Source organism: Citrobacter sp. Cm038, assembly GCF_030333105.1.
GTDB classification, from domain to species: domain Bacteria; phylum Pseudomonadota; class Gammaproteobacteria; order Enterobacterales; family Enterobacteriaceae; genus Citrobacter; species Citrobacter murliniae.
The window spans coordinates 516,792-574,462 of the sequence record NZ_JAOWGO010000022.1 but is presented as its reverse complement, the minus strand read 5'-3'; the positions used below and the strand labels follow the sequence as shown (position 1 = coordinate 574,462).

At 50.7% G+C, this 57,671-nt stretch carries 54 protein-coding genes, 1 tRNA gene and 1 rRNA gene (1 of these 56 only partly in view); 28 read left to right on the top strand and 28 right to left on the bottom strand.

Annotated elements, in window-relative coordinates; genetic code table 11:
- Positions 1–483 carry the 3' portion of a cytosine deaminase gene (locus OGY01_RS14055; RefSeq protein ID WP_045448111.1) on the top strand. It extends 798 nt beyond the left edge of the window, so only the last 483 of its 1,281 coding nucleotides appear in the window; its start codon lies beyond the left edge, outside the window; it ends in the stop codon at positions 481–483.
- A gap of 64 nt (positions 484–547) precedes the next feature.
- Here the strand turns inward: OGY01_RS14055 and nanQ are convergent, their stop codons facing one another.
- The 6 genes from nanQ to nanR form a co-directional block, all read right to left on the bottom strand.
- Positions 548–1,015: an N-acetylneuraminate anomerase gene (gene nanQ, locus OGY01_RS14050; RefSeq protein ID WP_200041787.1), complete on the bottom strand. Its 468-nt coding sequence runs from the start codon at positions 1,013–1,015 to the stop codon at positions 548–550.
- 2 nt (positions 1,016–1,017) lie between these two features.
- Positions 1,018–1,887 (bottom strand): N-acetylmannosamine kinase, encoded by an 870-nt coding sequence (nanK, locus tag OGY01_RS14045; protein WP_286493397.1) that lies wholly within the window; start codon positions 1,885–1,887, stop codon positions 1,018–1,020.
- Entirely contained in the window at positions 1,884–2,573 is a 690-nt protein-coding gene (locus OGY01_RS14040; protein WP_286493257.1) for an N-acetylmannosamine-6-phosphate 2-epimerase, read from the bottom strand. The genes nanK and OGY01_RS14040 overlap by 4 nt, the downstream gene beginning before the upstream one ends.
- Positions 2,574–2,620: 47 nt before the next feature.
- Entirely contained in the window at positions 2,621–4,111 is a 1,491-nt protein-coding gene (gene nanT, locus OGY01_RS14035) for a sialic acid transporter NanT (RefSeq protein ID WP_045448119.1), read from the bottom strand.
- Positions 4,112–4,221: 110 nt separating this feature from the next.
- Entirely contained in the window at positions 4,222–5,115 is an 894-nt protein-coding gene (gene nanA, locus OGY01_RS14030) for an N-acetylneuraminate lyase (protein WP_048220474.1), read from the bottom strand.
- A gap of 134 nt (positions 5,116–5,249) precedes the next feature.
- A complete protein-coding gene (nanR, locus tag OGY01_RS14025; RefSeq protein WP_045448125.1) occupies positions 5,250–6,041 on the bottom strand; it encodes a transcriptional regulator NanR in 792 nt (263 codons plus the stop codon).
- A 359-nt stretch (positions 6,042–6,400) separates the two neighbouring features.
- Between nanR and dcuC the strand changes: the two genes are divergently transcribed.
- Positions 6,401–7,768: an anaerobic C4-dicarboxylate transporter DcuC gene (gene dcuC, locus OGY01_RS14020; RefSeq protein WP_286493256.1), complete on the top strand. Its 1,368-nt coding sequence runs from the start codon at positions 6,401–6,403 to the stop codon at positions 7,766–7,768.
- A gap of 44 nt (positions 7,769–7,812) precedes the next feature.
- On the opposite strand, the gene sspB is transcribed toward dcuC, so the two are convergent.
- Together sspB and sspA are read right to left on the bottom strand one after the other, a co-directional pair.
- Entirely contained in the window at positions 7,813–8,316 is a 504-nt protein-coding gene (sspB, locus tag OGY01_RS14015) for a ClpXP protease specificity-enhancing factor (protein WP_048220472.1), read from the bottom strand.
- A gap of 5 nt (positions 8,317–8,321) precedes the next feature.
- Entirely contained in the window at positions 8,322–8,960 is a 639-nt protein-coding gene (sspA, locus tag OGY01_RS14010; RefSeq protein ID WP_135324142.1) for a stringent starvation protein SspA, read from the bottom strand.
- Between sspA and OGY01_RS14005 the strand changes: the two genes are divergently transcribed.
- Entirely contained in the window at positions 8,959–9,219 is a 261-nt protein-coding gene (locus OGY01_RS14005) for a hypothetical protein (RefSeq protein WP_167493967.1), read from the top strand. The genes sspA and OGY01_RS14005 overlap by 2 nt on opposite strands.
- A 57-nt stretch (positions 9,220–9,276) precedes the next feature.
- Here OGY01_RS14005 and rpsI read toward each other — a convergent pair whose 3' ends face one another.
- The 3 genes from rpsI to zapE all read right to left on the bottom strand — a co-directional run bounded on the left by rpsI (position 9,277) and on the right by zapE (position 11,459).
- Positions 9,277–9,669, bottom strand: a complete 393-nt coding sequence (gene rpsI, locus OGY01_RS14000; protein WP_003025138.1) for a 30S ribosomal protein S9 — start codon at positions 9,667–9,669, stop codon at positions 9,277–9,279.
- Between the two features lie 15 nt (positions 9,670–9,684).
- Positions 9,685–10,113, bottom strand: coding sequence for a 50S ribosomal protein L13 (rplM, locus tag OGY01_RS13995; protein ID WP_003025141.1), 429 nt, complete (start codon positions 10,111–10,113; stop codon positions 9,685–9,687).
- A gap of 218 nt (positions 10,114–10,331) precedes the next feature.
- A complete protein-coding gene (gene zapE / locus OGY01_RS13990; RefSeq protein ID WP_045448136.1) occupies positions 10,332–11,459 on the bottom strand; it encodes a cell division protein ZapE in 1,128 nt (375 codons plus the stop codon).
- Between the two features lie 192 nt (positions 11,460–11,651).
- Between zapE and zapG the strand changes: the two genes are divergently transcribed.
- The 3 genes from zapG (at position 11,652) to degS (ending at position 14,750) form a co-directional block, all read left to right on the top strand.
- Complete coding sequence (gene zapG / locus OGY01_RS13985) at positions 11,652–12,050, top strand: Z-ring associated protein ZapG (protein WP_045448139.1); 399 nt, start codon at positions 11,652–11,654, stop codon at positions 12,048–12,050.
- A gap of 168 nt (positions 12,051–12,218) precedes the next feature.
- Positions 12,219–13,592 (top strand): serine endoprotease DegQ, encoded by a 1,374-nt coding sequence (degQ, locus tag OGY01_RS13980; protein WP_048220471.1) that lies wholly within the window; start codon positions 12,219–12,221, stop codon positions 13,590–13,592.
- Between the two features lie 90 nt (positions 13,593–13,682).
- A complete protein-coding gene (gene degS / locus OGY01_RS13975) occupies positions 13,683–14,750 on the top strand; it encodes an outer membrane-stress sensor serine endopeptidase DegS (RefSeq protein WP_045448145.1) in 1,068 nt (355 codons plus the stop codon).
- A 99-nt stretch (positions 14,751–14,849) separates the two neighbouring features.
- Here degS and mdh read toward each other — a convergent pair whose 3' ends face one another.
- Positions 14,850–15,785, bottom strand: a complete 936-nt coding sequence (mdh, locus tag OGY01_RS13970) for a malate dehydrogenase (protein ID WP_048220470.1) — start codon at positions 15,783–15,785, stop codon at positions 14,850–14,852.
- Positions 15,786–16,220: 435 nt separating this feature from the next.
- Between mdh and argR the strand changes: the two genes are divergently transcribed.
- Together argR and yhcN are read left to right on the top strand one after the other, a co-directional pair.
- The gene (argR, locus tag OGY01_RS13965) at positions 16,221–16,691 is read left to right on the top strand and encodes a transcriptional regulator ArgR (RefSeq protein WP_045448150.1); all 471 of its coding nucleotides are present in this window, start codon (positions 16,221–16,223) and stop codon (positions 16,689–16,691) included.
- Between the two features lie 375 nt (positions 16,692–17,066).
- Positions 17,067–17,333 (top strand): peroxide/acid stress response protein YhcN, encoded by a 267-nt coding sequence (yhcN, locus tag OGY01_RS13960; RefSeq protein ID WP_045448153.1) that lies wholly within the window; start codon positions 17,067–17,069, stop codon positions 17,331–17,333.
- Between the two features lie 56 nt (positions 17,334–17,389).
- Here the strand turns inward: yhcN and OGY01_RS13955 are convergent, their stop codons facing one another.
- From OGY01_RS13955 to aaeX, 5 genes are all read right to left on the bottom strand, one after another.
- On the bottom strand, positions 17,390–17,668 hold the full coding sequence (locus tag OGY01_RS13955) for a barstar family protein (RefSeq protein WP_045448157.1): 279 nt from the start codon (positions 17,666–17,668) through the stop codon (positions 17,390–17,392).
- 29 nt (positions 17,669–17,697) lie between these two features.
- Positions 17,698–19,146: an NAD-dependent succinate-semialdehyde dehydrogenase gene (locus OGY01_RS13950; RefSeq protein ID WP_284096993.1), complete on the bottom strand. Its 1,449-nt coding sequence runs from the start codon at positions 19,144–19,146 to the stop codon at positions 17,698–17,700.
- An 88-nt stretch (positions 19,147–19,234) separates the two neighbouring features.
- Positions 19,235–21,202, bottom strand: coding sequence for a p-hydroxybenzoic acid efflux pump subunit AaeB (gene aaeB, locus OGY01_RS13945; protein WP_200010094.1), 1,968 nt, complete (start codon positions 21,200–21,202; stop codon positions 19,235–19,237).
- Positions 21,203–21,207: 5 nt separating this feature from the next.
- Entirely contained in the window at positions 21,208–22,140 is a 933-nt protein-coding gene (gene aaeA, locus OGY01_RS13940) for a p-hydroxybenzoic acid efflux pump subunit AaeA (protein WP_286493254.1), read from the bottom strand.
- Positions 22,141–22,147: 7 nt separating this feature from the next.
- Positions 22,148–22,351, bottom strand: a complete 204-nt coding sequence (aaeX, locus tag OGY01_RS13935) for a p-hydroxybenzoic acid efflux pump operon protein AaeX (RefSeq protein ID WP_003828816.1) — start codon at positions 22,349–22,351, stop codon at positions 22,148–22,150.
- A gap of 185 nt (positions 22,352–22,536) precedes the next feature.
- Here aaeX and aaeR point away from each other — a divergent pair, with 185 nt between their 5' ends.
- Entirely contained in the window at positions 22,537–23,466 is a 930-nt protein-coding gene (gene aaeR, locus OGY01_RS13930; protein WP_045448175.1) for an HTH-type transcriptional activator AaeR, read from the top strand.
- A gap of 98 nt (positions 23,467–23,564) precedes the next feature.
- On the opposite strand, the gene tldD is transcribed toward aaeR, so the two are convergent.
- The 8 genes from tldD to csrD all read right to left on the bottom strand — a co-directional run bounded on the left by tldD (position 23,565) and on the right by csrD (position 35,924).
- Positions 23,565–25,010 carry a metalloprotease TldD gene (tldD, locus tag OGY01_RS13925; protein WP_048222523.1) on the bottom strand — a complete coding sequence of 482 codons (1,446 nt, stop codon included), beginning with the start codon at positions 25,008–25,010 and terminating at the stop codon, positions 23,565–23,567.
- 76 nt (positions 25,011–25,086) lie between these two features.
- Positions 25,087–28,887, bottom strand: coding sequence for an AsmA2 domain-containing protein YhdP (gene yhdP, locus OGY01_RS13920; RefSeq protein WP_286493253.1), 3,801 nt, complete (start codon positions 28,885–28,887; stop codon positions 25,087–25,089).
- Between the two features lie 111 nt (positions 28,888–28,998).
- A complete protein-coding gene (gene rng / locus OGY01_RS13915; RefSeq protein WP_003828822.1) occupies positions 28,999–30,468 on the bottom strand; it encodes a ribonuclease G in 1,470 nt (489 codons plus the stop codon).
- Positions 30,458–31,051 carry a Maf family protein gene (locus OGY01_RS13910; RefSeq protein ID WP_045448181.1) on the bottom strand — a complete coding sequence of 198 codons (594 nt, stop codon included), beginning with the start codon at positions 31,049–31,051 and terminating at the stop codon, positions 30,458–30,460. Before OGY01_RS13910 ends, rng begins: the two co-directional genes overlap by 11 nt.
- A gap of 7 nt (positions 31,052–31,058) precedes the next feature.
- Positions 31,059–31,547 carry a rod shape-determining protein MreD gene (mreD, locus tag OGY01_RS13905; protein ID WP_003025196.1) on the bottom strand — a complete coding sequence of 163 codons (489 nt, stop codon included), beginning with the start codon at positions 31,545–31,547 and terminating at the stop codon, positions 31,059–31,061.
- Positions 31,548–32,570 carry a rod shape-determining protein MreC gene (mreC, locus tag OGY01_RS13900; protein WP_045448184.1) on the bottom strand — a complete coding sequence of 341 codons (1,023 nt, stop codon included), beginning with the start codon at positions 32,568–32,570 and terminating at the stop codon, positions 31,548–31,550.
- A 64-nt stretch (positions 32,571–32,634) separates the two neighbouring features.
- Entirely contained in the window at positions 32,635–33,678 is a 1,044-nt protein-coding gene (gene mreB / locus OGY01_RS13895) for a rod shape-determining protein MreB (protein WP_000913396.1), read from the bottom strand.
- 305 nt (positions 33,679–33,983) lie between these two features.
- Complete coding sequence (gene csrD / locus OGY01_RS13890) at positions 33,984–35,924, bottom strand: RNase E specificity factor CsrD (protein WP_045448201.1); 1,941 nt, start codon at positions 35,922–35,924, stop codon at positions 33,984–33,986.
- A 225-nt stretch (positions 35,925–36,149) separates the two neighbouring features.
- On the opposite strand from csrD, the gene acuI reads away from it, so the two are divergent.
- From acuI to OGY01_RS13830, 12 genes are all read left to right on the top strand, one after another.
- The gene (acuI, locus tag OGY01_RS13885; protein WP_045448204.1) at positions 36,150–37,124 is read left to right on the top strand and encodes an acrylyl-CoA reductase (NADPH); all 975 of its coding nucleotides are present in this window, start codon (positions 36,150–36,152) and stop codon (positions 37,122–37,124) included.
- A 117-nt stretch (positions 37,125–37,241) separates the two neighbouring features.
- Positions 37,242–38,246, top strand: coding sequence for a protein-methionine-sulfoxide reductase catalytic subunit MsrP (msrP, locus tag OGY01_RS13880; protein WP_045448206.1), 1,005 nt, complete (start codon positions 37,242–37,244; stop codon positions 38,244–38,246).
- Entirely contained in the window at positions 38,247–38,846 is a 600-nt protein-coding gene (gene msrQ / locus OGY01_RS13875) for a protein-methionine-sulfoxide reductase heme-binding subunit MsrQ (RefSeq protein WP_045448208.1), read from the top strand. It begins immediately after the preceding gene.
- Between the two features lie 392 nt (positions 38,847–39,238).
- Positions 39,239–39,709 carry an acetyl-CoA carboxylase biotin carboxyl carrier protein gene (accB, locus tag OGY01_RS13870; protein ID WP_045448210.1) on the top strand — a complete coding sequence of 157 codons (471 nt, stop codon included), beginning with the start codon at positions 39,239–39,241 and terminating at the stop codon, positions 39,707–39,709.
- 10 nt (positions 39,710–39,719) lie between these two features.
- A complete protein-coding gene (gene accC / locus OGY01_RS13865; RefSeq protein WP_045448212.1) occupies positions 39,720–41,069 on the top strand; it encodes an acetyl-CoA carboxylase biotin carboxylase subunit in 1,350 nt (449 codons plus the stop codon).
- 108 nt (positions 41,070–41,177) lie between these two features.
- On the top strand, positions 41,178–41,420 hold the full coding sequence (locus OGY01_RS13860) for a YhdT family protein (protein WP_048220464.1): 243 nt from the start codon (positions 41,178–41,180) through the stop codon (positions 41,418–41,420).
- Positions 41,410–42,861, top strand: a complete 1,452-nt coding sequence (gene panF, locus OGY01_RS13855) for a sodium/pantothenate symporter (protein WP_048220463.1) — start codon at positions 41,410–41,412, stop codon at positions 42,859–42,861. The genes OGY01_RS13860 and panF overlap by 11 nt, the downstream gene beginning before the upstream one ends.
- Positions 42,862–42,872: 11 nt before the next feature.
- Positions 42,873–43,754 carry a 50S ribosomal protein L11 methyltransferase gene (gene prmA / locus OGY01_RS13850; protein ID WP_286493251.1) on the top strand — a complete coding sequence of 294 codons (882 nt, stop codon included), beginning with the start codon at positions 42,873–42,875 and terminating at the stop codon, positions 43,752–43,754.
- Between the two features lie 360 nt (positions 43,755–44,114).
- Positions 44,115–45,080 carry a tRNA dihydrouridine synthase DusB gene (dusB, locus tag OGY01_RS13845; RefSeq protein ID WP_045448220.1) on the top strand — a complete coding sequence of 322 codons (966 nt, stop codon included), beginning with the start codon at positions 44,115–44,117 and terminating at the stop codon, positions 45,078–45,080.
- A gap of 25 nt (positions 45,081–45,105) precedes the next feature.
- Entirely contained in the window at positions 45,106–45,402 is a 297-nt protein-coding gene (fis, locus tag OGY01_RS13840) for a DNA-binding transcriptional regulator Fis (protein WP_000462905.1), read from the top strand.
- 87 nt (positions 45,403–45,489) lie between these two features.
- Positions 45,490–46,374, top strand: a complete 885-nt coding sequence (yhdJ, locus tag OGY01_RS13835) for an adenine-specific DNA-methyltransferase (RefSeq protein WP_200010118.1) — start codon at positions 45,490–45,492, stop codon at positions 46,372–46,374.
- 82 nt (positions 46,375–46,456) lie between these two features.
- Complete coding sequence (locus OGY01_RS13830) at positions 46,457–46,621, top strand: DUF2556 family protein (RefSeq protein WP_003025279.1); 165 nt, start codon at positions 46,457–46,459, stop codon at positions 46,619–46,621.
- Positions 46,622–46,673: 52 nt separating this feature from the next.
- On the opposite strand, the gene envR is transcribed toward OGY01_RS13830, so the two are convergent.
- On the bottom strand, positions 46,674–47,330 hold the full coding sequence (gene envR / locus OGY01_RS13825) for an acrEF/envCD operon transcriptional regulator (RefSeq protein ID WP_286493249.1): 657 nt from the start codon (positions 47,328–47,330) through the stop codon (positions 46,674–46,676).
- A 412-nt stretch (positions 47,331–47,742) separates the two neighbouring features.
- On the opposite strand from envR, the gene OGY01_RS13820 reads away from it, so the two are divergent.
- From OGY01_RS13820 to OGY01_RS13790, 7 genes are all read left to right on the top strand, one after another.
- Positions 47,743–48,906, top strand: coding sequence for an efflux RND transporter periplasmic adaptor subunit (locus OGY01_RS13820; RefSeq protein WP_048220461.1), 1,164 nt, complete (start codon positions 47,743–47,745; stop codon positions 48,904–48,906).
- Between the two features lie 11 nt (positions 48,907–48,917).
- Positions 48,918–52,031, top strand: coding sequence for an efflux RND transporter permease subunit (locus tag OGY01_RS13815; RefSeq protein WP_286493247.1), 3,114 nt, complete (start codon positions 48,918–48,920; stop codon positions 52,029–52,031).
- 261 nt (positions 52,032–52,292) lie between these two features.
- Positions 52,293–52,514: a lipoprotein gene (locus tag OGY01_RS13810; protein ID WP_003025292.1), complete on the top strand. Its 222-nt coding sequence runs from the start codon at positions 52,293–52,295 to the stop codon at positions 52,512–52,514.
- Positions 52,515–52,955: 441 nt separating this feature from the next.
- On the top strand, positions 52,956–53,981 hold the full coding sequence (locus OGY01_RS13805) for an amino acid ABC transporter substrate-binding protein (RefSeq protein WP_045448227.1): 1,026 nt from the start codon (positions 52,956–52,958) through the stop codon (positions 53,979–53,981).
- 69 nt (positions 53,982–54,050) lie between these two features.
- The gene (locus tag OGY01_RS13800; protein ID WP_045448229.1) at positions 54,051–55,232 is read left to right on the top strand and encodes an amino acid ABC transporter permease; all 1,182 of its coding nucleotides are present in this window, start codon (positions 54,051–54,053) and stop codon (positions 55,230–55,232) included.
- A 9-nt stretch (positions 55,233–55,241) separates the two neighbouring features.
- Complete coding sequence (locus OGY01_RS13795; RefSeq protein ID WP_048220459.1) at positions 55,242–56,345, top strand: amino acid ABC transporter permease; 1,104 nt, start codon at positions 55,242–55,244, stop codon at positions 56,343–56,345.
- 7 nt (positions 56,346–56,352) lie between these two features.
- On the top strand, positions 56,353–57,111 hold the full coding sequence (locus OGY01_RS13790; RefSeq protein ID WP_045448233.1) for an amino acid ABC transporter ATP-binding protein: 759 nt from the start codon (positions 56,353–56,355) through the stop codon (positions 57,109–57,111).
- Between the two features lie 105 nt (positions 57,112–57,216).
- On the opposite strand, the gene rrf is transcribed toward OGY01_RS13790, so the two are convergent.
- Together rrf and OGY01_RS13780 are read right to left on the bottom strand one after the other, a co-directional pair.
- Positions 57,217–57,332, bottom strand: a 5S ribosomal RNA gene (gene rrf, locus OGY01_RS13785).
- A gap of 38 nt (positions 57,333–57,370) precedes the next feature.
- Positions 57,371–57,446 (bottom strand) — tRNA-Thr (locus OGY01_RS13780).
- Between the last annotated feature and the right edge of the window lie 225 nt (positions 57,447–57,671).

Here is a 57,671-nt window from a genome sequence, read left to right as displayed (position 1 = left end):
ATGTCGGGCATTAACTTCGTTGCTAATCCGCTGGTGAATATTCACCTGCAAGGGCGTTTTGATACTTATCCGAAGCGCCGTGGTGTAACTCGCGTCAAAGAGATGCTGGAGGCGGATATCAATGTCTGCTTTGGTCATGATGACGTCTTCGATCCGTGGTATCCGTTGGGAACCGCGAATATGCTGCAAGTGCTGCATATGGGATTACACGTGTGCCAGTTGATGGGATACGGACAAATTAATGATGGGCTGAACCTCGTCACTACCCATAGCGCGAAAACCCTGCATTTGCAGGACTACGGCCTGAGCGTGGGAAATTCCGCTAACCTGGTGATTTTACCTGCTGAAAACGGGTTTGATGCGGTTCGTCGCCAAACGCCGGCACGTTATTCAATTCGCCACGGGCGAGTCATTGCCGAGACGAAACCAAGCCAGACAACGTTACATCTGACACAGCCGGAAGCGGTAACGTTTAAACGGTAGGTTGTTGTTTCAAATATTGCCGCAGGCGCTCAGACTGCGGCCCCCCATATACAACTGTTTCCTGTCAAACGTGTAATAAGCTGGCACGTACCTTAATCACGACCTTTTTGATTTCCGCAGGAGTCTCGACCGCGCAGCCCGGTTTATGAGGCTCGCCCGGCATAAAAATCGCAAACATCCCGGGTTTCAACGTGATCATTTGCTCATCGATAATCTGGCTGCAAAGTTGATAATCCTCTTCAACATGAATCGCCTCACACTGACGAGCAGAATCTGTCGTACCAAACAGAATGCGCTCTTTACCCTCCAGCAACACCTGGATATCAATGTATTGCTGATGCAGCTCCGCTTTCTTTTGTTCTGGATGCTGCGTGACGAACTGCATGACATTCATAAAAATATCATCACCCTGCAGCTCATAGCTTCCGGGCGCTTTTTCCTGCGGTATTGCCGCAACGGCCAGCATTAATGCCTCATGTAATACCGGGTGTAATCCGGCAGAAGGTAGCGTACGCAAATCACCTGACATCATAATCATTCTCCCTGGGCTAACAATGCAGCCCCCAGTAATCCAGCGTCATGGCGGTAATGTGCCGCCTGTAATTTCACGTGATAGGCCAGGGGAGCTTGTGCCAGATAAGACTCCACCAGCGCCAGATACCCTTCAGCCAGCCCGACACTGCCGCCAATGACCACGCACTGGCAGTCAGTTGTCGCTTTCACATCGGCTATCAATCGGGCGACAACCGCTGCAGAATGCGCAACCAACCGCATGGCCTGCTCATGCCTCTGGGCTGCACGCGCAAAAATAGTTTTCGCATCACATCCGGCGAGATCATCCCGAGCGGCGGCGGCAATCCCGCGACCTGAGGCAATAGCCTCCACGCAGCCCACGCGTCCACAACCGCAGAGCGGCCCGTGCGGATCGGCCAGCGTATGCCCCAGGTGCCCGGCCAGGCCACCGGACCCGGTAAGTAATTTACCGTTGCTGACTACACCGCCACCAACGCCGGTCGAAACGGTGATAAACGCCATATCACTTATCTCATCAGCAAGAGCGCGATATTCCGCCCACGCAGCTGCCTGTGCATCATTAACCGCCATCGTCGGCAAACCAGTCAGATCATTTAACGTCTGCACCAGTGGAAAGTGCACCAGCCCACCAAGATTTAACGGATTAATCGCCAGCAGTACCCCATCACGGATAATGCCAGTCGAGGCAATGGCTACGTGCGTTGCCTGCGTCTGCAGCGGCTCAACCAACGCTTTTAGTGCGGACCGCAGCGCATCCGGTGTTTTACTGGCTGGCGTAGGTAATTCACGGCGATCGCGGATTTGCAGGTCGCTATCCACTAGCGCGGCAGCCAGTTTAGTGCCGCCGATATCAATCGCCAGCGTAGTCATAACATCGCCTTCTTCATTGCTGCTATGTACCACTGGCAAATGTGTTCCAGTCGGGTAATGGCAGAGCCGACCGTGACGGCCCATGCACCATGTTGCACCCCTTCAGCAGCCTGTGCAGGAGAGTTGTAACGCCCTTCAGCAATCACCCGGCAACCAGAATCACTCAACGCTTTCACCAGTGCCAGGTCTGGTTCTTCCGGTGTTTCTGCCGTTGTATAACCAGAAAGCGTGGTACCGATAATTTCAGCCCCGAGTTTTTGGCATGCCAGACCATCTTCCAGCGAGGAGCAGTCTGTCATCGCCAGCCTTTGATGCTGATGGATGCGTGCCAGCAGCGTTGCAACAGGTACAGGCCGCACACGATCGGTACCATCAATGGCAATAATGTCCGCGCCAGCCAGCACCAGCGCATCAACATCCTCTAAAAAAGCGGTAATACGTACCGGGGAATCATCCAGATCGCGTTTAAGAATGCCAATAATCGGCAGCGAAACCACTGCGCGAGTAGCACGCAGGTTCTCCACACCTTCGATACGCAGTGCCACTGCGCCGGCCTGCTCTGCCGCCAGCGCCATGGCAGCAACGATCTCAGGTTTATCCAGCGGGCTGTCAGGAACAGGTTGGCAAGAAACAATCAGTCCGCCGTTAGCGGCAATTTTTTTATCCAGTTGTTCAAGTAACGACATACTTCTTCCCTTACGAAAATTGCCCGGATCAGGACCGGGCAAACGGATTAACCTTTTGATTTCACGAAAGCACTTTTATCACCGCCAAACGGCACAGCTCCACTGAACGGTTTACCATCAATGGCATCATGCGTGCGCAGCGCTTCCGGTCGCAGCCAGCGCTGCACGCGGGACGGCATATCGAGGCCTATCAGCAGGATCACCACAAAGGTCAGGCTAAACGAAAGCGATCCCAGCGCAGTCCCCAGATCCAGACGTTGTGCAATCAGCGCCCCGATGATCGGTGCCAGCGCTCCACCCAATGCACCGACGTTATAGGTAAAGCCCAAACCCGCCGCACGCTGATCGGTATCGAAATAACCGCCAATCAGTTTCGGTAAGATCCCGGAGATCCCTTGCCCAAGCATTTGCTGGAAAAACAGTAGCAACCCCAGTACCCAGACGTTTGTACCACCAATCGCAAACACCGGAATAATCAGCAATTGCGATGCCAGCAGACTACAGACATAGGCTTTTCGGGTCCCCAGCCAGTCACCAAGAAAGCCGCCGACGCAACAGCCAACCGCCGCGCCAAAGCCGCTAAAGAACAGCACCCTGGCAACCGTTGAAGGGTCGTACATCAGTTCAGTTTTAAGATAGGTTGGCAACAGCGCCTGAATCGGCCACGAATAGAGGAAGGCAAACAGCACAACCACCATCAACATCACGCCCGTTGGCCAGCGCTTACCGCTGCTTTGCACCATAAAGCTAATGAAGATGACGGCGCATATCAGCCCGAGGATCGCCACGATTGCCGCATTCTGCAGGTTACCCGCGAAGCAGAACCACAGCGCGGTCGCAGCAGCGAGGGTCATCAGTATATTGATAACCCGATGTTCACCCCGATAGAGAATGTCCACCATTGTGCGCACTGGCGCTTTGCCTTCGTGTTTTTCTTTCCAGTCTTCAGCTTCCGGAATATTTTTGCGCAACCAGAGGGCGAAGATAATCGGTACGATGCCAATGAAGAACAGCGCGCGCCATCCCCAGACCGGAACCACCAGGCTGTAAACCTGAGCGGCTATCACCGCCCCCACAGAAAAACCAGAAATCAGGAAACCGCTGGCTTTGTTGCGTAGGTGTTTAGGCCAGCTTTCAATAACATAGGTCGCGCTGGAGCCATATTCACCCGCCATCCCCATACCGATAACCAGACGAGCGATAAACATAGTGGTGTAACCCGGCGCAAAACCACAGGCCAGTGTTCCCACAGAGAAGAGAATAATACTGGTGACCATTGCCAGACGACGCCCGTAACGGTCGCCCATCGCCCCCAGCATCAGTCCACCAAACCAGCGAGAAATAAAGGCTGCTGAAATCAGGCTGGCAGCCTGCACCGTCGTCAGCCCGAATTCACCTTGTACTTCCGTCAGCACAAGGGCGATTAACACAAAATCAAAACCATCCAGCAAATATCCCAGCCATGCGGCTGAGAATGCCCGCCATTGCGCACGGTTGAGATGGCGATACCACGGGATGCTCTGGGTAGAAGTACTCATTTTACTCTCCCGACGATTTTTGTTGTTGTGCCGGATGACGGCGTTGCCTTATACAGCCTACGATCGACATATGTAGGCCGGGCAAACGAAGCGCCCCCGGCTATACGCTGTTACGCCTTTTCCGCCAGCAGTTGGTTAGCCAATGCTTTCAGTTCTGGCAGGTATTTTTCATCTACAGGAGCAAACGGTTTACGGCACAGCGGTACGGAGACCACGTCCATAAAGTGCAGGACCGTTTTCAGACCACGGAATACGCCGACTTTAATGAGCAGATCGATAACCTTATTGCACTCGGTTTGCAGCTTTTGTGCAGTCCGGACGTCGCCTTCTTTGAGCGCTTTCACAATTCCCTGGTAACGCCATCCCATGATGTTGTAGGTACTGCCGATTCCGCCATCAGCGCCAGCCAGCAGGCCAGAAGCGAAAATTTCGTCATAACCGTTGTAAAGCACCAGATCAGGATGCGCACGACGGATCTGCTCCATCTGATAGAGATCGCCAGAGGTTTGCTTCAGTGCGCCAACACCCGGCAGCGTCACCAGTGTGTTGATCTGATCCAGCGTCAGTTTGACGCCACTCAGTGCTGGAATGTTATACACCACCATTGGTAAGCCATCAGCGGAATCAATGATTGCGCGATAGTGATCGCAATGTTCTTCGAAGCTGAACGGATAGTAAAACGGAGTGACTGCGGAGACTGCATCAAAGCCGTAGCGATGCGCGGCGCTCGCCAGTTGTTGACTCTCTTCGGTACTGATTGTGCCAACGTGCGCGATTAAAGTGACTTTACCTTTCGCTTCTTCAGCAACAATTTCCAGCACCTGCTCTCTTTCAGCACGGCTCTGTACAAAGGCTTCACCGGTAGAACCACCGACATAAAGCCCATCAATACCCTGCTCAATGTTGAAGCGCACCAGACGACGCAAACTCTCAGTGTCCAGTCGCTGTTGGTTGTCGAACGGAGTCAACAACGCCGGCATTACGCCTTTTAAATCTCTTGCCATAACTACCTCTGTCGATGATTAGTGTTATCTGACTGCATACCTTTATACCTGTTATACCAGATCAAATAAGCAGCAATACAATACAGAACGCTTATAGTGCGATCTGCCTCACTAAACGATCGTCAGGATCGCGATCACTTTCGCAATTTTTTATTTTTACCGAAAGCGTGCCAGGTGGCGGATACGCTGTTGAGATGTTCTTGTAAGGCGCGGTCAGCTTCATCAGGATTGTGCTGGCGAATGGCCTCGACAATGGCAATATGCTGCTGATAACTCACGCTATTGTGTTCATGCAATTCCTGATCGGCAACGGTTGGACGAGCCGCAATCAGCCAGTCCAGCAGCGCGACATGGATCGCCATAAAGATAGGATTACCAGGGATCTCCGCCAGTACTCGGTGAAAATCAACGTCCGAACGAATGAACAACGTATTGTCATCCAGCGACTGGCTGTTGATCTCCAGCGCTTTCGCCAGCCGATCGATTTGCTCGTCAGTGGCATGTTCCGCAGCGTAACGCACCAGGCTGGATTCAAAGAACAACCGTAGCTGTTCAAAGTGAGCGATGCCTCCCGGATGCGAGAGGAAATCTTTCGCCATCCCGGACAGTTCACTGATGATAGTATCTGCAGAGGGGCGCGAAACGCGGGCACGTTCGCCATTGTTGATTTGCACCAGACCTTTACGCTTTAACGCAGCAAGCGCTTCCCGCACGGAAGGACGACCCACGTTGAAGAAAGCCATCAGCTCTCGTTCCGACGGCAACTGCTCACCTTCGCCAAATTCCCGGCGACGAATCATCTGTTCCAGCTCTTCTTCAACCATTTCAGACAGTTTTTTACGCGCCAGTGGACGGTTACGTAAGCTACGGCCAATGGTCGATGGAGAGTCTTCAGCTTGCGAATCAAATGCGTTCATAGGGTCCATTCCGCTAAGTCGAGGTGACAAACAACAGCGAGTTCATCCTAACACAGGATCGAAAGCAGGGTGTAATGATGGTCGCCCGGCAAAGCTGGCACATTGTGAATATACAAAATAGAAATATTATTTATCATAAAAACATTCAGGTTAAATTTAATTACAGAACACTATATTTTATTTATGAAATTAGCGAACATGATCGTGAAAAATTATCATAACCATCTATTTTAAAACGAAAAACATTTTAAACTCTGAATAAAAAATAAGATATCCACTCCATAAAAAGGCGCAGAAAAAATATAACATCCGCATTTATAACAATGTAATTACCGGATTTATGTTCTTCTCTGCCATGGAGTGAAAAAATGTTCGGCATCATTATCTCTGTCATCGTTTTATTAACGATGGGTTATCTGATCCTCAAAAACTACAAACCACAAGTGGTACTGGCAGCTGCCGGGATCTTTCTAATGATCTGCGGGGTCTGGCTGGGCTACGGTGCGTTGGTCACGCCTGATAAAAGCAGCGGCTATTTGCTGGTCGATATTTATAACGAAATTCTGCGTATGCTCTCAAGCCGGGCCGCAGGACTTGGACTGTCAATCATGGCGGTGGGCGGTTATGCCCGCTATATGGACAGGATGGGAGCCAGTAGAGCCATGGTTAGCCTGTTAAGTCGACCTCTTAAGGTTATCCGATCACCTTACATCGTTCTGGCCGCCACCTATGTGATCGGCCAGATCATGGCACAGTTCATAACCAGCGCCTCCGGGTTAGGCATGCTACTGATGGTCACGCTCTTCCCGACATTAGTCAGCCTTGGTGTGAGCCGTTTGTCTGCGGTGGCAGTTATTGCCACTTCAATGTCGATTGAATGGGGCATTCTGGAAACCAACTCAATTTTTGCCGCACAAGTGGCAGGAATGAAAATCGCCACCTACTTCTTCCATTACCAGTTACCAGTGGCTTCCTGCGTAATTATTGCCGTTGCCATTGCGCATTTTTTCGTGCAGCGCCAGTTTGATAGAAAAGCGTTACCGGATAGCGCAGGTTTCGCCGAACAAAAGAGGCTCGAAGATGTACCACCGCTCTATTACGCCATTTTACCGGTAATGCCGCTGATCCTGATGCTGGGTTCGCTGTTCCTTGCGCATCAGGGATTGATGAAAGCAGAACTTAATCTGGTGGTGGTGATGCTGTTGAGCATGACAGTGACCATGTTTGTAGAGTTCCTTCGCAAACACAATCTGCGCGAAACAATGGACGATGTGCAGGCTTTTTTCGACGGCATGGGCACGCAGTTTGCGAATGTCGTTACACTGGTGGTGGCAGGCGAGATCTTTGCTAAAGGGTTGACCACTATCGGCACCGTCGATGCGGTTATTAAAGGAGCGGAACACTCCGGGCTCGGCGGTATCGGGGTGATGATCATTATGGCTGTGGTTATTGCTGCCTGCGCAATCGTAATGGGGTCCGGCAACGCGCCGTTTATGTCTTTTGCCAGCCTGATCCCGGATATCGCTGCCGGGCTGCATATTCCGGCTGTCGTAATGATTATGCCTATGCATTTCGCCACCACGCTGGCACGCGCAGTTTCACCGATCACCGCAGTCATTGTCGTGACATCAGGCATCGCTGGGGTATCGCCTTTTGAAGTGGTTAAACGTACGGCGATCCCAATGGCCGTAGGATTTGCGGTGAATATGATCGCCACAATCGCGCTGTTTTACTAATTCCGAACGCAGAAAACAAAACAGGCCCAAAGGGCCTGTTTTTTTTATTTAACTACGCGTAGCGCTGGACGTCCACCACGAGGAGGCGGTGGAGTATCATCCGGGTCATTGTCGTCGCCGTTGTCAGGTTTATCACCATCAATGACGGACATGACCGTTTCGCTCTCAAAGCCAGGAGCTTCGTTGTCGTCATCGTTTAGGCTGGCGACATCTTCGTCATAGGCGGATTCTGGCTCAAACATCGTACCGGCACCGTTTTCACGAGCATAAATTGCCAGAACAGCAGCCAGCGGCACAGAAACCTGACGTGGTACTCCGCCGAAACGCGCGTTAAAGCGCACTTCATCGTTAGCCAGTTCCAGGTTCCCAACTGCACGCGGTGCAATATTCAGAACAATTTGCCCATCACGCGCATATTCCATAGGAACCTGCACGTCCGGGAGCGTCACATCCACCACCAGATGCGGCGTAAGCTGGTTGTCTAGCAACCACTCATAAAATGCACGCAGCAGATACGGACGGCGCGGTGATAGTTGTGGCAAATCCATACAGATTAACCCCGGCCCAGGCGCATTTCACGTTCAGGCTCAGTCAGAGAAGCCAGGAATGAGTCACGTTCGAAGACGCGAGTCATATATCCTTTCAGCTCTTTCGAACCTGCACCGCTGAATTCAATACCCAGCTGCGGTAAACGCCACAGCAGTGGTGCCAGATAGCAATCTACCAGGCTGAACTCATCGCTCAGGAAATACGGTTTCTGACCAAATACTGGCGCAATCGCCAGCAACTCTTCGCGCAGTCGCTTACGAGCGACATCAGCTTCAGAAGCAGAACCGTTCACGATGACGTTCATCAGCGTGTACCAGTCTTTTTCGATACGCTGCATGTACAGGCGGCTCTCACCACGCGCAACCGGGTAAACCGGCATCAGCGGCGGATGCGGGAAACGCTCATCCAGGTATTCCATAATGATGCGAGATTCCCACAGGGTCAGCTCACGATCCACCAGTGTCGGTACGCTCTGATTCGGGTTGAGGTCGATCAGATCCTGAGGTGGATTGTCCTTCTCCACATGCTCAATCTCGAAACTAACACCTTTCTCAGCCAGCACAATGCGGACCTGATGGCTATAGATGTCAGTAGGACCAGAAAACAGCGTCATTACCGAACGTTTGTTGGCAGCGACAGCCATGAAAACCTCCAGGTATATTCAGAATTTTACTGCTACCAGCCACTATATATGGCCAGTCAGAAGTGGTGTCACCCATATTCGGGAAAGCCATTATTGCTCAAAATACAAACAAAAAATGAACGATACCGGACATTTGGGCAGAAAATTGGATGATAGTTTACCAGATTTTGTGACCTTTGTGGTGAGTCGATTCTGGAAATGGGGAAAAAGAGGTGGCAATCAGCACATTACCGTGGATCTTCGCGGCGAGTATACATAAAAAAACCCGCCGAAGCGGGTTTTTTCGCAAATTGAGCTCTGCCGAAGCAGAAACCAATTAACGTTTGGAGAACTGAGGACGACGACGTGCTTTACGCAGACCGACTTTCTTACGTTCAACCTGACGAGCATCACGGGTAACGAAGCCAGCTTTACGCAGTTCGCCACGCAGGGACTCATCATACTCCATCAGAGCGCGGGTGATACCGTGACGGATCGCACCAGCCTGACCAGAGATACCACCACCTTTAACAGTGATGTACAGATCCAGTTTCTCAACCATGTCGACCAGTTCCAGCGGCTGACGAACTACCATGCGGGCAGTTTCACGACCGAAGTACTGTTCCAGAGAACGTTGGTTGATTACGATTTTACCACTGCCCGGTTTGATGAAAACGCGAGCTGCGGAACTTTTGCGGCGACCAGTGCCGTAGTATTGATTTTCAGCCATTGCCTATAATCCCGATTAGATGTCAAGAACTTGCGGTTGCTGTGCCGCGTGGTTGTGCTCGTTGCCAGCGTAAACTTTCAGTTTACGGAACATAGCACGACCCAGCGGGCCTTTTGGCAGCATGCCTTTAACCGCGATTTCAAGCACACGCTCAGGACGGCGAGCAATCATCTCTTCAAAGGTCGCTTGTTTGATACCACCGATGTGACCGGTGTGGTGATAGTACACTTTGTCAGTACGCTTGTTGCCGGTTACAGCAACTTTGTCAGCGTTCAGAACGATGATGTAATCACCGGTATCTACGTGCGGAGTGTATTCCGCTTTGTGCTTGCCGCGCAGGCGCAGAGCCAGTTCGGAAGCCAGACGGCCCAGAGTTTTACCGGTCGCGTCAACAACATACCAGTCGCGTTTTACGGTTTCTGGTTTAGCTGTAAAAGTTTTCATTAAAAGCTTACCCAAATAAATAAGTTACACGTTGGTGAACACCCAAACGTTTTGTCAGTTGAGGTTCACACGACATTGTCCAGCAAACCTACCCCTTCGAATAGCCTATGCCGGCACATAGAAAGTTTTGGGAAAAAAACTCTCTCGTAACGTGGGGTCGCAAGATTATAGAGAAGTCAGGGTCAAAGATCGACCCCTTTATGTGATTTGCGGCGGGTTTAACCCGCTAAATGTTCCCGTTTCAGATACTCTTCGCTTTGCATCTCTTGCAAACGCGACAAGCAGCGCTGGAATTCAAACTTCAGGCGTTCACCCTGGTAGATCTGATATAAGGGGGATGCCGCACTCACGACCAGTTTGACATGGCGCTCGTAGAACTCATCAACCAGCGCGATAAAACGCCGTGCTTCGCTCTCCATCAACGGTGTCATCACTGGTACATCAGATAACAGCACCGTATGGAACAGGCGCGACAACGCAATGTAATCGTGCTGACTACGCGCATCGACGCAGAGCGTGGTAAACGAAATCGCCAGCGTTTGGTTTTCTACGGCTAACGTCGGCATCGGGCGATGGTTTATCTCCAGCGTCGGAGCATGCTCACCTTTCGCGCCCGCTAACGCCAGCCACAGTTTATCCATCTGCTGCTGAGTTTCATCATTAAGTGGCGATAACCATAAATGCGCCTGCGTTAACGTACGCAGACGATAATCAACGCCAGCATCTACGTTCATGATGTCGCAATACTGTTTGATTGCCTCGATAGCGGGCAGAAAACGTGCGCGTTGCAAGCCATTACGGTACAGCTCATCAGGCGGAATATTAGAGGTCGCAACCAGCGTGATACCACGGGCAAACAGCGCTTTCATTAATCCACCGAGCAGCATCGCATCGGTAATATCTGAAACAAAAAACTCGTCAAAGCACAGCACATCCGTCTGGGCTTTAAAACGGTCGGCAATCACCTCCAGCGGGTCACTTTGACCTTGCAGAGCGGTAAGTTCTTCATGCACGCGCAGCATAAAGCGGTGAAAGTGCAGACGCTGTTTACGTTCACCCGGCAGGCTATGGTAGAACAGATCCATCAGCCAGGTTTTCCCACGCCCCACTCCCCCCCACATATACAGCCCGCGTACCGGCATATTTTCCGTCGGCTCACGTTTACCCAACAATTTACCAAAACGGGCCATCAGCCCACTCTCCTGCGGCACAGGACGTGTTCGGGTTGTGAGTTCCTGGAAAATAGTTTCCAGCCGATTCACAGCTTCTTGTTGTACGTTGTCAGGTTGATGGCTGCCGTCGTTGAGGGCCTGCAGGTAACGCGATGTCGGGGAAAGGCTTTGCATGATGTTATTGTTATTCCTTGAGAATCGATGTGCCGTCGCTCACGGTTGACGAAAAAAAGGCCGTTCTACACTACGCGATATAAAGACGGGATTCCACTTCTACGGGATTAGCGGTTATAGTGGCATAATCAGGCGCAGGCATGGAGCCTAAAGCCAACACCCTACGGAAACAAAAGACAACGGGAGATGTTCATGACCTGGGAATATGCGCTAATTGGGTTAGTCGTCGGTATCATTATTGGTGCTGTAGCCATGCGTTTTGGTAATCGTAAATTACGCCAACAGCAGGCATTGCAGTACGAACTTGAAAAAAACAAAGCTGAGCTGGAAGAATACCGTGAGGAACTGGTGAGCCACTTTGCCCGCAGCGCTGAGCTGCTGGACAACATGGCGGACGACTATCGTCAGATCTATCAGCATATGGCGAAAAGCTCCAGCAACCTTCTTCCAGGTATGTCACCGGAATCCAACCCATTCCGTAATCGTCTGGCAGAGTCTGAAGCAGGCAACGATCAGGCTCCGGTTCAAATGCCGCGTGACTATTCCGAAGGGGCGTCCGGCCTGCTGCGTAGTGGCGCAAAGCGCGACTAACTGCACATCGTTAAGAAATTTATTGGGCGCAGCAATTGCGCCCTCCGCTTCTCTTCCCTTCCCAGCTATTATTTAGTCGTTAGCCGCATTGTGACCAAACCCAAAATTCAATAACATCAAACTGTTTTGAATCATCTTCCGTTTACTCAAGGTACGAGAGCAGGATCAATGAAAAAACAAACCCAGCTGTTGAGTGCATTAGCGTTAAGTGTCGGGTTAACTCTCTCGGCGCCGTTTCAGGCCATTGCGTCGATACCCGGCCAGGTTCCCGGTCAGGCAGCGCTCCCCAGCCTCGCCCCAATGCTGGAGAAAGTGTTACCTGCTGTCGTTAGCGTGAGGGTCGAGGGTACCGCCGTTCAGGGACAGGGACAGAAAGTCCCGGAAGAATTCAAAAAGTTTTTTGGCGATGAACTGCCAGACCAACCTTCGCAACCGTTCGAAGGTCTGGGGTCGGGGGTTATTATTGACGCCGCAAAAGGCTATGTTTTAACCAACAATCACGTCATTAATCAGGCACAAAAAATCAGTGTCCAGCTTAATGATGGCCGCGAGTTCGACGCCAAGCTTATCGGTAGCGACGAGCAGAGCGATATCGCGCTACTGCAAATTCAACACCCCAGCAATCTGACGCAAATTGCCATCGCCGACTCCGACAAACTGCGTGTAGGTGATTTCGCCGTAGCAGTCGGTAACCCGTTCGGACTGGGACAAACGGCAACTTCAGGTATCGTATCGGCGTTAGGCCGTAGCGGTCTGAACCTGGAGGGTCTGGAAAACTTTATTCAGACCGACGCATCTATTAACCGCGGTAACTCCGGCGGCGCATTGCTGAACCTGAATGGTGAGCTGATCGGTATTAATACCGCCATTCTGGCTCCGGGCGGCGGCAGTATCGGTATTGGCTTTGCTATCCCAAGCAACATGGCGCGCACGCTGGCTCAGCAGTTGATGCAGTTTGGTGAAATCAAACGCGGCCTGCTGGGTATTAAAGGCACGGAAATGACTGCCGATATTGCCAAAGCGTTCAAACTGGATGTGCAGCGCGGCGCGTTTGTCAGCGAAGTTCTGCCTGGCTCCGGCTCTGCGAAGGCTGGAGTGAAATCCGGTGATGTCATTACCAGTCTCAACGGCAAACCACTCAACAGTTTCGCTGAACTGCGTTCGCGCATCGCGACAACCGAGCCGGGTACCAAAGTTAAACTGGGACTGCTACGTAACGGCAAACCACTGGAAGTTGAAGTCACCCTGGACACCAGCACATCGTCATCTGCCAGCGCAGAAATGATTGCACCTGCGCTACAGGGGGCAACGCTCAGCGATGGTCAGTTAAAAGACGGCACTAAAGGCATCAAAATTGATAACGTCGAAAAAAGCAGCCCTGCCGCGCAGGCCGGTCTGCACAAAGATGACGTTATCATCAGTGTTAACCGCGATCGCGTGAACTCGATTGCTGAAATGCGCAAAGTCCTGGAAGCGAAACCATCGATTATTGCTCTGCAGGTGGTACGCGGTAACGATAATATCTATCTGCTCCTGCGTTAACCTATGCGAACCGGACATCAGCCTGCCGTGTGATGTCCGGTAAACTCGTGATATGCTGCTGCCGTTCCCTTTTTTAATGACGCCGCCATCATGTTTGTGAAGCTTTTACGTTCGGTCGCGATTGGTTTAATCGTCGGCGCCATTCTGCTGGCCGCGATGCCCTCTCTGCGCAAAATTAATACGCTTTCCGCACCACAGTTCGACAGTGCAGATGAAACACCCGCCAGCTATAATCCGGCGGTTCGTCGCGCTGCGCCTGCCGTGGTTAACGTTTACAACCGCAGTATGAATAGCACGACGCATAACCAGCTCGAGATCCGTACACTCGGCTCGGGCGTTATCATGGATCAACGCGGCTATATCATTACCAACAAACACGTTATCAATGATGCCGACCAAATCATCGTCGCTTTACAAGATGGGCGTGTGTTTGAAGCCCTGCTTGTCGGCTCCGACACGCTGACCGACCTTGCGGTACTAAAGATCAACGCTTCTGGCGGACTGCCAACCATCCCAATAAATAACAAGCGCGTTCCGCATATTGGCGATGTCGTTCTCGCCATCGGGAACCCGTACAACCTTGGGCAAACAATCACCCAGGGGATCATCAGCGCCACTGGTCGTATTGGTTTGAACCCAACAGGGCGGCAAAATTTCCTGCAAACAGACGCCTCCATCAACCACGGTAACTCGGGCGGCGCGCTGGTCAACTCGTTGGGTGAGTTGATGGGTATTAACACGCTGTCATTTGATAAAAGTAACGATGGCGAAACACCTGAAGGGATTGGTTTTGCCATTCCGTTCCAGCTGGCAACCAAAATCATGGATAAGCTGATTCGTGACGGACGCGTTATTCGTGGGTACATCGGTATTAGTGGTCGTGAGATTGCTCCGCTGCATGCTCAGGGCAGTGGGATGGATCAAATTCAGGGGATAGTGGTTAACGAAGTCGCCCCGGATGGTCCGGCAGCGCAGGCAGGTATTCAGGTTAACGACCTGATTATCTCGGTCAACAATAAACCTGCGGTATCAGCCCTGGAGACCATGGATCAAGTGGCTGAAATTCGCCCCGGGTCGGTTATCTCAGTCATTGTGATGCGCGATGATAAACAGTTGACGCTCCAGGTGACGGTTCAGGAATACCCGGCAACAAATTAGTATAATTGGGATGTAAAAAAACCGGAGATTACTCCGGTTTTTTTATACGTCAAACCTGATGGCAACGCAGAAGCGTCTTATCTGGTCGACACGAAAGCATTACTTAACGAACTCTTCGCCCAAAGTAATATCTTTCTTCAGCGTGTCCAGCATACCTTCCAGTGCATTCTGTTCAAATGCACTCAGTTTACCGATGGACTTGCGCTCTTCCACACCATTTTTGCCCAGCAGCAGCGGCTGAGAGAAGAAGCGCGCATACTGGCCATCGCCTTCAACGTACGCACATTCCACTACGCCTTTTTCGCCATTCAGGGCACGAACCAGTGACAGACCAAAACGTGCCGCAGCCTGACCCATAGACAGGGTTGCAGAACCGCCACCAGCTTTAGCTTCCACAACTTCGGTACCCGCGTTCTGGATACGTTTGGTCAGGTCAGCAACTTCCTGCTCGGTGAAGCTCACACCAGGAATTTGTGACAGCAGTGGCAGAATGGTCACGCCAGAGTGTCCACCAATTACCGGAACTTCAACATCGGCAGGCTGTTTGCCTTTCAGTTCCGCAACAAAAGTGTTGGAGCGGATGATGTCCAGCGTAGTTACGCCAAACAGTTTGTTCTTATCGTAGACGCCTGCTTTTTTCAGCACTTCTGCAGCGATAGCAACGGTCGTATTCACCGGGTTAGTGATGATACCAATACATGCTTTTGGACAGGTTTTAGCAACTTGCTGCACCAGGTTTTTCACGATGCCTGCGTTAACGTTAAACAGGTCGGAACGATCCATACCCGGCTTACGCGCGACACCCGCAGAGATCAGAACCACATCAGCACCTTCCAGTGCAGGGGTGGCATCTTCACCGCTGAAGCCTTTGATTTTCACAGCAGTAGGGATATGGCTCAAGTCAACGGCCACACCAGGAGTTACTGGAGCGATGTCGTACAGGGAGAGTTCTGAACCTGAAGGCAGTTGGGTTTTTAACAGTAATGCTAGCGCCTGACCGATACCACCAGCAGCGCCGAGGACTGCAACTTTCATCCTAAACTCCTTATTATATTGATAAGCAAAATGTCTATTGCTCCGCGGCGGCGACCTTAATTCACAAATCCAACGAATTCAATAACCACGCGTCAAGAATGCGTAGTCACGCAAATTTGGCTTTTATGCATTTAACTTACGTAAAATAAATCCTAAGTTACGTAATTCAAAACAACCGCCCAGTAGAGCAACTTTCCAACAGGTGTTGACAATATACCCTACCGCCCTCTCAAAACAACATCAATTTGATAACATTTAATTTACTTTTAATCTTATTTGCGAGCCGTGACACAGGCATGTTTCTTGATAACGAAATTTGATAAAATTCCGCTCTTTCATAACATTATTTCAGCCTTGAACGAGGCAGACCGTTTGCATAAAAATTCATCTGTATGCACAATAATGTTGTTTCTACCGCCATATTACGGGTGACTTATGCGAAGCTCGGCTAAACAAGAAGAATTAGTAAAGGCGTTTAAAGCGCTGCTCAAAGAAGAAAAATTCAGCTCTCAGGGCGAAATCGTCCTCGCGTTGCAGGATCAGGGCTTTGATAATATCAATCAGTCCAAGGTTTCACGCATGCTGACCAAGTTTGGCGCAGTGCGTACCCGCAATGCAAAAATGGAGATGGTGTACTGCCTCCCGGCAGAACTGGGGGTTCCAACAACCTCAAGCCCGCTGAAAAATCTGGTACTGGATATCGACTATAACGATGCTGTCGTGGTCATTCATACTAGCCCAGGCGCAGCACAATTAATTGCCCGCCTGCTGGACTCATTGGGTAAAGCGGAAGGTATCCTCGGGACGATTGCCGGAGACGATACCATCTTCACCACCCCAGCGATGGGCTTTACGGTAAAAGATCTGTACGAAGCTATTCTGGAGCTCTTCGAACAAGAGCTGTAACCCCTTCCCCGTCGCATCATGCGGCGGGGGAAAAACCTTCCTTTCATACCCACGCCACTGTTTTTCACTACTAATCATTTAACAGATAGTGCGTTTAACCGCTATAAAGCATTCACATAGTGAATGATAATCATCAAAAACGCACAAATTGCAAAATCACATATCAATATGATTTTATTGAACTTATTTTAATCCCGGTGTACTGAAGCGTATTTTTAATTCCGTTTGGTTATAAAAAATATATTTTTTAACCCATAACACCCAACGAAACCATTAGCGTGGTATTAATTTACTGAGTGATTAGTGTATACTTGATTCTGTGATGAGGGTCACGAAACGAAGACCCCAATAAAAGTATTCGACGAGGTAAATATCATGAAAATCAAAACTACTGTTGCAACCTTAAGCCTTCTGTCTGTTATCTCTTTCGGCGCAAGCGCTGCGGTAAATCAGGTGAACTCACAAGAAGCACAGAATCTGCAATCCATGGGTACTATCTCTGTGTCTCAGATTGGTAGCTCACCAATGGATATGCGTCAGGAAATTGTCGCCAAAGCAGAAAAAGCGGGCGCCAGCAGCTATCGCGTTACTGAACTCCGTGAAGGGGCTCACTGGCACGCAACTGCTGAACTGTACAAATAAACCCTCGTCGTCTAGTCCGACGACTTGCCCCCGCTGCCGGGGGCTTTTTTTATCTCTTAAGATGAGTGACGAACGTTAAAGCGCAATTGCCCTTCCAGCTCTTCTTCCGCTTCATCAAACAGCAAAATCAGCGCGCCATAGCGTCTGCGTTGCTTATCCGGCAAATGCACAAACTCAATCTCCAGCGGCAACGGCAATACTTCCCCGACAACCACTTCCCACAGAGAATCTAAGTCACTGACCTTTTCCCGGGCCAGGCCGAAGGTACGCGTAAACTCCCGGTAGAAATCACTTTGATCTTCAATCTCGTCAAAATCAAACGTATAGATATTCATCTATAGCCACCATCCCGCCGTCGGTTACTCTACAGACCACCAATATGCAAGGTCTTCACTTGCAGAAACTCTTCTAATCCAAGCACCGATCCTTCACGCCCTAACCCCGACTCTTTTACCCCACCAAATGGCCCCAGCTCGGTTGAAACGGCACATTCGTTGATACCAATCATGCCGCTTTCAATGGCCTGCGAAACGCGGAATACACGCTGCAGGTTTTGCGTATAGAAATAAGCAGCCAGCCCAAAAGGAGTATCGTTAGCGCGCTGAATAACTTCGTCTTCACGACTAAAGCGGAAACAGGCCGCGACGGGTCCGAAAGTTTCTTCACGGGCAAGTTTCATCTCTTCGTTGCAATTGCTCAGTACCGTTGGCTGCCAGAAGTTACCGCCCAACGAATGCGCTTTTCCTCCCGCCAGAACCGTCGCACCTTTTGCAATAGCATCTTCAACATGTTCCCGCACTTTATCTACTGCCGAAGGCTCGATCAGCGGGCCAACCACCACACCGTCATCCAGACCATTACCCACCTTCAGCGCCTGGACAGCATCCGCCAGTTTGCGGGTAAATTCGTCATAGATGGATTCCTGAATATAGAAGCGGTTAACACTAACGCACACCTGACCCGCATTACGGAATTTGTTAGCGATGGCCCCCTGCACCGCGGCATCAATATCGGCATCATCAAACACAATGTATGGGGCGTTGCCGCCCAACTCCATCGAGACTTTTTTCATCGTGTCGGCCGCGTTACGCACCAGCGTTTTTCCGACAGCGGTGGAGCCGGTAAAGGAAATTTTACGCACTTTATGGCTAGCCATAATTGCATCACTGATTTCCGGGGTATTGCCCGCGACAGCGTTAAGCACCCCATCGGGCACACCAGCCTTTTTCGCCAGCGTTAGCAGCGCAAACGCGCTGAGCGGCGTATTGTTGGCCGGCTTAATCACCCCGGTACATCCCGCAGCCAGCGCGGGCCCAAGTTTGCGTGTCAGCATCGCCATCGGGAAGTTCCACGGAGTGATCGCAGCGACTACACCAACAGGTTCACGGGTAGCGAGAATTCGCGAGCCTGGTTTAATCGGAGGGATAATCTCACCATTAGCGCGTTTGGCCTGCTCCGCAAACCACTGAATAAAGCTGGCGGCGTACTCAACTTCACCTTCGGCTTCTTTCAGCGGCTTCCCTTGTTCAATGGTCATCAGACGCCCCAGCCAGCTTTTGTTTTCGAGGATCAGTTCATACCAGCGATAGAGGATTGTCGAACGCTCTTTCGCCGTTTTTTCGCGCCACGCCGGAAAAGCGTTTGCGGCAGCAGCAATCGCCTCTTCAGTCTGCTGCTTACCCGCCTTCGCCACCTTTGCAATGACCTCCCCCGTCGCCGGATTTACCACATCAAAGGTGGTATCCAGGGTCTTCCACTGCCCATTAACCAGATATCCCGTCTGAAAAAGTTCACTCTCCTGCAGTCCAGGCATAGTTTTTTCCTCCTGATGTCATGGCTTACGCACATCGAATAAGTATAGCCATAAAAAAACCGACGCTTCTGGCGTCGGTTTTTAACTCTTAACTGCTGGTCAGGGCGTGCTGATATTTGTGCAGCATACCCGTAAGCCGTTTTACAGGCTCCGTCACCTGAGGCGGGGCTTCCCAGATGTTTAATTTTTCCTGATAGATATCAAGCTCCTCAAGCAGCTGACTAAAGTAGCGTCGGCGTTTGTCGTCATTTCCAGCTGAAATAACGTGATCGGCAGTACGACGGAGCTGACGATGAAACGCAGATAAATCCTCATTTACCGGTACAGGTGCATCACGCAGACGCTGGTGAGCGATGATCATCGTCAGCGCCAGACGAAACTTCGCCAGATCGCCGGGAAATTTATTCATCAGTAAAAACAGTTGCTGATAGAGCGCCGGAAGGTGATTCTCTTTTCGACGAACCATATTAGTGGTCATAGCGGAGACTGCGGCTGAAACAAACTGATTGAGCAGCACGCGACCTGTTCTGTCACGGGAGTTATCACGCACCAACAGAATCACAATAAACGCCAGCACACATCCCACAAGCTGCCCCAGCGCACTGTCGAGGAACTGGCTAAAATGGAACGTCATCGGGTTATCCAGCACGATAATGTTAATCGTGCTCGCCAGCGCCCCCATAGAGCCCAAACGCCGCTTCTGTACCTCGATACCGAGGAAAAATCCCAGCACAGCAAGGCTCAGGCACAGTAACAACATACTTTGCTGGGTATTGGGGATAATCACCAGAAAATAGAGCGCCCCCAAAGGTAATGCTGCCAGCGTGCCGTAGATAAAGTCTATCGCTACCATACGTGGATTGGGTAAACGCATTGCCAGTGAGGTAACGACCGCAATCATCACCATCGCGCCACTACCTGACGTCCAGCCGGTCCACAGCCAGAACAAGGTTCCCAGCACACAGGAAAGCGTGGTACGCCAGAAGTTGACCATCGCATGGTGACGTTCGGCGGATTCCACTTTCACTACCGGCTCACCCTGCAGGATCTCTTCTTCAATCGCACTAATTTTGGTATTGCTGACAACACCGCGTTTGAGCAGCAGGTAGCGTGTCGCAGCACCTGCCCAGCTATATATCGTCACCGGCGTGTCACGCTCGCCGGTCCAGACAATCACGCGCCGCATCCGCTTGAGTTGCTTATGTACGTCCTGCACCGTTTGAACTGGCGTATCAAACAGCTCACGGAAGGTGTCCGTAATCAGGTCCGGTCGCGTGTTCTGGATAAGATAGGTTTCACAGGATTGAGTAATGAGCGTCAGCGACAACGTGTTCAATGCTTTAAGTCTGCGGTTGGCGCGTACCCAGCGTGAGGACTCCATGTTCAGGTTGCTGCGCATACCTTCCAGCGCCGCAGTACGACGGACTAAATCCCCCCAGGCTTTATCCACTTCTTCACTGTCGCCATGCTTAATACACAGTTGCATAAGTTGATACTGCGCCACCAGAAGGCTGTCCAGCTCGACATCGATCTCCTGCTTCACTGAACGGGGTGAAAAGAGCAGATCGGCTACAATAGCGCAGACGATCCCCATCACGATCTCGCTGCAGCGTTCGAGCGCAAATTGCGGCGTCAGCAATGGTTCCGCCTGAATGGTAATGACGATTATCAGCGCCGTGTAGCCCGAAAGCCCCCAGGCATAGGAGTTCTCGATCTTCACCAGCGAGGAGAGCCAGGTACAAAAACCGGCCCAGATGCAGCACACCAGGATCATCAGCAGCGGCGCACGGATCATGCTGATAATAATGATCAGTGCGGCAATACAGCCAATAAATGTTCCGACAATACGAAGCATACCGCGATAACGGATAGCGCCGGAATAGGGTTCTCCACCCGCAGCAAAGGCCGGGCCAGCCGCCACAATTGCCGCAGTCAACACCGCCCAGCGCGGTGTCTCAAGTTGAAAGTGAAAGCCAACAAACAGCGCCAGCACAATGGCGCATGCCAGTTTTACCGCAAAGCGGATATGCTGATTGGCAATGGAGAAAATACCCATCACGATTAACCAAACTCGCGCAGGCGATGCGCTATTTTACGGAAAAATGACTCCTGGCTGGCATCGCGATCCTGCTTACCAGTAATGACGACGGTGGCCGTAGTACCGGCCGGCCACAGGGTGCCTTGCTGCTCATCCAGACGAATACGCACCGGCACACGCTGTGCCAGACGTACCCATTCAAGATTGGAATCAATGGTCGCCATACCTTTTGCATCCTGCGTACTGCTGGCATTCGTTACACCAGCCGCTACGCTATCAACGGTGCCTTTCAATACCTTATTACTGCCAAGTGGTGTTATTTCAGCACGATACCCCGGACGAACACCTTCCAGCTTGGTCTCTTCCATATAAGCCAGCACATAAAAAGAGTGCTGTTTTACCAACGCTACCGCCGTGGAGCCGCGGGTAATAAACTCGCCAGAATAGACGTTAAGGTTAGTCACCCAACCGTCGGCTGGGGCGCGAATGACCGTTCGTTCAAGATCCAATTTCGCCAGGTCGCGTGTCGCCTGCGCCTTTGCAAGCTGGTGCAATACGGTTTGCAATACGTTATTGGACTGGTCAATCTCTTCACGAGACATTGCCTGAACGCCAAGCCGGTTACGACGACCCGCTTCCTGGCGCTTTTCCTGTACCAGTACCTGATAATAGGCGACATCCGCTTCAGCCTGTTCGAGGGCTTTCTTATAGCGCGGTTGGTCGATAGTGAACAGGACCTGATCCTTTTTCACCAGTTGGTTATCATGAACGTTAACATCAGTGATTAAGCCCGCGACATCCGGTGCAATTGCCACAACATCAGCACTGAAACGTGCATCACGCGTCCACGGCGATTCGGTGTAGTAGACCCATGCGCGGAAAATGGCGATAAAGGCCAGAATGACCAGTATGAGAGTCATGGCCGTGCGGGAGAGTTTTCTTGTTAGTGTTTTCACTTCAACCTCAAACGAACAGGCGCGTTATTAAATAGAAAAGACAGCAATACAGCGCGGTATTAAACAGAGCCGGATGCCAGACAAAATCATAGATGCCAGTCGGAACTAGCATCCGGCGCACCAGCCAGAAAATCGCCAGTGACAAAAGCAATTCGAAAAATATCGGTGGGAAGGAAAGACCAAACACCACGATAACGGGAAACAGACTCATGTTGACCTTGGTAGCTTAAGAGAGTGCAGATGATTGATTTTTTTAGCGTATGTCACCGCAGAGAAGGGCAAGGATTAGCCAGGCGAGAGCGACACAGCAGTTATTTGAATAATAATATATTAACGTAACTGTTATGCTGTTATCTATATTATGTGATCTAAATCACTTTTAAGCCAGAGTGAACAATGGAACGATTAAAACGAATGTCGGTGTTTGCCAAAGTTGTCGAGTTAGGCTCCTTCACCGCCGCCGCGAGACAGCTTCAAATGAGTGTTTCATCGATAAGCCAGACGGTATCAAAACTGGAAGATGAGCTACAGGTTAAGCTGCTAAACCGCAGCACACGTAGCATTGGGCTTACCGAGGCGGGTAAGATTTATTATCAGGGCTGCCGCAGAATGCTGCACGAAGCGCAGGATGTTCACGAGCAGCTTTATGCCTTTAACAACACGCCAATTGGTACCCTGCGAATTGGCTGTTCTTCAACCATGGCACAAAATGTCCTTGCTGGACTGACGGCAAAAATGCTGAAAGAGTACCCTGGCCTGACGGTAAATCTGGTCACCGGCATCCCGGCACCAGACTTAATCGCCGATGGCCTGGACGTCGTTATCCGTGTGGGTGCGTTGCAGGACTCGAGTCTTTTTTCGCGTCGCCTGGGGACCATGCCGATGGTGGTCTGTGCCGCGAAAAATTACCTCGCCCAATTCGGTACCCCGGAAAAACCAGCCGACCTCAGTAATCATTCCTGGCTGGAATACAGCGTACGACCCGATAATGAATTTGAGCTTATTGCCCCGGAGGGGATTTCTACTCGCCTCATCCCACAGGGACGCTTCGTAACCAATGACCCTATGACGCTGGTGCGCTGGCTGGCCGCAGGCGCGGGAATTGCCTATGTCCCACTGATGTGGGTGATCAATGAGATCAATCGTGGCGAAGTGGAGATCCTGTTGCCCCGTTATCAGTCAGACCCGCGTCCGGTCTACGCCCTGTATACTGAAAAAGACAAGCTACCACTCAAGGTGCAGGTGGTGATTAACTATCTCACGGATTATTTTGTCGATGTGGCACAGTTGTTTCAGAGGATGTATGGCAGGGGCAAAGAAAAATAGAGGACTGTCCAGCCGGAGCAGCATTTATGTCCCCCATCCAGCAAAATGCCCGATAGCACAATGCTTATCGGGCATACAGCAGGTATGAATCCGGAGATTTAAGCAGTGCCGCCCACGGTCAGGTTATCCACCTTCAGCGTCGGCTGACCAACGCCCACCGGCAGACTCTGCCCTTCTTTACCGCAAACACCAACGCCGTTATCCAGTTTCAGATCGTTACCCACCATGGAAATCTGCTGCATCGCTTCAATGCCAGAACCGATAAGCGTCGCGCCTTTCACCGGTTTGGTGACTTTACCGTTTTCAATCAGGTACGCTTCAGAGGTTGAGAAAACAAACTTCCCGGAAGTGATATCCACCTGACCGCCGCCGAAGTTAGGTGCATAAATCCCATATTCGACAGACTCGATAATTTCCTGCGGCGTGGATTTCCCTGGCAGCATATAGGTGTTGGTCATACGCGGCATTGGCAAGTGCGCATAAGATTCACGACGTCCGTTACCTGTCGGCGCCACACCCATCAGACGCGCATTCAGTTTGTCCTGCATGTAACCTTTCAGAATACCGTTTTCAATCAGTACGTTGTACTGGCCAGGAGTCCCTTCATCATCAATGGCTACCGAACCACGGCGATCCACCATCGTACCGTCATCAACGACTGTGCACAGTTCAGACGCGACCAACTCCCCCATATGACCGCTGAATACCGAAGTACCTCGGCGGTTAAAGTCACCTTCCAGACCATGACCGACCGCTTCGTGCAGTAGCACACCAGGCCAACCTGCGCCCAGCACTACAGGCAGCGTTCCTGCCGGAGCGGCTACCGCAGAGAGATTCACCAGCGCCATGCGCACGGCCTCTTTCGCCCACGCATCGGCCCGGACTTCGCCATCAAGGGAGGCGAGGAAATAGTCATAACCAAAACGACCGCCGCCACCGCTGGCACCACGTTCACGTTTGCCGTCATCTTCTACCTGCACGCTGACAGACAAACGCACCAGAGGACGAACATCCGCCGCCAGCGTTCCGTCTGTCGCAGCCACCAGGATCAACTCGTAGACGCCGGTCAGACTTGCAGTCACTTCCTGCACGCGCTTATCAGCCGCACGTGCAACACGATCGACACGCCTGAGAATGTCCAGCTTCTCTTCACGGCTCATGCTTTGTAACGGATCAACCGAGGTATAGAGAGCTTGATGTTCGACTGCGCCCAGCGTCTTTACTTTGCCATCGCCGCTGTCGCGCACAATCGTACGGGCAGCATGAGCGCTTTGCTCTAACGCCAGCAGGCTTATCTGGTCTGCATAGGCAAACCCTGTTTTTTCGCCGCTGATGGCGCGCACACCAACGCCCTGGTCGATATTGTAAGAACCATCTTTAATGATGCGGTCTTCTAAAACCCAGGATTCGTGATAGCTCGACTGAAAATAGAGATCGCCGTAATCAAGACGGCGTTCGGCCAGTTGGCCCAGAATGGCAAACAGATCCTGATGTTTCAGGCCATTCGCCGCTAGCAATTGTTCACTTACCAGGTTCAGACTCATCGTTTTGCTACTCATTAGTTGCTGCGGTAGGGAGATCTATTTACTGAGATTGGGGCAATTACTCGCCCCCGTCAAATCATTGCTTTCTTTCTTTTCGCGGCTGGCGCAGGACTTCGTTAATCTGCGGCTTATCAACCGGACCGGTGATGCGATAGCGCAGAATCGAGACTTTGCTCCATAACGGTCCCAGTACTTTACTGGCAGCAAATACAGCGGCACCGACAATCGGGTTGACGGCAAACGCGGCGGCAACACCCACGGTGGCAGAAATTTCCGGTGCGACAACAGCTTCCATATCCAGCTCACGCCGCACAAGGTTAACTGAACCTTTCATCGCGATATCCGCTTCCAGTCCGTCCACCAACGTATCATCTGTATGCATTACGCCATCTTTAATCCATGCCGTGCTGCGAATGGAGTCAAAATAAAAGCCTTCACTGAAGGTATCGCTAAAATCAAAACGCAGTTTACGCAGCAACGCATCAAAGCTCAGCAGGCGCAGCAGTTGTCCCGCATGTCCGGTGCTTAACTCAGTAAGCTCGCCTTTACCCAAACGGGTACGCAAAATTCCATTAAGCGAGGCTTCATCAGGATCCCAGGGGGGATTGCGCCAGTGCAGATCGTACTCAACGTTGAATGAAGAGTTTCGTATCGGCGTAGATACGCCAAAGAAACCCGCGGCAGAGTCAATTTTATTACCGTTTAGTTTTCCCTTCAGCGACGTACGCTCTTTACCCGGCACGTTAACCCATTCACCGTCCAGAGTCAGTCTGGCAAAACCTGTATCTAACAAACCACTGCTCAACGTCAACGTATCGCCTTTAATCGCCACATCGGCGTCAATACGCCCGTATTTCTGCCCCCACATCCAACACTCTGCGCAGCGCAACTGAACATCCGGCCAGCCACGGAAGCTAACTCTGCCAATGTCAGAAAACGGCGAGGCGGATGCTGTTTTCTGTGACGACTTTGCAGTGCCTGGGTTGTAGTAAAGATACTTAATAAACGCCAGCCACGGCGCGTTATTGCGCATGGCCAACGTCGCGTTAATCTCACGTCCTTGTGCCTGTATGTTCGCCCCGTTAAGCGCAGGTTCAGACACAATGCTCAGATTGTTCCACTGCTGGCCTCCCAGTGATAAAGATGGCGTACGTACCGTGATGCGTTGGGGGAAGTTCGCGTTAGTACCGACGTTATCCGCCGCACCTTTCTGGAACAACGCCAGCCACTGCGCACCATCCATTGGCGGAAGGTTAAGTTCAACGCCCTGCTGGTCAGGCAGCGCAGGCACGGTACGGCTTTCAGAAGTCCAGATGGCACGGTCAAGCGTCAATTTCTGGTTCAGCAACCAGTGGCTGTTAAAGTGGTTTTTATTTCCGGCGTTGCCAGTCAGATCAAAACTGCGCAGATTGCCGTCCGCCTTAACGTTAACCGGCAGCGACTCACCGCGCGCTTTGTTCAGCGGTGCAGGTAAGTGACTGCTTACATTTTTCAGGTCACTCTTTAACTCAATGTTGTATGTTGCCCCGGCATGATACGGAAGTTCGATACCAACTTTACCATTCCACGCCATGCTGCCGCTTAAAGCATCGTTCACCTGCGTCGGCAAAATCCCCATCCGGGTTGGTTGCCAGTCCCCCTTCAGATTCACAGCGACCTGATAAGCTTTAGTGCCTTCAGTAGTGGAAAAATCGACATCCAGAGGCTGATTAAACCAGTTTGCCGTCATCGGCTCGCTTTTGAGATCCCCGTTTACAAAGCTGAATTTGCCGTTCAGGTTCTTCAGCATACTGTCGAGTGGCTTAATAAACAGGCTGTTATTACGCAGCATGACATCACCTTTGGCGGTGACCAGCGAACCATCAAGTGGGATATCAAGATGTAAGCGAGCATTCACATCGCCGTCAATCTGGAGCTGTTCCAGTGTGGCACCGAGAGAGTCCTTCAACGGGGTATCATCAAAATACGGTCCGACCGCCTTTCCCGGCCCGTTGATATCCGCATCAATCAGCAGCTTTTCTTTCTCATAGTCGGGTATATTGGCGGTCAGGTTACTGGCTTTCACTCCGCCTAACTGGACGCCGTCGGTTTTCATCCACAGACCGTCGTTAAGGAAGTTCAGCTCAATATCAAGGTCAGTTAACGCAGGCCAGTCTGGCTGGAAGGCAAACGTTGCATTGCGCAGCGGCACCAGCACCTGAAACTGACCTTCGTTGTGTTTATACGGGAATAAGTGCGGATTACCGCCATAGACCAGCGTGGCGTTATCCGCCTCACCACCCTGAATTGCGCTGCTGAGGTAGTCAACCAGCTCCTTACCCATCAGGTTTTCCGGAAAATAACGCCAGGCCTGAGAGCCGTCGTTGGTACTGATACCCGCCAGAATGCCCAGCCATGGCTCATCACCTGTCGGTTGCAGATAGCGAAAACCACCGCGAGCATGTACTGCTGTCGCTTTAACATCAATATCACGCCCATCTAACTGAAAACCTTTGTCATTTTTCAGCCAGCTAAGCGTAGCTACACCCTCTTCAATTTCCAGCGGAGCGCGGAAGACCGTTTCATAGGGCATTTTTGCCTGTTTCATGGAGGCGGTGAGCAAACCATTTTCAACACTGCCCGCAAGCGTTCCGGAGAAATGTTCTGCACCCGGTAACAGCTTCCACTGTTTCCAGGCCAGATTGGTCCACGAGGACTGGAAGCGGGTTTTTTCTGTCGCCTGCAACGGAATATCCAGCGCCAGCACATCTATCTTGCCGCTCGGTTGCGTTGCCTGCCAGATATCACCCAGCGCCGGAGATAACTTTGCCGCCATCGAACGCAGCCCCTCTAATCCAGCTAACTCCAGATTACTGGCACGAATGCGCAACTCATCACTGCGTTTGTTATTTTCACCACCCACTTCCTGCTCAGGGATCCAGGCAAGGGTTAACGCTCCGCTCGGCCAGGGTTTATCGTCCAGAGTTATCCGTGTATCGGGAATAGAAAATTGCCAGCCTGGCTGTTCACGGCTAATGTGTGCGGTCAGATTATCAACAGCGAGCGTGTGTGTATGGTTATCGCCCTGCCAGCTTGCACCACCTTTCTTCAGCCAGATATCTCCACCGGAGATTTCCCCTTTGCTGAGCGTCATCCATCCTTCGAGGCTAAAACGCGCGGTTTGCAGCGCGACGTTATCCTGCATCCATTTCCCCAACCACGGCTTCACATCGATGTCATCAGCCTGTAGCCAGACGCGACCATTATTCAGCAGTCCGTCATCGTCACGCAGATCCATTCGCACCTGCATGACGCCGTGCTGTCCGGTGAGGCTGGAGAGACTGACCTGACCTTCGGCGCGGTGTCTGTTTTTACCATTCAGCCAGGTAAGCTGTGGTATCGCCAGCTCTGCACGCTGGCCAGAGAGGGTTAAAAAGCTGATTTGACTATCGCGAAGATCGAAATGATCAAACTGACGAAGGAAAAGATCGCTAAGGTGACCGGCTTCAATGCCATCGTCGTTGTCGCTGCGCTGGATAGGAGTATTAGTGCGCAGTTGCAGTTGCCAGAAGGTAAGATCGCGAAACTGCCAGCGCATGTGCAGCAGACTTTGCCAGACATCCAGCGCCAGCGTGACGCGCTTAACTGAGAATTCTCCGCCATCGTTTAGCTGCGCATGGATATCGCGCGCCTCGAGCGTCGGGCCAAAGTTTTGCCAGTTGGCGGTGAACTGAGTGGCAGAAACGGGCATACCTGTTGCGGATTCAATCTTGCCAAGAATGGCGGGACGCCAGGTATCGAGATGAGGCAAAGCAAGGCGCAGCCCACTAACCAGCAGCGCTGCGATGACAACGAATGCGGCTCCAGTGAGCAGTAATATCCCCGGCAATCGCCTCACGCGCCTCTCCTTGTCTGCCAAAAAATGTGACTCACAAACCTGAAGTGAATCTTGCCGGATGGCAGCGCTTGCGCCAAATCCGGCCTACAAGCACTGACGCCGCAGGCCTGCTCACATCATTACCACGTCAAACTGCTCCTGGTTATAGAGCGGCTCGACTTGTACTTTGACCTGTTTGCCGACAAAGATTTCCACTTCCGCCAGCGCATGTGACTCTTCACCTTTCAGAGTCTCTGCCACTGCCGGAGAAGCATAGACCAGGAAACGATCGGAGTCGTAAGCATGATGCACGCGCACAATTTCACGCATGATTTCATAGCATACGGTTTCTACCGTTTTCACCGTGCCGCGCCCATGGCAAGTTGGACACTCGTTACAAAGCACATGCTCCACGCTTTCGCGCGTACGCTTACGCGTCATCTCCACCAGCCCCAACTGTGAAAAACCGTTAATGCTGGTTTTTACGCGGTCCTTACTCAGGGCCTGCTCCAAAGAGTGCAGCACCCGACGACGGTGATCCTCATTATTCATGTCGATAAAATCGATAATGATAATGCCGCCCAAGTTGCGCAGACGCAGTTGACGCGCAATGGCCTGCGTCGCTTCAATGTTGGTATTAAAGATAGTGTCATCGAGATTACGATGTCCAACAAACGCGCCGGTGTTTATATCAACAGTGGTCATCGCTTCGGTCTGATCGATAATCAGATAACCACCGGATTTCAGCTCAACTTTACGTTCCAGCGCGCGTTGAATTTCATTTTCAACATCAAAGAGATCGAAAATAGGCTGCCGTCCACTGTAGTGTTCCAGCTTGCTGGTCATCTCCGGGATGTATTCCGCGGTAAACTCCAACAACGCTTCATAGGTCAAACGGGAGTCCACTCGGATTCGGTCAAGCTGAGCATCAGCAAAATCGCGCAGTACACGCTGCGCAAGCGCCAGTTCGCCGTACATCTGATAGCGCGTTTGCGGACGCTTTTTGCGCTCCATAACTTTGGTCCAGACGCGCTTCAGGTAAGCGGCATCGGAGGCCAGATCCTCTTCGCACACACCTTCTGCCGCCGTGCGAATAATAAATCCGCCCTGCTCATCGCAGTAATCCGCCACCACTTTTTTCAGACGTTCACGTTCGGTTTCACTTTCGATACGCTGGGAAACCCCAACGTGTGATGCACCAGGCATGAAAACAAGGTAACGGGAAGGAAGCGTGATATCCGTCGTCAGACGGGCGCCCTTAGTGCCAAGCGGATCTTTTACCACCTGCACCATCAGGTCTTGTCCCTGGCGCACCAGCTCGGAGATGTCGCGCACAGTGAACTGCTTTTGCTCTTCACCTGCCACACATTCTGTATGTGGCATGATGTCTGAAGCGTGAAGAAATGCGGCTTTATCCAGTCCAATATCTACAAAAGCCGCCTGCATACCCGGAAGTACACGACTTACACGACCTTTGTAGATATTGCCTACGATTCCGCGTCGCGCCTCACGTTCAATATGAATTTCCTGCAGAATTCCGCCATCAATGTACGCCACGCGCGTTTCCGATGGCGTTACGTTTACCAACAATTCAGCCGTCATGTTTATCCCTTTTCTCACGCAGTGCGTTAAAATTGCTCAGCAACTCATACGTTTCTACCAGCGGTAAGCCGACTACGGCGTGATAGCTGCCATTTATCTTCCTGACAAAACAGCCACCCAACCCTTGAATACCGTATGCACCTGCTTTATCCATAGGTTCACCGCTGGCAACATAGCCCGCAATGTCCTCATCAGTTAGTGCTCTGAATGTCACTTCCGTTACAACCAGGCAGTCCAGACTGTGCTGGCGATCGGCTAACGCCACTGCCGTCATGACCTGATGTGTTTTGCCTGACAGCTTGCGCAGCATCGCTGCAGCATGGGCGGCGTCATGCGGTTTTTCCAGCACTTCGCCATTCAGAATAACAATGGTATCTGCACCCAACACCGGCAGATCACGAAGAGCCAACGCAACGCCTGCCTGCGCCTTCTCCCGCGCCAGACGAACAACATACTGCTGTGCGCTTTCTTGCGAATGCCGCTGTTCCTCAATCCCGGGAACCAGCCGCTCAAATTTCACACCAAGCTGAGTCAACAATTCCTGCCGGCGTGGGGAACCTGAAGCCAGATACAGAGTATTCATATCAACCTTATTGCACCGCAAACTGCTGGCGGACTTTACGCATCAGTAAGAATAACCATGGCCAAAGCACACCGTTTACTACACTACTCCAGAACACTTCGGGTCTGAAAGAGACATTGATCACTAAAAACTCGGCCCAGAAAACAATAATATCCACGACCAGTGATAGCAACATGACCACCAGCGCCTGTTGCCAGAGCGCGAGGTTACGGAATAGTTGGAATTTCAGCGCGACCAGATAAGCAATGATACTCATCGACAAAGCCCGCACGCCAAGCGTGGAACCACTAATGAGATCCAGTATGGCACCCACCACAAATCCTGTGCCCACATTTACGCGATGCGGTAGTGCCAGGATCCAATACAGCAGGATGAGCAGCACCCAGTTTGGCCGGAAAACAAGAATGTCATCCGGCCAGGGCATGACTTGCAATAACAGTGCAATAAGGAACGAGAGCCAAATTACCCAACGTCCCTGGCTACGATAGCTTGCCACTTACTGCCCTCCCGGCTTACGCGGAGAAGGTACTGGCTGCGCTGTATTCGCAGGTGCAGGAGTAACACCTGTTGCCGGTGCTGGAACAGGGGCTGGCGGGCCCATCGTATCCGGCGACGGCAGCACCTGAGGCATCATTTGCATCAGACGTTCATTGGCTACGCGGTGCACTTCCTCCGGAGTCATCGGATTTGCACCATTACGGTCGGCTCCCCACAACAGCAACAGGTAGCGCAAACGCTGTAAACCAGCAGTCGGACGCGCCTGAATCACGGTGTAAGCACGTTGGGTGTCCAGCTTAACGGAAGATACAACGGCGACCGGATACCCTTCAGGGAAACGTCCGCCCAGGCCCGATGTGACCAGCACATCGCCAACACGAATATCGGTATTGGCTGGCAGGTGTTCGAGCTGTAGATCGTCCGTGCAGCCGTTACCGGCAGCAATCACACGAATGTCGTTACGCAGAACCTGGATCGGCAACGCGTGGGTTGCATCGCAAATCAGCAGTACGCGGCTGGTCAGTTTTGCCACGGCAACGACCTGACCCACGACACCTTTATCACTGATTACCGGCTGACCTTCGTAAACACCGTTTACGCTCCCTTTATCGATCACAACCTGATCGCTGTAAGGGTCATTAACCGTTGAGATGACCTGCGTCACCATCTTTTGTTCATCCTGACGCAGCGGCGATCCCAGCAGCTCGCGCAAGCGCGCGTTCTCCTGTTTATATTGCCCCAGCATCAGCAACTCGCTGTTTTTCAGCAGCAGTTCCTGACGCAGCGCCCGGTTTTCAAGTTCGAGTTGGTCACGCGAAGCCAGCGTTTGCGACACGCCGTCGAGTAATTCACGGGGACCATTAGAAATAAAGTAGAAAGGACTGACGGCGGTATCCATGTACGTTCGGATTTGGCTAAACGTACCCAGGCGGCTGTCGGCGATAATAACGCCGAGCGCCACCAGCACCGCCAGAATAAGGCGAATCTGTAGCGACGGGCCACGGCTAAAAATTGGCTTCATAGGCTATGCGTATTCTCGTGTCAGTGCGGAAGGGCAACCTGTTGGCCACCCTACCTGCATCCGACTACTCTTCGCTGAACAGGTCGCCGCCGTGCATATCAATCATTTCCAGCGCTTTGCCGCCGCCGCGCGCCACACAGGTCAGCGGATCTTCAGCAACAACAACTGGAATACCGGTTTCTTCCATTAACAGACGATCAAGGTTACGCAGTAATGCGCCACCGCCGGTAAGCACCATGCCGCGTTCGGATATATCAGACGCCAGCTCTGGCGGGCACTGTTCCAGTGCAACCATCACCGCGCTCACGATACCGGTCAGCGGTTCCTGCAGCGCTTCCAGAATCTCGTTAGAGTTCAGGGTAAAGCCACGTGGAACACCTTCAGCCAGGTTACGACCGCGAACTTCGATTTCGCGTACTTCATCACCCGGATAAGCAGAACCGATTTCGTGCTTAATACGTTCTGCGGTAGCTTCACCGATCAGAGAACCGTAGTTACGACGCACATAATTAATAATGGCTTCGTCGAAACGGTCACCACCGATGCGTACGGAAGAAGAGTAAACCACGCCGTTCAGGGAGATAACTGCGACTTCAGTGGTACCACCACCGATGTCCACAACCATAGAACCGGTTGCTTCGGAAACAGGCAGACCCGCACCGATCGCTGCCGCCATCGGCTCTTCGATCAGGAACACTTCACGCGCACCTGCTCCCTGAGCGGATTCACGGATCGCACGACGTTCAACCTGAGTTGCTCCAACCGGTACACATACCAGTACGCGCGGGCTTGGGCGCATGAAGCTGTTGCTGTGCACTTGTTTGATAAAGTGCTGGAGCATTTTTTCAGTCACGAAGAAGTCAGCAATAACGCCATCTTTCATTGGGCGAATTGCAGCAATATTACCCGGTGTACGACCCAGCATCTGCTTCGCATCATGACCTACTGCGGCCACGCTTTTCGGCGAACCGGCACGATCCTGGCGAATGGCCACAACAGAAGGCTCATTCAATACGATGCCTTGTCCTTTTACATAAATAAGGGTATTCGCGGTACCCAGGTCAATGGACAGGTCATTGGAAAACATGCCACGAAATTTTTTCAACATACTAAGGGATAATCCTGAAAGCTGGGGCGGAAAACAAAATCCGCTTACTTTACCAACCACACGCAGCAGCGACAAGGCGGAAAAATCATCTGCTACGGTGAAAATTAGTGCAGTTCGTTTCCTTTGTTACAAAACCGGCCTGAGTCCATCAGGGCTGAATAAATCAGCAGCAATCCTCGCCTCATTTGCAACCTGTCAAAGGTCATTCACCTGCATGTTTGCTGTTACAGCCTGGCGGGCAGACAAGCACACCCCCAGAAGGCACAGCGCGCGTTATTCTACGTGAAAACAAATTAAACGGCAGGTTAAACCGAATATCTTTGCGAATATTTTTTCACGTTGGTGTCAAGTGGCTGTGATGCGGCAAAAAAATCACCTTGTCCACCCGAGACTCCACGTTCGGTCAACGTACGCCACTCGCTACGCGAACGAACACCGGTGGCATAAACCAGCGTGGGTGTTCCTGAACAGGCTTCCACCAGGCTCTGCACAAGAAGCTGATTTTCCGTTCGCTTATCAATATTTCTTACCAGGCTTGGATGAAGTTTCAATAATTCGACATTGAGTTCTTTTATCCAACTGGTGCTAACCAGTGTTAAACCTGCCTGCGTAACGGCGATACGAACACCCAGCGCATCCATCAATCGAATCACAGGCTGTAACCGGCTGATATGTTGACAGACATCCGCCTCCGCAAGTTCAATAATTATGCGTTTACGCAGCGATTTTTCGCACTGCATCAGCGTATCACGCAACCAGCGCTGAAAACGCGGGCGAATAAGCGACTCTACTGTCGCCTGCATCGCCAAACTTTCCTGTGGCCAATAGCCCAATAACAAGATCAGACGGCTAATCTGCAAGCGGTCATATTCTTCCGCCAGGCCAAATTGCAGCACCATCGGCATATATTCTGCCGAGATGACCTCTTCGCTCCCATCAAAAATGCGGCACATTAATTCCCGATGGTGCACCCGCCCTTCACATGTCACAGCAGGTTTTTGGTAAATTCTCGGACCGCCCCGGCTGAGCATCTGTTCTATAAGCGTTCGCCAGCGTACATTACCCCGGCCTTTTTCGGGTAGAGAGTCGTCATAGACTGACCAACTGTTCCCACCTTGCAATACCGAATTACGGGTTGCCGCTTCGGCGTGATCCATAACCTGTTCAGTGGATTGACCGCTGCGGCAAACGCAAATGCCAATATGAATCATATCGGCACGATCGATCATTTTGTTAGTCGGAAGTGCGTCTACCGCTTTTAACAATTGCCCGGCGATACTTTCCGCTTCTTTTAACGTGCGGTGCGGCAGCAAGATGGCAAAATCACTACGGTGGTAGCGTGCCAGCAGCGCTCCCGGATAGCGCATAATAAAGGTCGACAACAAATTGATGAGCGCGGAGATTTGTTCTTCAGCAAGCTCAACTCCCCAACTATCACGCAACAGGGTAAAGTCCGGCAGACGAACCATCATCACAACCCCGTGCGATCCTACTTTCTCTTGATCTTCCAGCAGCGTCGCCAATTGGTTATCAAAGAACAGCCGGTTGCTAAGCCCGGTTTTTGTATCCTGCGCAACATAGGATCGGATCAGCGTATCCAACCTGCTTCGCTGCTCGCGGGCGTTCTGAATTTCGGTAAGCAGCATATCAAGCGCACTACTGGTACGCGCAGGCCATTCATAGACTGTACCCCGGACGTTCGGCCCTCGTTCACCGTTCAGGATCCGCGTTGAACGAATCTCCAGCAGCTCCTGTCCGGAAAGCTGACGCTGAAGCCAGCGTACCGACAAGAATAGCATCAGGATAATAAAACCAATCGATAGCGTGAGCGGCGCTGTCGTCATCAGCGAATGGAAATAATTGCCCATTGGATCCTGATAGACCAGACGCAGCGACATCCCAGGATGCTTGACCAAAGGAACCGTGATATCGCGATAGAGATTGTTCGTCCCTGCAGGGCGATAGCTACTGGTTCGGGAATGGCGATAAACAATATTCTCACCCTGAAGCAACTCAACGCGGACGATATCGACGGAGATCATTAACTCATCTATTTGCGGCGTTAAAGAAACAGCATCTTTGGAGACAAGATGGGTGTCAATCGCCGTCGCTACGGCCTGGACGCGGGCGGTGAACTTGTATTGAATCGCGTTGTAAAAACTCAGTGAGCAGCCAATCAAAGTCACGAAGATCGTTAACCCGGTAAGCAGCGTCACAAAAGCTGAGAATTTCGTCGTTAATCGCATCCTTGTGTTAACTCCGACAGTTATGAATCAAGCGTGAAAATGAAAAAGCGACACGAAAATGCGAAATTGAACGCGAAATCCGTCAATTTACACAAATAATGTGGGCATACTACCAAATCAGGTATTTCTAGCAATTTATTGCGCAGAATCGGCATCATGTTTTGTTTAGCGAGTATAGTCTTCATAAATAATTTTCCAATCCACTATATGAATTGAGGACAGGTTATGCAGGCTTTGATCTTAGAACAGCAGGACGGAAAAACCCTCGCATCCGTTCAACCCCTCGACGAAAACCAGCTACCGGAAGGCGATGTGACGGTGGATGTTCACTGGTCGAGCCTGAACTATAAAGACGCGCTGGCCATCACAGGCAAGGGTAAAATTATCCGTAATTTTCCGATGATTCCTGGTATCGATTTCGCTGGCACCGTTCGCAATAGCGAAGATCCCCGTTTTCATGCAGGCCAGGAAGTCTTGCTAACCGGCTGGGGCGTGGGGGAAAACCATTGGGGTGGACTGGCAGAACGTGCACGCGTGAAAGGTGACTGGTTGGTTGCTCTGCCAAAAGGACTGGATGGCCGTAAAGCCATGGTCATCGGCACCGCCGGTTTTACCGCCATGCTGTGCGTAATGGCGCTTGAAGACGCCGGTATTCGCCCGGAAGATGGCGAGATTGTTGTCACCGGCGCCAGCGGTGGTGTGGGCAGTACTGCCGTCGCGTTGCTGCATAAATTGGGTTATCAGGTTGCGGCGGTATCCGGTCGCGAAAGTACGCATGACTATCTGCGTAGCCTGGGCGCCAACCGAATCCTCGGTCGTGATGAGTTTGCTGAATCTCGCCCGCTGGAAAAACAGCTCTGGGCCGGTGCGATTGATACCGTTGGCGACAAAGTGCTGGCAAAAGTCCTCGCTCAGATGAACTACGGCGGCTGTGTCGCTGCCTGTGGTCTGGCCGGCGGTTTTGCACTCCCAACCACAGTGATGCCATTTATTCTGCGTAATGTGCGCTTACAGGGTGTTGATTCCGTGATGACGCCCCCGGCTCGTCGTGCGCAAGCCTGGCAACGTCTGGTCAATGACTTGCCAGAATCATTCTATGCGCAAGCTGCAACAGAAATCACTCTGGCTGATGCGCCAAAGTTTGCCGATGCCATCATCAATAACCAGGTGCAAGGCCGCACATTGGTAAAGGTACGTTAAGCTGTCGCAGATAAAAACTTACATTTAATTAACTATTTTTTTATACACATTGACGGACTCCCTGCCATAGTAACTACGCGCCAATATGAGTCATCGCGCGTATGCCGGGAGTCTATTATGAAGAAAATACGTCAATTTACCGAAGCCGATGTAACCGCAGAATCGGCTTTTTTTATGCAGCGCCGCCAGGTGCTGAAAGCACTGGGTATCAGTGCCGCCGCATTGTCTTTGCCTTTGTCTGCACAGGCTGACCTTCTCAGTTGGTTTAAAGGTAATGACCGTCCACCCGCACCTGCTGGTAAACCGCTTGATTTCAGTAAACCTGCTGCCTGGCAAAATACGCTTCCTTTAACACCAGAAGATAAAGTGTCTGGCTATAACAATTTTTATGAGTTTGGCCTGGACAAAGCAGACCCGGCAGCCAACGCTGGCAGTCTGAAGACCAATCCCTGGACGCTGAAAATCAGTGGCGAAGTGGCCAAGCCCTTAACACTCGATCACGATGCACTAACCACACGTTTCCCGTTGGAGGAACGTATTTATCGGATGCGCTGTGTAGAGGCCTGGTCAATGGTCGTGCCGTGGATTGGCTTTCCTTTACATAAGCTGTTGGCACTGGCCGAACCCACCAGCAATGCAAAATATGTCGCTTTCGAAACGCTCTATGCGCCGGATGATATGCCGGGACAGAAAGATCGCTTTATTGGCGGGGGGCTGAAATATCCCTACGTTGAGGGACTGCGCCTTGATGAAGCCATGCATCCGCTCACGCTACTCACCGTAGGTGTTTATGGTAAGGCGCTTCCCCCGCAGAATGGCGCACCGATCCGCTTAATCGTGCCATGGAAATACGGTTTTAAAGGCATTAAGTCGATCGTCAGTATCAAACTCACACGTGAGCGCCCACCGACGACCTGGAATATGGCCGCACCTGATGAATATGGTTTTTATGCCAATGTGAATCCACATGTCGATCATCCTCGCTGGTCGCAAGCGACTGAGCGTTTTATTGGTTCAGGCGGGATTCTGGACGTACAGCGACAACCTACGCTGCTATTTAACGGTTATGCCGATGAAGTCGCCTCGCTGTATCGCGGCCTCAATTTACGGGAGAACTTTTAAGTGCGCCTGACTGCAAAAAACATTACCTGGCTGAAAGTGTGCCTGCATCTTGCCGGTATTTTACCTTTTGTCTGGCTCTTTTGGGCGGTAAATCATGGGGGATTGAGCGCCGATCCCGTTAAAGACATTCAACACTTTACCGGTAGGACAGCTCTGAAATTTTTACTGGCGACCTTGCTGGTCGCGCCGCTGGCGCGCTACGCTAAACAGCCATTATTGATACGTACTCGTCGCCTGTTAGGGTTATGGTGTTTTGCCTGGGCTACGTTGCATTTAACCAGCTATGCCCTACTGGAACTGGGCATTAATAATCTTGCACTGTTAGGACGGGAATTAACAACGCGTCCTTATTTGATGTTGGGCATTATCAGTTGGGTCATATTATTTGCCCTCACATTAACGTCAACACAGGCAGCACAGCGAAAACTGGGAAAATATTGGCAGTTCTTACACAACTTCGTCTATCTGGTGGCGATCCTGGCGCCTATTCATTACCTGTGGTCGGTAAAGATTTTATCTCCACAACCGATCATTTATGCAGCGCTCGCTACCGTGCTTTTAGCCTGCCGTTATAAGAAGTTCCGCCAGTGGTGGCGGTAGTTTCACGATATGTGCAGTGCGTTGCAAAACACAGACGAACCCATGTTCTTTACATGCCAACGGTTGATTATCTTCCCTGATAAGACCAGTATTTAGCTGCCAATTGCTACGAAATGGTTATAATGTGCGGCCTTGCTTTCCCCGAGAGCGTTTTTACACCGCTGAAAGGGTGACAATCGCGCATTGAAGGTATATTTTGTTTTTTACCCGAAAATGGCAGAAGATAGCCACACAATGACTGACAAGTCATGAAATCTCATTTAATGGTTGCGGCACGCAGTGCAACGCCAGAGATGCGTGGCATCTTGTCACCAACAGTTATTCAAATGCTATACAGACGGCGATAAAACGCCTGTCACAATCTCACTAAACAAAGAGTACGGAACCCACTCATGGATATTCGTAAGATTAAAAAACTGATCGAGCTGGTTGAAGAATCAGGCATCTCCGAACTGGAAATTTCTGAAGGCGAAGAATCTGTACGCATCAGCCGTGCAGCGCCAAATGCAGGTTTTCCAATGATGCAACAGGCTTATGCTGCACCAATGATGCAACAACCTGCTCTGTCTAACGCTGTCGCTCAGACTGCAACTCCAAGCATGGAAGCCCCAGCCGCAGCGGAAATCAGTGGTCACATCGTACGTTCCCCGATGGTTGGTACTTTCTACCGCACCCCGGGTCCTGACGCCAAACCGTTTATCGAAGTGGGTCAGAAAGTGAATGCGGGCGATACCCTGTGCATCGTTGAAGCCATGAAAATGATGAACCAGATCGAAGCCGATAAATCCGGTGTGGTGAAAGCGATCCTGGTCGAAAGTGGTCAACCGGTAGAATTTGACGAGCCGCTGGTCGTCATCGAGTAACGAGGCGAACATGTTGGATAAAATTGTTATCGCCAACCGCGGCGAGATTGCCTTGCGTATTCTTCGTGCCTGTAAAGAACTGGGCATCAAGACCGTCGCTGTGCACTCAAGCGCGGATCGCGATTTAAAACACGTATTACTGGCAGATGAAACGGTCTGTATTGGCCCGGCTCCATCTGTAAAAAGTTACCTGAACATCCCGGCTATCATCAGCGCCGCTGAAATCACCGGCGCGGTGGCAATCCATCCGGGTTATGGCTTCCTCTCTGAGAACGCCAACTTTGCTGAACAGGTAGAACGCTCAGGCTTTATCTTCATTGGCCCAAAAGCCGATACCATCCGCTTGATGGGTGACAAAGTGTCCGCCATTACTGCGATGAAAAAAGCTGGCGTACCAACCGTTCCCGGCTCTGACGGCCCGCTGGGCGATGATATGGACGCTAACCGCGCTCATGCCAAACGCATTGGCTATCCGGTAATTATCAAAGCTTCCGGCGGCGGCGGCGGTCGCGGTATGCGCGTTGTACGCGGCGATGCTGAACTGGCCCAATCCATTTCCATGACGAAAGCTGAAGCGAAAGCCGCTTTCAACAACGACATGGTTTACATGGAAAAATACCTGGAAAACCCACGCCACATCGAAATTCAGGTGCTGGCAGACGGTCAGGGTAACGCGATTTATCTGGCAGAACGCGACTGCTCTATGCAGCGTCGTCACCAGAAAGTGGTCGAAGAGGCGCCAGCACCTGGCATTACTCCGGAACTGCGTCGCTATATCGGCGAGCGTTGCGCCAAAGCATGTGTTGATATCGGCTACCGTGGAGCGGGTACTTTCGAGTTCCTGTTCGAAAACGGTGAGTTCTACTTCATTGAAATGAACACCCGTATCCAGGTAGAACATCCGGTTACCGAAATGATCACTGGCGTTGACCTGATCAAAGAGCAGTTGCGTATTGCAGCAGGTCAGCCGCTGTCTATCAAGCAGGATGAAGTTATAGTTAAAGGCCATGCGGTAGAATGCCGTATCAACGCCGAAGACCCGAACACCTTCCTGCCAAGCCCGGGTAAAATTACGCGTTTCCACGCACCGGGTGGCTTTGGTGTGCGCTGGGAGTCACATATTTACGCAGGCTACACTGTCCCTCCGTACTATGACTCAATGATCGGTAAACTGATTTGCTATGGCGAAAACCGTGACGTGGCAATTGCCCGCATGAAAAACGCCTTGCAGGAACTGATCATCGACGGCATCAAAACTAACGTTGATCTGCAGATCCGCATCATGAATGACGAGCACTTCCAGCGTGGTGGTTCTAATATCCACTACCTGGAGAAAAAACTCGGACTTCAGGAAAAGTAAGCACGCGTTAACTGAAAAGGCCGGGAATTCCCGGCCTTTTGTTTTTCTCCCCTCCGGCACGTCCCATAATGTACAATCCCCGCTTTCTTTATCCACAAGGGACAAAAAATGGACGCTCGTTTTGTTCAGGCCCATAAAGAGGCGCGCTGGGCGCTGTGGCTGACCCTTTTCTATCTTGCCACATGGTTAGTGACCGCTTACTTACCAGATTCCACACTGGGCTTTACCGGCTTGCCACACTGGTTCGAGATGGCGTGTCTGCTGACACCATTGGTTTTCATTTTGCTGTGTTGGGCAATGGTGAAATTTATCTATCGCGATATTTCTCTGGAGGATGACGATGCAGCTTGAAGTCATTTTGCCGCTTGTCGCCTATCTTCTGGTGGTGTTTGGTCTTTCCGTTTACGCAATGAGAAAGAGAACGACTGGCACCTTCCTGAATGAGTATTTCCTCGGCAGTCGCTCCATGGGCGGTGTCGTGTTGGCCATGACGCTAACTGCAACCTACATTAGTGCAAGCTCGTTTATTGGCGGCCCCGGCGCGGCATATAAATACGGGTTGGGATGGGTATTGCTGGCAATGATCCAGTTGCCTGCCGTCTGGCTGTCGTTAGGTATTCTCGGTAAGAAATTCGCCATTCTGGCGCGCCGTTACAATGCCGTAACCCTCAATGATATGCTGTTTGCCCGCTATCAGAGCCGTTTACTGGTATGGCTGGCGAGCCTCAGCCTGCTGGTGGCTTTTGTCGGAGCGATGACCGTGCAATTCATCGGCGGCGCACGTTTGCTGGAGACTGCTGCGGGTATTCCTTACGAAACCGGCCTGCTGATCTTTGGTATCAGTATCGCGTTATATACGGCATTCGGCGGATTTCGCGCCAGCGTGCTGAATGACACCATGCAGGGCATGGTGATGCTGATTGGTACTATCGTCTTGCTGGTGGGCGTAGTCCACGCCGCAGGCGGCCTCAGTCAGGCAGTAGAAACCTTGCAAACCATCGATCCTAAGCTGGTGACACCGCAGGGTGCTGATGACATTCTGTCTCCAACCTTTATGACATCATTCTGGGTACTGGTGTGCTTTGGGGTGATTGGTCTGCCGCACACGGCGGTACGCTGCATTTCCTATAAAGACAGTAAAGCCGTACATCGCGGGATTATCATTGGCACCATTGTGGTGGCGATCCTGATGTTTGGGATGCATCTGGCAGGCGCACTGGGACGTGCGGTAATCCCTGATCTGACAGTTCCGGATTTGGTTATCCCTACCCTGATGGTAAAAGTTTTGCCACCTGTTGCTGCCGGTATCTTTCTCGCCGCACCGATGGCAGCGATTATGTCGACGATCAATGCTCAATTGCTGCAAAGTTCCGCTACGATCATTAAAGATCTTTACCTGAACCTTCGCCCGGAACAACTACAAAATGAAACTCGCCTGAAGCGAATGTCTGCGGTGATCACCCTGCTGTTGGGGGCGTTACTGTTGCTGGCTGCCTGGAAGCCGCCAGAGATGATTATCTGGCTTAACCTGCTGGCGTTCGGCGGCCTGGAAGCCGTTTTCCTGTGGCCTCTGGTACTTGGCCTGTATTGGGAACGAGCGAATGCGACAGGTGCATTGAGCGCCATGATTGTCGGTGGGGTACTCTATGCCGTACTCGCCACCTTTAACGTTCAGTATCTGGGCTTCCATCCGATTGTGCCTTCGTTACTGCTAAGTTTGCTGGCTTTCCTGGTCGGAAACCGTTTTGGTTCTGCCGCCCCGCAAGCCGTCATATTGACTACTGATAAATAAAGAGTTTTGCCATGCCATGGATCCAACTGAAACTGAACACGAGCGGTGCAAACGCTGAAGAGTTAAGTGATGCACTGATGGAAGCGGGTGCCGTTTCTATCACCTTCCAGGATACACATGATACGCCGGTGTTTGAACCGCTGCCGGGCGAAACTCGCCTGTGGGGTGATACCGACGTTATCGGCCTGTTCGACGCAGAAACCGACATGAAAGAAGTTATTGCCCTTCTGGAACAGCACCCGCTGTTGGGCACTGGCTTCGTGCACAAAATCGAACAGCTTGAAGATAAAGACTGGGAGCGCGAATGGATGGATAACTTCCACCCAATGCGCTTTGGCGAACGTCTGTGGATTTGCCCTAGCTGGCGCGATGTGCCGGACGAAAACGCCGTCAACGTGATGCTGGATCCTGGCCTGGCGTTTGGCACGGGTACTCACCCAACGACCTCTCTGTGTCTGCAATGGCTCGACAGCCTCGATCTTAACGGTAAAACAGTTATCGACTTTGGCTGTGGTTCCGGCATCCTGGCGATTGCAGCGCTGAAACTGGGCGCGGCGAAAGCCATCGGTGTGGATATTGATCCTCAAGCCATCCAGGCGAGCCGCGATAACGCACAGCGTAACGGCGTTTCTGACCGCCTGGAGCTCTATCTGCCAAAAGACCAGCCAGAGGCCATGAAAGCCGATGTAGTGGTCGCAAACATCCTCGCCGGCCCATTGCGTGAATTGGCACCATTAATCAGCGTACTGCCCGTTGAGGGTGGCTTATTGGGCCTTTCCGGTATTCTTGCCAGCCAGGCGGAAAGCGTCTGTGAAGCCTATGCCGATCTCTTTACACTCGAGCCGGTTGTCGAGAAAGAAGAGTGGTGTCGTATTACCGGTAAGAAGAAATAGTCCCCTTTCGTTACCGTTGGTAACGTTAAGATCGCTCTTTTTTTCGCAAAAGGATTTGCGGAAATGAGAGCGAGATCGCATTCGAAAGCCATTATTTGTTCATAAAGACAGCGTTTTATCCTGTTCAACTTACCCTGATAGTAATAAAAAAAGAGAAGTTTTCGGAATTTATAAATGGATGCCAAATTACCGATTTATTGTATCCGCATGATTATTAAATACTTTATTTTGAAACTGTCCACTCAACCAGCAATTCATTGATCCACCTCAGGGGATTGGTCAAAGTTTGGCCTTTCATCTCGTGCAAAAAATGCGTAATATACGCCGCCTTGCAGTCACAGTATGGTCATTTCTTAACTCATGCGCATCGGACAATATCAGCTCAGAAATCGCCTGATCGCAGCACCTATGGCTGGCATCACTGACAGACCATTCAGGACGCTGTGTTATGAGATGGGAGCAGGATTGACGGTATCCGAGATGATGTCTTCTAACCCACAGGTTTGGGAAAGCGACAAGTCTCGTTTACGTATGGTGCACGTTGATGAGCCAGGAATTCGCACGGTGCAAATTGCCGGCAGCGATCCTGTTGAGATGGCCGATGCCGCACGTATTAACGTGGAAAGCGGCGCCCAAATTATTGATATCAATATGGGGTGTCCGGCTAAAAAAGTGAATCGTAAGCTCGCAGGTTCAGCCCTCTTGCAGTACCCGGATCTAGTGAAGTCGATACTAACCGAGGTCGTCAATGCAGTGGACGTTCCTGTCACACTCAAGATTCGCACCGGCTGGGCTCCGGAACACCGTAACTGCGTAGAGATTGCCCAACTGGCTGAAGACTGTGGCATTCAGGCTCTGACCATTCATGGACGCACCCGCGCCTGTTTGTTCAATGGAGATGCTGAGTACGACAGTATTCGGGCAGTTAAGCAGAAAGTTTCCATTCCGGTTATCGCGAATGGCGACATTACTGACCCGCATAAAGCCAGAGCTGTGCTCGACTATACGGGGGCGGATGCCCTGATGATAGGACGTGCAGCTCAGGGAAGACCCTGGATCTTTCGGGAAATCCAGCATTATCTGGACACTGGGGAGCTGCTGCCCCCGCTGCCTTTGGCAGAGGTGAAGCGCTTGCTTTGTGCGCACGTTCGGGAACTGCATGACTTTTATGGTCAGGCAAAAGGGTACCGAATTGCGCGTAAACACGTATCCTGGTATCTCCAGGAACACGCTCCAAATGACCAGTTTCGGCGCACATTCAACGCCATTGAAGATTCCAGCGAACAGCTGGCGGCGTTGGAGGCATACTTCGAAAATTTTGCGTAAACAGAAATAAAGAGCTGACAGAACTATGTTCGAACAACGCGTAAATTCTGACGTACTGACCGTTTCTACCGTTAACTCTCAGGATCAGGTAACTCAAAAACCCCTGCGTGACTCGGTTAAACAGGCACTGAAGAACTATTTTGCTCAACTGAATGGTCAGGATGTTAATGATCTCTATGAGCTGGTACTGGCTGAAGTAGAACAGCCCCTGTTGGACATGGTGATGCAATACACCCGCGGTAACCAGACCCGTGCTGCCCTGATGATGGGCATCAACCGTGGTACGCTGCGTAAAAAACTGAAAAAATACGGCATGAACTGATACTAATCAGCGATATGTTTGTTTTAAAAGGCGCTACTCGGCATGGGGAAGCGCCTTTTTTATTTGCATCACACGGAGGCTTTGGCGATGAAGGCGAGATGTGAACCTGTCTATTTTGGCGATGAATCGAAAAAGATAATCCAGGGTGATGCGCTAACTGAACTGCAAAAGCTCGCACCCGAAAGCGTCGATCTCATTTTTGCCGACCCACCTTATAACATCGGCAAAGACTTTGACGGAATGGTGGAATCCTGGGACGAAGAGACCTTCCTGGTCTGGTTGTTTGAGTGTATTGAAGAGTGCCATCGCATTCTTAAGCCACAGGGCACTATGTACATCATGAACAGCACAGAGAACATGCCGTATATCGACCTCAAATGCAGACAGCTTTTTACCATTAAAAGTCGCATTGTGTGGTCATATGATAGCTCTGCAGTCCAGGCCAAAAACTTCTTTGGTTCCATGTATGAACCGATCCTGATGATGGTAAAAGATCAGAAAAGCTATACGTTTAATCGTGATGATATTCTGGTTGAAGCCAAAACAGGAGCCAAACGCGCGCTTATCGATTACAGAAAGAACCCGCCCCAGCCGTACAATCAGAAAAAAGTACCTGGCAATGTTTGGGAGTTCCCGCGCGTTCGCTACCTGATGGATGAATACGAAAATCATCCAACCCAAAAACCTAAGGCCCTGTTAGAGCGTATCATTCTGGCATCCTCTAACTCAGATGACGTGGTGTTAGATCCGTTTGCAGGCAGTTTCACCACCGGGGCTACTGCAGTGGAACTGGGTCGCAAATTCGTTGGGATTGAGATCAATGATGAATACGTAAAAATGGGACTCAGGAGACTGGGTGTCAGCTCCCATTTTTCAGAGAATGAGCTTGCAAAGATAAAAAAGCGAAAGACCAATAATCGGTCTAAAAAGAGTCGATTAACTGAAAATAGCGGCAAGATCTCAACAAAGTAAAAGCATTGTAAGTCTGCTTTTCAGCTTTTGGATTTCGTGTATATTCCCAGCACACTTGGGCATGAATACACAGGATTTGGTAATGATTCGCAAGTATTGGTGGCTGGTTGTTTTTGCGGTCTTCGTTTTTCTTTTTGATGCGCTGCTCATACAGTGGATAGAGTTGATGACAACAGAGCACGATAAGTGCCGGAATATGAATTCAGTGAATCCCCTCAAGCTGGTCAATTGCGTCGACCTCGAATAGCACGCACGGTAACAGATGTTTTATAGCAGCCGTCAGGCCATGGCGGCTGAAACTACCCAACCTGATTTTCACTCTTGATCAACTGCATCACACAGCCATCAGGGCTTAGCATTTTTAATACGTTATCCACTAATACCGGCGCTTGCCCATACAGATCATAACTTGCTGGATTCATTAGCCAGTTTTTTATTATCCCACTGAAACTCCCATGGAGAATAATTATAATAACGTCTAAATCCAGACTGCTTGCGATAAGGTTTTCATCCATACATTCCTGTAAAGATTTACGGATACTCTGATGACTTAGTCCTATTTTATCGCGAATTTCCTGCTCTGATATCATTTCGCTATTGAATTCACACTTATGATATAGAATCTGCATTAATGCCTGCTGACGAGGTATCTCAGCAATATACTGCAAACCAACGACCAGTTTTTCTCGCAATCGCTGTAACGGATTATCACCCCAGCGTCCAATGAGTCTGTCCTGAATAAGATCGCGCAAAGGGGGTTGCTGTAGCCATAACTCATTAAACAGTTGGATCTTATTTTCGAAATGCCAATAGATTGCGCCTCGCGTCACGTTGGCGGCATCCGCAATGTCGTTTAGCGTCGTATTGCCTACACCACGGAGAGCAAACTGTACAATCGCTGTTTCAATGAGATGCTGTCGTGTTTTGAGGGCATCAGCTTTCGTTTTTTTAGCCATGGTTTCAAATGCCTGGGACAGAATAGGAATTGATAAACTTTCTTATCAAATATTTGCCATATGGAGCAAATGTATCACTTCGCATTTATTTAGACGAGATCTAAAATATTTCATTACGTGCAACATACATAAATAATCAAAACAAATAAAAATTAGTTAATATATTCATTGGGCAAATGTTTATTTCAACATGTGTTTACCTGCATCAGGTCATTGCATACTTCCTGCTAACGAAAAGGTAGCTGATTAATCTTTTTTTGTTTTTATGTGCCGTGCATCGTACAGCAAAATAAGTATTACTTACATCGCAAGCTAATAATTTGTAGGATAGCCAACTATTATTTTATTTGCGCGCGTTATCGCCTTGCCGTTATCCGGTAAATAACGAGCTTTCGGTTTTTAAGGAAAAGTAATGACGAAAAATGCCAGGCTCTCACTCCTGCCCTCATTCATTATCATCTCCACTGCATTACTCGCCGGTTGTAACGATCAGGGAGAAACACAAACTCATCCTGCCGAGCCACAGGTTACTGTCCATGTTGTGGAATCTGCCCCCTTAGCCGTTACGACTGAATTGCCGGGCCGTACAACAGCCTTCCGTATTGCAGAAGTTCGCCCTCAGGTCAGCGGGATTGTGCTGAAAAGGAATTTCACTGAAGGGAGTGATGTTGAAGCAGGCAAGTCGCTTTATCAGATTGATCCCGCAACTTATCAGGCCGACTATGATAGCGCCAAAGGTGAACTGGCAAAAAGCGAGGCCGCAGCGGCTATCGCCCATTTAACAGTAAAACGTTATGTCCCGTTGGTCGGAACAAAGTACATCAGCCAGCAAGAGTACGATCAAGCCATTGCTGATGCTCGTCAGGCCGACGCCTCCGTCATCGCCGCCAAAGCTGCGGTCGAAAGCGCTCGTATCAATCTCGCTTACACCAAAGTGACATCGCCTATTAGCGGACGTATCGGTAAATCTAACGTTACCGAAGGTGCGTTAGTTACCAATGGTCAGGCGACAGCGTTAGCCACTGTGCAACAGCTTGATCCCATTTACGTCGACGTGACGCAGTCCAGTAGCGATTTTATGCGGCTCAAACAGTCTGTCGCACAAGGTAGCCTACATAAAGACAACACCAGCAGTACCGTTGAACTGGTGATGGAGAATGGCCAGTCATACCCGCTGAAAGGCTCTTTGCAATTTTCTGACGTGACGGTTGACGAGAGTACCGGATCCATCACCCTGAGAGCCGTTTTCCCTAACCCACAGCACTCTCTACTACCAGGCATGTTTGTACGCGCCCGCATCGATGAAGGTATCCAACCTAACGCCATTCTTGTTCCACAACAGGGTGTGACACGTACACCTCGCGGAGATGCAACCGTGATGGTCGTCAATGATAAGAACCAGGTCGAAGCTCATGCCGTTGTAGCCGTACAAGCCATTGGTGACAAATGGCTCATAAGCGAAGGCTTACAACCGGGCGACAAAGTTATCGTCAGCGGATTACAAAAAGCTCGTCCGGGAGTGCAGGTAAAAGCGACCGCCGATACCGAAACTCCAGCCGCGAAAGCCACACAATAAGGTAACCGGACATGGCAAACTTTTTTATTAGGCGACCTATCTTTGCCTGGGTACTGGCCATCATTCTGATGATGGCGGGCGCTCTGGCAATCATGCAACTGCCCGTGGCGCAGTACCCAACTATTGCCCCCCCTGCCGTAGCGATTTCTGCGACCTACCCAGGCGCGGATGCACAGACGGTGCAGGATACCGTAACGCAGGTTATCGAACAAAACATGAACGGTATCGATAACCTGATGTATATGTCCTCCACCAGCGATTCGGCCGGGAGCGTAACCATTACGTTAACGTTCCAGTCCGGCACCGATCCCGATATCGCACAGGTTCAGGTACAAAACAAACTGCAGCTCGCGACACCTTTACTGCCTCAAGAAGTTCAACAGCAGGGTATCGCCGTTGAGAAATCAAGTAGCAGCTTTTTGATGGTCGCGGGGTTTGTTTCTGACAACCCGCAGACAACTCAGGATGACATCTCTGACTATGTCGCTTCCAACATTAAAGACTCTATCAGCCGTCTGAACGGCGTAGGTGACGTGCAGCTGTTTGGCGCGCAGTACGCCATGCGTATCTGGCTGGATGCGAATTTATTGAACAAGTATCAACTCACGCCGGTTGATGTCATTAACCAGTTGAAAGTACAAAACGACCAGATCGCCGCAGGTCAGTTAGGGGGTACACCTGCCTTACCTAACCAACAGCTCAACGCCTCTATCATTGCGCAAACGCGACTGAAAGATCCTGAAGAGTTTGGCAAAGTGACCTTACGCGTGAACAGCGACGGTTCTGTTGTTCACCTCAAGGACGTTGCACGCATTGAGTTGGGGGGTGAAAACTACAACGTCGTTGCACGTATTAACGGTAAACCGGCATCCGGTCTGGGTATTAAGCTGGCAACCGGTGCAAACGCTCTGGATACCGCCAACGCAATCAAAGCAAAACTGACTGAATTACAGCCGTTCTTCCCTCAGGGAATGCAGGTAGTCTATCCGTACGACACCACACCGTTTGTTACCATCTCTATTCACGAGGTGGTAAAAACGCTGTTTGAAGCGATCGTACTGGTTTTCCTGGTGATGTACCTGTTTCTGCAAAACATTCGCGCAACGCTAATTCCGACTATCGCTGTGCCTGTGGTGCTGTTGGGGACATTCGCCGTACTTGCTGCATTTGGCTACTCGATAAACACCCTGACAATGTTCGGCATGGTACTCGCCATCGGCCTGCTGGTCGATGATGCGATAGTCGTAGTAGAAAACGTGGAGCGCGTGATGATGGAAGACAATCTGCCGCCCAGAGAAGCGACAGAAAAATCCATGTCACAAATACAGGGGGCGCTGGTTGGTATTGCCATGGTGCTATCTGCGGTGTTTATCCCAATGGCCTTCTTTGGAGGTTCAACCGGGGCAATTTACCGACAGTTCTCTATTACTATTGTTTCTGCAATGGCGCTTTCAGTACTGGTGGCGTTGATTCTGACTCCCGCCCTTTGTGCAACATTGCTCAAGCCGGTATCTGCAGAGCACCACGAGAAAAAAAGTGGTTTCTTTGGCTGGTTTAATACCAAATTCGATTACAGCGTCAACCACTACACCAATAGCGTCAGCGGTATAATTCGTAAAACAGGTCGCTATCTGGCGGTCTATCTGATCATTGTTATTGGCATGGCGGTGCTGTTTATACGCCTGCCTACCTCCTTCCTGCCAGAGGAAGATCAGGGTGTGTTCCTGACGATGATTCAGCTACCAGCCGGTGCAACACAAGAGCGTACTCAGAAAGTGCTGGATCAAGTTACCCACTACTATCTGAATAATGAGAAAGCCAACGTCAAAAGCGTCTTTACGGTTAACGGCTTTAGCTTCAGTGGACAGGGGCAAAACTCAGGGATGGCATTTGTCAGCCTCAAACCCTGGGAAGAGCGTAGCGGCGATGAGAATAACGTTGAATCTGTAATTGCCCGAGCAACTCGGGCATTTAGTCAGATTCGTGATGGCCTGGTATTCCCCTTCAACATGCCAGCCATTGTTGAATTGGGCACCGCAACCGGCTTCGATTTTGAGCTGATTGATCAGGGAGGGCTGGGACACTCAGCCTTAACGCAGGCACGTAATCAGCTGCTAGGCATGGTGGCACAACATCCTGATTTGCTGGTACGTGTACGCCCCAACGGCCTTGAGGATACTGCGCAGTTTAAGCTGGATGTTGATCAGGAAAAAGCGCAAGCGCTTGGTGTTTCCTTGTCAGATATTAACGAAACCATCTCCGCTGCGCTGGGCGGCTACTACGTCAATGATTTCATTGACCGCGGTCGCGTGAAAAAAGTGTATGTTCAGGCAGATGCAAAATTTCGTATGTTGCCGGAAGACATCAATAATCTGTATGTTCGCAGCGCCAATGGCGAAATGGTACCTTTCTCCACATTCAGTTCAGCGCACTGGATTTACGGCTCACCGAGACTGGAACGCTACAACGGTATGCCATCTATGGAGCTGTTAGGCGAAGCGGCACCAGGCAAAAGTACCGGTGAAGCAATGGCGCTGATGGAAAGCCTGGCGGAAAAACTGCCTAACGGTATTGGCCATGACTGGACGGGAATGTCCTATCAGGAACGACTGTCAGGTAACCAAGCACCAGCGTTGTATGCCATCTCGCTAATCGTTGTCTTCCTTTGCCTTGCAGCACTGTATGAGAGCTGGTCGATTCCATTATCCGTCATGCTTGTCGTCCCGCTCGGTGTCGTTGGTGCGCTGCTGGCGGCATCGCTTCGCGGGATGAATAACGATGTGTACTTCCAGGTCGGCCTGTTAACAACTATCGGCCTCTCTGCCAAAAACGCCATCCTGATTGTCGAATTTGCTAAAGACCTGATGGATAAAGAGGGCAAAGGTTTGATTGAGGCGACTCTGGAGGCCTCCCGTATGCGTCTGCGTCCTATCCTGATGACATCTCTGGCCTTTATTCTGGGGGTTATGCCTCTGGTTATCAGTAATGGTGCAGGTAGCGGTGCGCAGAATGCCGTCGGCACAGGTGTTATGGGGGGCATGCTCACGGCTACATTGTTGGCGATCTTCTTCGTTCCCGTCTTTTTTGTTGTCGTTAAACGGCGTTTTAGCCAGCATCGCGATTAAATTGTAAAATAAAGGCGTCTCCGGGCGCCTTTTTTACCTGATAATGACCTCTTTATTTATTAATAAGATAGCCATTCTTTTTTTTTAGCACATGGTTCCAAAATTCCCCGTTCTATTCATTATGTTTACAATCCACATGAATTGAGATTATTCCTCATGTCAGTCTTTTTTTAAGAAGTGGTAAAATACCCCTCGATTTCGCAGATAGCTTAGCGCCTGTCTTTGCTTTTTTAGCGAAACTTTTATTTTAGAGGTAACACCATGAAAAGATTAATATCCGTTGCATTGCTTACAGCATTTCTGGCTGGCTGTGCACACGATTCTCCTTGCGTACCTGTATATGACGACCAGGGCCGTCTGGTTCATACCAATACCTGTATGAAAGGCACCACGCAGGATAACTGGGAAACAGCAGGTGCGATCGCCGGTGGTGCAGCCGCTGTTGCCGGTCTGACACTTGGGATAGTTGCCTTGACGAAATAAATCATGTTAAAAGCGCGGTAATAGCCGCGCTTTTAACAATAAAGAAGATATCTTTATATAAGACAAAATGATGGTTTAAAGCTTTGGCCCTGAAATAAAATCATTATAGATTCCCCTCACATATTCACGACTGAAAATTAGCATTTTTTCAGCTTTTCGTAACAACACGTCTTCTTATCATTATTCTCACGCGGTCAATATTCACGCCCGAAATTGTTATCAGGCATCCTGTTTAAATTTTTGCGCTGAAATGTGGCGTACGTTTCAATTTTGCACCACTTCAGGGCGCTGCATTTATTTTTTCCTGTCTACACTCTGCTTATTGCGCCGAATATTCGAGCGCAAAAACCTGGCACTACCTTTGCTTAAAAGAGTATGGCCAAAGCCACAGACAGGTAAAAGACGTTTCCATAACAATAATTCCTCCACACAGGATGCTCTATGAAAAAGATGATAATAGCCAGCCTGGCTGCGGCCGGCGTGCTGCTTGCGATTACAAATCAGGCACATGCCGGCGCAACGCTTGATGCCGTAAAGAAAAAAGGATTTGTGCAATGCGGAATCAGTGACGGCTTACCAGGCTTTTCCTATGCCGACGCAAGCGGTAAGTTTTCAGGTATTGATGTAGATGTATGTCGTGGTGTTGCCTCGGCCGTATTTGGTGATGACACGAAAGTAAAATACACCCCGCTCACCGCTAAAGAACGCTTCACCGCTTTACAGTCTGGTGAAGTCGATATGCTCTCCCGTAATACCACATGGACCTCCTCACGTGATGCAGGAATGGGGATGTCCTTTACTGGCGTGACTTATTACGATGGCATTGGCTTTCTTACCCACAACAAAGCGGGTCTGAAGAGCGCAAAAGAACTCGATGGTGCAACGGTTTGTATTCAAGCAGGCACGGATACTGAACTGAACGTGGCCGATTATTTTAAGGCCAACAATATGAAGTATACCCCCGTCACCTTCGATCGCTCCGATGAATCCGCTAAGGCTCTGGAATCAGGCCGCTGCGATACGCTTGCTTCCGACCAGTCTCAGTTGTATGCCCTGCGAATCAAATTGAGCAACCCTTCAGAATGGATTGTTCTGCCAGAAGTAATCTCTAAAGAACCACTGGGGCCTGTCGTACGCCGCGGCGATGATGAATGGTTCTCTATTGTTCGCTGGACGCTGTTTGCCATGTTGAATGCTGAAGAGATGGGTGTTAACTCGAAAAACGTTGATGAAAAAGCCGCTAATCCCGCAACACCGGATATGGCACACCTGTTAGGCAAAGAGGGAGACTATGGTAAAGATCTGAAGCTGGATAATAAATGGGCTTACAACATTATTAAGCAGGTAGGAAACTATTCGGAGATCTTTGAACGTAACGTGGGATCGGAAAGTCCACTGAAGATCAAACGTGGGCAAAACAACCTCTGGAATAACGGCGGCATTCAGTATGCGCCACCGGTGCGCTAATGCGAAGTGATGTAACGGGCGCCGCAACTGCGGCGCTCAACCCAGAGTCATTGTTACCGAGGTTTTCTTATGTACCATCGCCGCTCAACCGTAAAAGGATCACTCTCCTTTTCTAACCCTGCGGTCCGCGCCTGGTTATTTCAAATTCTTGCCATCATCGCGGTCGTTAGCATTGCGATCTATCTCATTCACAATACGATTAATAACCTAAGCAGTCGCGGTATCACCTCGGGGTTCTCTTTTCTCGATCGCAGTGCCGGATTTGGTATTGTTCAACATCTGATTGATTACGAGCAGGGCGATACCTATGGGCGTGTCTTTCTGGTCGGTCTGCTTAATACGCTGCTTGTCTCAGCACTATGTATTGTTTTTGCTTCATTTCTCGGCTTCTTTCTTGGACTGGCACGTTTGTCAGATAACTGGTTGCTGCGTAAGCTATCTACAATTTATATCGAAACGTTCCGCAATATTCCGCCGCTGCTGCAAATCTTCTTTTGGTATTTTGCCGTACTACGCAATTTGCCGGGTCCCCGTCAGGCCGTCAGTGCGCTGGATCTCGTTTTCCTGAGTAACCGGGGACTCTATATTCCGGCGCCGCAGATGGGAGAAGGTCTTTTTGCCTTTTGCGCTGCACTCATGATTGCTGCAGTCGTAACTATTGGGCTATTTCGTTTCAATAAAATGTACCAGACAAAAACAGGTCAATTACGCAGAACGTGGCCAACAGCACTGGCGCTGATCGTGTTTTTGCCGATGATTTCACAATGGATTTTTGGCGCAGCGCTCCACTGGGATATACCCGAACTGCGCGGTTTTAACTTCCGCGGCGGCATGGTACTTATCCCAGAACTGGCGGCGTTAACACTGGCGCTTTCAGTGTATACATCTGCATTTATTGCAGAAATTATTCGGGCCGGTATTCAGGCAGTTCCTTATGGTCAACATGAAGCAGCCCGTTCTTTGGGCCTTCCCAATCCGGTAACGCTCCGTCAGGTGATCATCCCGCAGGCGCTCCGCGTCATCATTCCACCACTGACCAGCCAGTATCTGAATATCGTAAAGAATTCATCCCTTGCTGCCGCCATTGGCTACCCGGATATGGTTTCACTGTTTGCCGGAACCGTACTGAATCAAACCGGGCAGGCCATTGAAACCATCGCCATCACTATGTCGGTTTACCTGATCATCAGTCTGAGCATTTCTCTGTTAATGAATATATACAACCGTCGTATCGCACTCATTGAGCGCTAAGGAGTCATGATGACAAAAGCACTACTGTCTCACCCCTCGCGCCAGAGCAGTAATCATGCTGGCCGCGTGATATTTTGGGTGCGTAAAAATCTATTTTCCAGTTGGTCAAACAGTTTGCTCACTCTGTTATGCATATGGCTCATGTGGATGTTCATTCCCCCATTGCTGAACTGGGCATTTCTGCAGGCCAACTGGATAGGTTCTACCCGGGCAGATTGTACAAAAGCGGGAGCGTGCTGGGTGTTTATCCATGAACGCTTCGGACAATTCATGTATGGGCTCTATCCACACGATCAGCGCTGGCGGGTTAATCTGGCTCTGATTATCGGCCTACTCTCTATCGCGCCGATGTTCTGGAAAGCGATACCTCATCGTGGTCGCTATATCGCCGTCTGGGCGGTGGTTTATCCGGTTATCGTCTGGTGGCTGTTGTACGGTGGTTTTCTCGGTCTCGATCGCGTGGAAACCCGCCAGTGGGGTGGACTGACACTCACCCTGATCATAGCCTCTGTTGGTATTGCAGGCGCGCTCCCATGGGGGATCTTACTGGCGTTGGGGCGCCGTTCTCATATGCCTGTCGTGCGGGTTTTATCCGTCATTTTCATTGAGTTCTGGCGTGGTGTGCCGCTGATCACTGTCCTGTTTATGTCGTCAGTCATGCTCCCGCTGTTTATGTCGGAAGGCACCAGCATCGACAAACTTATTCGGGCGCTGGTCGGTGTAATTCTTTTCCAGTCAGCTTATGTCGCAGAGGTGGTGCGTGGGGGATTGCAGGCCCTCCCGAAAGGCCAGTATGAAGCCGCCGAATCACTGGCGCTTGGCTACTGGAAAACCCAAGGGCTGGTCATACTTCCGCAAGCCCTCAAACTGGTTATCCCCGGCCTGGTTAACACGATCATCGCCCTCTTCAAGGATACCAGTCTGGTCATTATTATCGGTCTGTTTGACCTTTTCAGCAGCGTACAACAAGCCACCGTCGACCCTGCCTGGCTTGGTATGTCGACAGAAGGATATGTTTTTGCCGCGCTGATTTACTGGGTTTTCTGCTTCAGCATGTCACGTTATAGCCAGCATCTGGAAAAACGTTTTAACACCGGGCGTACACCGCACTGAGGAAATTATGAGCCAATTATTAATACAATCTAACGACGCGATGATTACGCTGGAAAACGTCAACAAATGGTATGGACAGTTTCACGTTCTGAAAAACATAAACCTGGAGGTAAAACAGGGAGAACGTATCGTATTATGCGGACCTTCTGGATCCGGTAAATCAACAACGATCCGTTGTATTAACCATCTGGAAGAGCATCAGCAAGGGCGTATTGTTGTAGATGGAATTGAGCTCAATGAGGACATCCGCAATATTGAACGCGTCAGACAAGAAGTTGGAATGGTCTTTCAACACTTTAATCTCTTTCCTCATTTAACAGTCCTGCAAAACTGCACACTGGCTCCTGTCTGGGTTCAGAAGATGCCAAAGAAAGAGGCTGAAGCTCTGGCAATGCACTACCTTGAACGAGTGCGTATTGCTGAACATGCGCATAAATACCCTGGACAAATTTCCGGTGGGCAGCAACAGCGCGTGGCCATTGCGCGTTCACTGTGCATGAAACCCAAAATCATGTTGTTCGATGAGCCCACATCAGCACTGGACCCTGAAATGGTAAAAGAAGTACTCGATACCATGATAGGCCTGGCGCAATCGGGAATGACAATGCTTTGTGTTACTCATGAAATGGGGTTTGCCCGAACAGTTGCAGACAGGGTGATCTTTATGGATCTTGGCGAGATTGTTGAACAGGCGCCACCAGACGAATTTTTTGCCCATCCGAAATCCGAGCGTACCCGAGCGTTTTTATCACAGGTCATACATTAAAACCTGCAAGCCGGATAAGCTGTTTACGCCGCCATCCGGCATATTCCACAATTCGCAAATGCAAAAAGGCCCATCCTGACGGATGGGCCTTTTCACTTATTTGATGTCTGGCAGTTCCCTACTCTCGCATGGGGAGACCCCACACTACCATCGGCGCTACGGCGTTTCACTTCTGAGTTCGGCATGGGGTCAGGTGGGACCACCGCGCTACAGCCGCCAGACAAATTCTTTTCTAAGCGCCGAACTTTAACCTAAAAACTGGTGCTGATACCCAGAGTCGAACTGGGGACCTCACCCTTACCAAGGGTGCGCTCTACCAACTGAGCCATATCAGCACACTAAATTTGATGCCTGGCAGTTTATGAATCACTGCGTGATCCACCCTTCGGGCCGTTGCTTCGCAACGTTCAAAAGCTCTCGCTTTTGTCCTACTCTCTTATCGAGTAGTGAACTGCCTCAAAGGTCAATGCCATACTTCTTAATTTGATGCCTGGCAGTTCCCTACTCTCGCATGGGGAGACCCCACACTACCATCGGCGCTACGGCGTTTCACTTCTGAG

Coding starts and splice junctions, on each gene's coding strand:
- nanQ (WP_200041787.1), bottom strand. CDS start 1,015: ATGATGTCAGGTGATTTGCGTACGCTACCTTCTGCCGGATTACACCCG.
- rng (WP_003828822.1), bottom strand. CDS start 30,468: ATGACGGCTGAATTGTTGGTAAACGTAACGCCATCGGAAACGCGCGTG.
- argR (WP_045448150.1), top strand. CDS start 16,221: ATGCGAAGCTCGGCTAAACAAGAAGAATTAGTAAAGGCGTTTAAAGCG.
- aaeX (WP_003828816.1), bottom strand. CDS start 22,351: ATGAGTCTGTTTCCCGTTATCGTGGTGTTTGGTCTTTCCTTCCCACCG.
- rpsI (WP_003025138.1), bottom strand. CDS start 9,669: ATGGCTGAAAATCAATACTACGGCACTGGTCGCCGCAAAAGTTCCGCA.
- OGY01_RS13955 (WP_045448157.1), bottom strand. CDS start 17,668: ATGAATATCTATACGTTTGATTTTGACGAGATTGAAGATCAAAGTGAT.
- prmA (WP_286493251.1), top strand. CDS start 42,873: ATGCCATGGATCCAACTGAAACTGAACACGAGCGGTGCAAACGCTGAA.
- rplM (WP_003025141.1), bottom strand. CDS start 10,113: ATGAAAACTTTTACAGCTAAACCAGAAACCGTAAAACGCGACTGGTAT.
- aaeR (WP_045448175.1), top strand. CDS start 22,537: ATGGAACGATTAAAACGAATGTCGGTGTTTGCCAAAGTTGTCGAGTTA.
- fis (WP_000462905.1), top strand. CDS start 45,106: ATGTTCGAACAACGCGTAAATTCTGACGTACTGACCGTTTCTACCGTT.
- mreC (WP_045448184.1), bottom strand. CDS start 32,570: ATGAAGCCAATTTTTAGCCGTGGCCCGTCGCTACAGATTCGCCTTATT.
- envR (WP_286493249.1), bottom strand. CDS start 47,330: ATGGCTAAAAAAACGAAAGCTGATGCCCTCAAAACACGACAGCATCTC.
- accC (WP_045448212.1), top strand. CDS start 39,720: ATGTTGGATAAAATTGTTATCGCCAACCGCGGCGAGATTGCCTTGCGT.
- tldD (WP_048222523.1), bottom strand. CDS start 25,010: ATGAGTCTGAACCTGGTAAGTGAACAATTGCTAGCGGCGAATGGCCTG.
- OGY01_RS13950 (WP_284096993.1), bottom strand. CDS start 19,146: ATGCCTGGACTGCAGGAGAGTGAACTTTTTCAGACGGGATATCTGGTT.
- sspA (WP_135324142.1), bottom strand. CDS start 8,960: ATGGCTGTCGCTGCCAACAAACGTTCGGTAATGACGCTGTTTTCTGGT.
- aaeB (WP_200010094.1), bottom strand. CDS start 21,202: ATGGGTATTTTCTCCATTGCCAATCAGCATATCCGCTTTGCGGTAAAA.
- mreB (WP_000913396.1), bottom strand. CDS start 33,678: ATGTTGAAAAAATTTCGTGGCATGTTTTCCAATGACCTGTCCATTGAC.
- acuI (WP_045448204.1), top strand. CDS start 36,150: ATGCAGGCTTTGATCTTAGAACAGCAGGACGGAAAAACCCTCGCATCC.
- OGY01_RS13910 (WP_045448181.1), bottom strand. CDS start 31,051: ATGAATACTCTGTATCTGGCTTCAGGTTCCCCACGCCGGCAGGAATTG.
- nanK (WP_286493397.1), bottom strand. CDS start 1,887: ATGACTACGCTGGCGATTGATATCGGCGGCACTAAACTGGCTGCCGCG.
- OGY01_RS13830 (WP_003025279.1), top strand. CDS start 46,457: ATGATTCGCAAGTATTGGTGGCTGGTTGTTTTTGCGGTCTTCGTTTTT.
- zapE (WP_045448136.1), bottom strand. CDS start 11,459: ATGCAAAGCCTTTCCCCGACATCGCGTTACCTGCAGGCCCTCAACGAC.
- OGY01_RS13805 (WP_045448227.1), top strand. CDS start 52,956: ATGAAAAAGATGATAATAGCCAGCCTGGCTGCGGCCGGCGTGCTGCTT.
- nanT (WP_045448119.1), bottom strand. CDS start 4,111: ATGAGTACTTCTACCCAGAGCATCCCGTGGTATCGCCATCTCAACCGT.
- mdh (WP_048220470.1), bottom strand. CDS start 15,785: ATGAAAGTTGCAGTCCTCGGCGCTGCTGGTGGTATCGGTCAGGCGCTA.
- panF (WP_048220463.1), top strand. CDS start 41,410: ATGCAGCTTGAAGTCATTTTGCCGCTTGTCGCCTATCTTCTGGTGGTG.
- zapG (WP_045448139.1), top strand. CDS start 11,652: ATGACCTGGGAATATGCGCTAATTGGGTTAGTCGTCGGTATCATTATT.
- OGY01_RS13800 (WP_045448229.1), top strand. CDS start 54,051: ATGTACCATCGCCGCTCAACCGTAAAAGGATCACTCTCCTTTTCTAAC.
- nanA (WP_048220474.1), bottom strand. CDS start 5,115: ATGGCAAGAGATTTAAAAGGCGTAATGCCGGCGTTGTTGACTCCGTTC.
- OGY01_RS13795 (WP_048220459.1), top strand. CDS start 55,242: ATGACAAAAGCACTACTGTCTCACCCCTCGCGCCAGAGCAGTAATCAT.
- OGY01_RS13790 (WP_045448233.1), top strand. CDS start 56,353: ATGAGCCAATTATTAATACAATCTAACGACGCGATGATTACGCTGGAA.
- nanR (WP_045448125.1), bottom strand. CDS start 6,041: ATGGACCCTATGAACGCATTTGATTCGCAAGCTGAAGACTCTCCATCG.
- sspB (WP_048220472.1), bottom strand. CDS start 8,316: ATGGATTTGCCACAACTATCACCGCGCCGTCCGTATCTGCTGCGTGCA.
- OGY01_RS14005 (WP_167493967.1), top strand. CDS start 8,959: ATGAAAACCTCCAGGTATATTCAGAATTTTACTGCTACCAGCCACTAT.
- dusB (WP_045448220.1), top strand. CDS start 44,115: ATGCGCATCGGACAATATCAGCTCAGAAATCGCCTGATCGCAGCACCT.
- yhcN (WP_045448153.1), top strand. CDS start 17,067: ATGAAAATCAAAACTACTGTTGCAACCTTAAGCCTTCTGTCTGTTATC.
- OGY01_RS14040 (WP_286493257.1), bottom strand. CDS start 2,573: ATGTCGTTACTTGAACAACTGGATAAAAAAATTGCCGCTAACGGCGGA.
- degS (WP_045448145.1), top strand. CDS start 13,683: ATGTTTGTGAAGCTTTTACGTTCGGTCGCGATTGGTTTAATCGTCGGC.
- OGY01_RS13820 (WP_048220461.1), top strand. CDS start 47,743: ATGACGAAAAATGCCAGGCTCTCACTCCTGCCCTCATTCATTATCATC.
- msrP (WP_045448206.1), top strand. CDS start 37,242: ATGAAGAAAATACGTCAATTTACCGAAGCCGATGTAACCGCAGAATCG.
- OGY01_RS13810 (WP_003025292.1), top strand. CDS start 52,293: ATGAAAAGATTAATATCCGTTGCATTGCTTACAGCATTTCTGGCTGGC.
- OGY01_RS13815 (WP_286493247.1), top strand. CDS start 48,918: ATGGCAAACTTTTTTATTAGGCGACCTATCTTTGCCTGGGTACTGGCC.
- degQ (WP_048220471.1), top strand. CDS start 12,219: ATGAAAAAACAAACCCAGCTGTTGAGTGCATTAGCGTTAAGTGTCGGG.
- accB (WP_045448210.1), top strand. CDS start 39,239: ATGGATATTCGTAAGATTAAAAAACTGATCGAGCTGGTTGAAGAATCA.
- dcuC (WP_286493256.1), top strand. CDS start 6,401: ATGTTCGGCATCATTATCTCTGTCATCGTTTTATTAACGATGGGTTAT.
- csrD (WP_045448201.1), bottom strand. CDS start 35,924: ATGCGATTAACGACGAAATTCTCAGCTTTTGTGACGCTGCTTACCGGG.
- OGY01_RS13860 (WP_048220464.1), top strand. CDS start 41,178: ATGGACGCTCGTTTTGTTCAGGCCCATAAAGAGGCGCGCTGGGCGCTG.
- yhdJ (WP_200010118.1), top strand. CDS start 45,490: ATGAAGGCGAGATGTGAACCTGTCTATTTTGGCGATGAATCGAAAAAG.